Here is a 57256-nt window from a genome sequence, read left to right as displayed (position 1 = left end):
AATGACGTGTCTGCCTGTCTCCGATTTGAGATCCGGGCGGTTTCCGTTCGCGTGTAACGTAATATGCACGAACCAGCATGGCGAATTGGCGTTCGACCATTAGTGTTGTTTCTATTGCATAGCTCACATCGAACTTTGTTCGATTTGATGACATCTTGAAAATAATCCCTGTTTGCTGCGTTGCGGAATCGATTTTTCTGTATCTCGCTCTTGACGAGCCGACACGTCCGAGAGAGGCTGGTATTCCACATACCAGAATGTCGGCAGCGCCAATGGCCGGCTTTCTCTTGGATCGGATGCCGGTCAACCGGCTCCAATGCCTCGAATGATGCACAATAGAACAACGTGGAGGACGCGATGACGAGGGCGGAAACAACGACCGGGCGAGTATCCGATGGATACCGCTGGGGTCAGCTGGTGATCGGCGTGATCTGCATGGTGATGATCGCCAACCTGCAATACGGCTGGACGTTCTTCGTCCCCGACATCCAGAAGAAGTTCGGCTTCGACCGGGCGGCGATCCAGTGGGCCTTCACCCTGTTCGTGCTGTTCGAGACCTGGCTGGTCCCGATCGAGGGCTGGTTCGTGGACAAGTACGGCCCGCGCGTGGTCGTGCTGTTCGGCGGCGCGCTGTGCGGCATCGGCTGGGTCATCAACTCCTACGCCGCCTCGCTCAACATGTTCTATCTCGGCCAGGTCGTGGCCGGCATCGGCGCCGGCGCCGTCTACGGCACCTGCGTCGGCTCGGCCCTGAAGTGGTTCCCCGACAAGCGCGGGCTCGCCGCCGGCATCATCGCCGCCGGCTTCGGCGCCGGCTCCGCCCTGACCGTCGCCCCGATCCAGTGGATGATCGCCGACCACGGCTTCCAGGCCGCCTTCTTCAACTTCGGCATCGGCCAGGGCCTCGTCGTCTGCGCGCTCGCCTTCTTCTTCACCTCGCCCAAGAAAGGCCAGGTCCCGGAGGTCGTCGCCAACGCCAACATCATCCAGACCCGGCGCAACTACACCCCCGGCGAAGTCGCCCGCCAGCCGATCTTCTGGCTCATGTACTTCATGTTCGTCATCGTCGGCGCCGGCGGCCTGATGATCACCGCCAACCTCAAGCCCATCGCCGCCGATATCGGCGTCGATAAGGTGCCCGTCACCATCATGGGCATCACCATGGTGGCCATCACCTTCGCGGCCACCATCGACCGCGTCCTCAACGGCCTCACCCGCCCGTTCTTCGGATGGGTCTCCGACAAGATCGGCCGCGAGAACACCATGTTCGTCGCCTTCGCCATGGAAGGCTTCGGCATCTACATGCTCTACCTCTGGGGCCACGATCCCCTGTGGTTCGTCCTGCTCTCAGGGTTCGTGTTCTTCGCCTGGGGCGAAATCTACTCCCTCTTCCCCTCCACCTGCACCGACACCTTCGGCACCAAGTTCGCCGCCACCAATGCCGGCCTGCTCTACACCGCCAAGGGCACCGCCGCGCTTCTCGTGCCCGTGGCCAACTACCTCCAGCAGGCCACAAACAGCTGGGACGGCGTCTTCCTCGTCGCCGCAGGCGCCAACATCCTGGCCTCGCTGCTGGCCATCGGTGTGCTCAAGCCCTGGCGCAAGCGCGTGGTGGCCCAGGCGCTGGCCGTCTCCGACGAGGCGAAGCCCGCCCCCCGCGTGGTCGCCGCCTGATCCCAGGCTGAGCCACCGACCATGACAGAGTGCGGGGGCCGGACGCCAAGTCCTGGCCCCCGCACCCGTTTCAGCCCCCCGTGATCGCCTCCGCAGGAGATGTCCGATGCCGCCGACCTGGCACCCGATGCACACGGCTCCGCAGATCGTCGAGCGGATCTGGCTCAACCATCTGACACTCGGCCCGATCCTGGCCGAGGGCCGCCCCGGCCGCTGGTACGCCCCGAGCGCGGCCCGGCAAGTCTGGCGTTGGTACCGTCCGGTCGGACCGGACACTCTTGAACCCTTCGCCGGCTGGCTCCCCTACGAGGCCCTCGCGGGCTGAGGAGCAAGACGCATCGACGCCGGATACCACCCCTCACGGCCTCCCAGCTTCGCTTCCCGTTGCGGGGCAGCGGGGCCGCACCGCCTCCTTGGGCGGATAGACTGCACGGCTGCCGGACCCGGAATGACGGAGGTCGCCCTCGTTCCGCCCATCGAACGATCCGACTCCCAACGCCGGTCATGCTAAGGCTGTCCCACCGATGAGCTGGGAGAGAGAGCTTGGCTGCCGACCCGCCGGTTCGCATTCTGCGGCCACGCGATCAGCTCGATTTTTACGACACGCGATCGGTCGTCCTCTCGTCGGCGGTGACACCGCTCCACGCCTGGAACGTCATCTCCTCAGAACCGCGACCGCTCATGGCGTTCGCCTTTCGCGTGAGGAATGCGATCGCGGCGCGCTTCGGCGTGAAGGCCATCGGCGGCTTTTCAGGAGCACGACGGCTGCATGTCCGCGAGGGTGACACGCTGGATTTCTTCCTCGTGGAACACAGCGCGCCGGATATGCTGGTCCTCACCGAGCGGGACCGGCACCTGGACGTCATAATCTGTCTCGCGACGTCCGGTCATCGCCTCACGATCACGTCGTCGGTCGTCGTCCACAATGCCTTCGGTCGAGCCTACATGGTGCCGGTCGCGCCGATCCATCGCCTGATCCTCGCCGCCGACCTGCGGCGCTTGAGGACGTCGTCGTGGCAGGAAGCCTCGCGTTCCGGCCCGTAGATCCTTCACAGGGACGAGGCCAGTCGATCGCCGAGCGCCCTTACGGGCGGCCATGAGGATGGGCCGGCCCGGTCCCCTCCCAAACGAAAACGGCGCGCCTTGCGGTGCGCCGTTTTCCTCGATTTTGCGGCCCGTCCTGGGACGGGCCGCCGCGTATCCGCCTCAGACAGCGTTCGCCTGATGCAGCCGCTCGATCTGCTGCTGGGTGTAGCCGAGGTCGAGCAGGACCTCGTCGGTATGCTCGCCGAGAAGCGGCGAGGACTTGATCTCCACCGGCATGTCCGAGAACTTGATCGGGCTGCCGACGGTCAGGTAGGTGCCGAGCTTCGGGTGCTGGACCTCGACGATGGTGCCGCTGGCGCGGAGCGAGGGATCGACCGAGAGTTCCTTCATCGACAGCACCGGCGAGCACGGGATGTCGAACTTGCGCAGGATGTCGACGGCCTCGAACTTGGTCTTGTCGGCGAGCCATTCCTCGATCGTGCCGAAGATGTCCATGATCTTGTCCTGGCGGGCGCGCGCCGTATTGTAGGCCGGATCGTCGATCCACTCTTCCTTGCCGATCGCCTTGCAGATCGGGGCCCAGGCATGGCCCTGGATGGTGAAGTAGATGTAGGCGTTGGGGTCGGTCTCCCAGCCCTTGCACTTCAGCACCCAGCCCGGCTGGCCGCCGCCGCCCGCATTGCCGCCGCGCGGCACCACGTCGGTGAACTCACCATGTGGGTACTGGGGGTACTCTTCGAGATAGCCGAGGGCGTCGAGGCGCTGCTGGTCGCGCAGCTTCACGCGGCAGAGGTTCAGCACCGAATCCTGCATCGACACGGCGACCTTCTGGCCCTTGCCGGTCTTATTCTTCTGGTGAAGCGCAGTGAGGATGCCGATGGCGAGATGCATGCCGGTGTTGGAATCACCGAGTGCCGCGGCGCTCACGGTCGGGGGGCCGTCCCAGAAGCCGGTGGTGGACGCCGCACCGCCGGCGCACTGAGCCACGTTCTCGTAGACCTTCAGGTCCTCGTAATGGTGGCCGTCCGAGAAGCCCTTCACCGAGGCGAGGATCATGCCCGGGTTGAGTTCCTGGATGCGCGCCCAGGAGAAGCCCATCCGGTCGAGGGCGCCGGGTCCGAAGTTTTCGACCATGACGTCGGATTGCTTGATGAGGTTCTCGAGGACTTCCTTGCCCTCGGGGGTCTTGGTGTCCAGCGTCAGCGAACGCTTGTTGGAGTTGAGCATGGTGAAGTAGAGCGCGTCGGCATCTTCCACGTGGCGAAGCTGGTTGCGCGTCACGTCGCCGGAACCGGGACGCTCGACCTTGATCACGTCGGCGCCGAACCAGGCGAGGAGCTGCGTGCAGGCGGGGCCAGCCTGGACGTGCGTGAAATCGATGATCTTGGTGCCTTCAAGCGGCTTGCTCATCTGGACGTTCTCCCTTTCGATCGTCTTGCAACGATAATGGATCTGATAGTTCGACTGTCCGGTTCTGATCCGGAACTCATGTTGGCCCGTAGTCCGGCGAAATCTTGAGATCTGCGCGCCTCCACTCAAGCGGCGGTGCTTTCGAGCTCGCTCAGACGCTTGCGCATCTGGCGTTCGTCGTTCCAGCGCTGGGTCTCATCGCGGATGATGGCGAGGATACCGGTCACCGTGCCGTCGGGGCCGTGGAGAAGGCCGACGGTGAAGGCGATCGAGAGTGATCGGCCGTCTTTGTGAAGCGCCGGCACCCGCAGCACCTCGGTGCCGTAGCGGGTGATGCCGGTCCGCATCGTCTTGGCGTAACCATCCCAGTGACGCTGGCGCTGGCGTTCGGGGGTGATCAGGTCGAGGGATTGGCCGAGCGCCTCGGAGGACGAGAACCCGAAGATCCGCTCCGCCGCCGCGTTCCAGACCACGATGGCTCCCTCGGGATCGGAGACGACGATGGCATCTCCGGCGGCTTCCACCAGTTGCGAACAATCGATGCCGGCGGGATTAGCTTGGTCCGACATAGCTTGGTCCGACTTGGCTTGCTTCGCGTCTTCGATCGAAACGGTGTTCATCGACTTCGCCGGCCGGCCTGGCCGTCAGGCGCGATGGAACGTTTCGCCGCGGCGACGCGGCGCGAAGACCGAAGACGTCGCAAGACCGGATTTAGCCAAAGACATGTTGCGGGTGCGAATGCTGCAATGCATCATTGTAATCGCTTCCTCCATTTCGCGGAAAGGTCAAACCCCGTCCGAGAGATGTTCCGCGCACTTGCTTTTTCTGTGCGTCTACTGTTGGTATTTGGTATGCCAATGATCGTTGGCTGTCAACACGGATGCAGGAGCGGCGGATGACATGGAACTTGTCCTCGCTCTCGGGGCGTTGCCTTCCCGCCATGCCTCGCATGCGCTGGCCAAACGAGCCTCGAGGAGACGTCCCGGATGGGCAGTGACGGCAGCATCACCATCAGGCAGATCGAGGGGTATCGGTTCGAGATCGATTTCGGGGAGGCCTTCCCGAACCTCGCCGTCGACGAGGCTCCGCCCTATGGCAGCGGGGAGGGGCCTTTTCCCGAGCAGATCCTGGTCGCGGGCGTCACCAACTGCCTCTGCGCCAGCCTGGTCTTCGCTTTGGGCAAGTTCAAACAGGATGCCCCGGGGCTCGCCGCACGATCCAGCTTTCGGGTGGAGCGCAACGCAGAGGGCCGCCTGAGGATCAGCGGGATCGAAGTCGGAATCTCGCTTGCCGCTCCTGCAGGTTCGATGCCCCGCCTCGGTCAGGTTCTCGAACAGTTCGAGCGCTTCTGCACCGTGTCCGAGAGCGTCAAAGCGGGGATTCCCGTCACCGTTGCGGTGCGCGACTCGGACGGAACGCTGTTGAAATAACCGCTCACGAGGAAGGAAAAGCCATGGCACACGCGCGCGCGCAATCACCCGAAGACCTTGCCCGTCTCTTCAACGAGCGGGCCAATGCCGGCGACGTGGAGGGATTGGTCGCCCTCTACGAACAGGATGCCGTGCTCGCCGCCGGCAAGGTCGTGGCGACGGGGCAGCGGGAAATCCGCGCTTTCTATACAGACCTTCTCGCCCGTCGCTCCGAATTCCCGGCCGCGGCAGCGCTGCCCAGCATCCGCAACGGAGCGATCGCGATGACCTTCGCGCGCCTGCCGAACGGCACGATCTCGGTCGAGACGGCGCGGCTGCAGGACGATGGTGGCTGGCTGTGGATCATCGACCAGTTGAAGATCAAGCCGGTGGCCGCGGCCGAGGCGGAATAGCGCTCTTGAAACCGGCCGCCGGGAGATTCACCCCATGATCGATCCGCAACTCGCCGGGCGGCTCACCTTCGCGCATCGCTTTCCGACCGTGGAACCGCTTCCCCCCGGTCGGCATCGGCTCGGCCTTTTCGACGAGCGCGATGCCATGCTGATCGTGCCGACGGGGATCGATCCGCGCCGTCCGACGCCGCTGGTCGTGCTCTTCCATGGCGGAGGCGGGAGCGCCGAGAAAATCCTGCCCATGCTGGAAGAGCACGCGGCGGTGCGCGGCTTCCTGCTTCTCGTCCCGCAATCCCTGTTCCCGACCTGGGATCTCGTCATCGGCGGTCATGGGCCGGACCGCGAACGGCTCGACCTCGCTTTGACCGATGTGGCGTCCCGCTTCATGCTCGATCCGTTGCACATCGTCTTCGCCGGCCATTCGGACGGGGGCAGTTACGCCCTCTCCGCCGGCCTCGCCAATGGCCATGTGGTGACCCATCTCGTCGTGTCGTCGGCGGGGTTCCTGTCGGTGCACCTGCAATCCGGGTCGCCGCGCATCTTCCTCTCACACGGAACTCGAGACGAGCAGATCCCCATCGATCGCAGTGCGAGGGTGCATACCGCCCGCCTGAGGGAGGCCGGCTACGACGTGACGTCGGTGGAATATGACGGCCCGCATGCCTACCAGCCGGCCATCGTGGCACAGGCGATGGATTTTGTGTTCCGGCCCGAGGGTGACGGTCCGTAGCAGGCGGTTCCCGGCAGGCGTAGATCAGAGCAGCGTCCGGTCCAGCCGGATGATCCGGCACGGGTCGCCGCGCTTTGCCGCCGGAGCGCCGGGCGGGCGCACGAGGAGCGCCTCGGACTGGCCGAGCACCGAGAGCATCGAGGAATCCTGGCGCGTTTCGGCATGGACCGTCGGAAAGCCGCCGGCATTGGCCTCCACCCTCGCGCGCATGTAATCCTGACGGATATCGTTGGCCGGCATGTCGGCGCCGAGGATCGCCGGCTCGCTGCGGTCGGCCCCGGCCTTGGGGTCTCCGAGAAGGGCGCGGATCGCCGGCACGACGAAGAGTAGGCCGCAGACCACGGCGGAGACCGGATTGCCCGGCAATCCGATGACCATCATCGGCCCGAGGCGCCCATGCATCAGCGGCTTGCCGGGGCGCAGGGCGACGCGCCAGAACCCGAGTTCGAGGCCCTCGCGATGCAGGGCCGCCTGGACGAGGTCGTGATCGCCCACGGAGGCGCCGCCGAGAGTCACGAGGAGATCGGCTTTCGCGTCCCGCGCCCGTCCGAGGGCCGCTTCGAGGGATGCGAGGCTGTCGCCGGCAATGCCGAGATCGATCGGTTCGGCACCCGCCTCGCGGGCAAGGCTCGCCACCGCCAACCCATTCGAGGCCACGATCTGGTCCCAGCGGGCCGGTTCGCCCGGTGCCACGAGTTCGTCGCCGGTGGCGAGGATCGCCACCCGCGGCCTGCGGCGAACCGACAGGGTCGCGTGGCCGCCGGCCGCCGCGAGGGCGAGGCGGCGGGCATCCAGGCTCTCACCCGCGCGCAGGAGGGGATCGCCGGCCCGGAAATCGAGGCCCGGAACGCGGATGTGGCGCTTGGCGGCCACCGTCTCCGTGGCCGTGACCACGTCGTCGGAAACGTCGGCGTTCTCCTGGATCAGGATCGTGTCGGCCCCCGCCGGAACCGGAGCTCCCGTGAGGATCCGCACCGTTTCGCCGGGGCCGATCGTTCCGGCAAAGCCATGGCCCGCCGCGCTCATGCCGATGAGCCTCAGCGTCGCCGGAACGGTGGCGACATCCTCGGCGCGCACGGCGTAGCCATCCATCGCGGAAGCCGGGAAGGGCGGCTGCGTGCGCAGGGCGGCCACATTCTCGGCCAGCGTCCGGCCAAAAGACTCGGCCACCGTGACCGTCTCGGCCGCCACCGGCTCGGCGGCACTCGCGAGGATGCGCGCGAGCGCCTCCTCCACCGGAATGAGCGTGCTCACGAGGCGTCCTCGGCCCGGTACGAGCCGGACTTTCCGCCATCCTTGGCGAGCAGATGAATGCCTTCGATCCGCATGCCGCGATCGGCGGCCTTCACCATGTCGTAGATCGTCAGGCAGGCGACCGAGACGGCCGTGAGAGCCTCCATCTCGACCCCTGTCGGGCCGATCACCTTGACCTCAGCGGTGACGCGCAGGCCGGGCAGGGAATCGTCGGGCTCACATTCCACCCGGACCTTGGAGATCAGCAGAGGGTGGCAGAGCGGGATGAGCTCATGCGTGCGCTTCGACGCCATGATGCCGGCGAGCCGCGCCGTGCCGATCACGTCGCCCTTCTTGGCATCGCCTTCGCGGATCAGGCGCAGGGTCTCGGGTAGCATCACCACGACGCCCTGGGCGCGGGCCGTGCGGGTGGTGGCGGCCTTGTCGGAGACATCGACCATATTGGCGGCGCCCGCCGCATCGAGATGCGTGAGGGTGCTCATTTGCCGGCCTTACCGAACAGAAGGCGCTTCGTCGCCTTGGTCACGTCCGCCTCCCGCATCAGGCTCTCGCCGACGAGGATGGTGCGGAGGCCGCCCTTCTCCAGGCGGATCACGTCGGCATGGCCGGTGATTCCGCTCTCGGCGACGGCGATACGGTCGGACGGCACGCCTTTGGCCACGCGGATCGCCGTATCGAACGAGACCTCAAAGGTCTTCAGGTCGCGGTTGTTGATGCCGAGAAGCCGGGTGCCCAGCGGAATGGCGCGGGCGAGTTCCTCCTCGTCATGGACCTCGACCAGCACATCCATGCCGAGATCGTGCGCGGTCTCGACGATGGCCAGCGCCTCGTCGTCGTCGAGGCACGCCATGATCGCCAGCACGCAATCGGCGCCCCAGGCGCGCGCCTCGAACACCTGGTACGGTTCGAACAGGAAGTCCTTGCGCAATACGGGCAGCGAGCAGGCGTCCCGTGCCTCGGTGAGGTATTCCGGCTTGCCCTGGAAGGAGGGCGTGTCGGTGAGCACCGACAGGCAGGTGGCGCCACCCGCCTCGTAGGCGGCGGCGAGGGTGGCGGGGTCGAAATCCTCGCGGATCAGGCCCTTGGACGGAGAGGCCTTCTTCACCTCGGCGATGAGCGCGGGACGCCCTTGCGCGATATGGGCGGCGATCGCGTCGGCGAAGGGGCGGACGGGCGCGGCCTTCTCGATGCGCTTCTCGAGCTTGGCGAGGGGTACGCGCAGCTTGGCTTCGGCGATCTCTCGGCGCTTGTAGGCTTCGATCCGCGAGAGCACGTCTCGCCGGTCGGTGGTGGCCGGTGCCCCAACCACGTCCGCCACGGGTTTCGCCTCGCTCATCGGGGCCTCTTTCATGTGTTGGAGACCGCGACGAGACGCGCGAGGGTCGCCCTGGCCGCGCCATCGTCGATGGCGGATGCCGCACGCGCCACACCTTCCGCCAGATTCTGAGCGGAACCGGCGACGACGAGGCCGGCCCCCGCATTGAGAACGGCGATGTCGCGATAGGCGTTGCGCTCGCCCGCGAGGACGGCGTTCAGCGCATGCGCGTTATGGTCGGGATCGCCCCCGCGCAGATCCTCGAGGGTCCAGAGCGGCAGGCCGACGTCGCGCGGATCGATGGTGAAACGGCCGATCCGCCCGTCCTCCAGGGTGACCACCGGCGTCGGGCCGGTGACGGTGATCTCGTCGAGCCCGTCCGACCCGTGCACCGTCCAGACCCGCGTGCTGCCCAGTTCGCCCAGCACACGCGTCAGGGGTTCGGCCCAGGCCTCGGTGGAAACGCCGAGGAGCTGGCGCTCGACACCGGCCGGATTGGAGAGCGGCCCCAATAGGTTGAAGATCGTCCGCGTCGGCAGTTCGGAGCGCACCGGCGCTACGTGGCGCATGGCGCCGTGATGGGTCTGGGCGAACATGAAGCAAAGGCCGGCCTGCGCGAGGCAGCGGGCCAGCCCGTCCGGGTCGAGGCCGATCCTGACCCCGAGGGAAACGAGGACATCGGCCGCACCCGAGCGCGAGGTGGCCGCGCGGTTGCCGTGCTTGGCCACGGGCACGCCGCAGGCCGCCGTGAGGATCGCGGCGAGAGTCGAGACGTTGTAGCTGCCCGAATGATCGCCACCGGTGCCGACGATATCGATGGCGCCGGGCACCGGAGCCACGCGCACCATCCGCGCCCGCATGGCCTCCACGGCGCCGACGATCTCGTCCTCGGCTTCGCCGCGGACCTTCAGGGCGATGAGGAAGGCGCTGGCCTGGACCGGCGTCACCTCGCCCGAGAGCAGGTCGTCGAAGGCGGCGCGCGCCTCCGCCCGGTCGAGACTCGACCCGGCCGCGACTTTCGCGAGGAGCGGCTTGAAGGTGTCCATGGCTGTTCGACGCGTAAGTCAGTACTGACTGACGCGTCAATGCACGCCGGACCCTCGCTTGTCACGCCCCGCGTTCCAAGCGGCGGCGATGTCGAGGAAGTTGCGCATAATCTGCGAGCCGTGATGTGAGAGGACGCTCTCCGGGTGGAACTGCACGCCGTGGACCGGCAGTGTGGCGTGTTCCAGCGCCATGATGAGCCCGTCCGCTTCCGCCGTGACGATGAGGTCCTGCGGGCACCCGCCTCGCTCCACTACGAGGGAATGGTAGCGCGTGGCATCGAAGGGGCCGTTCAGCCCGCGAAAGACCCCCGTCGCCCTGTGGGTGATGCTCGAGACCTTGCCGTGCATGGGCTTTGGCGCCCGCACGACGTCGCCGCCGAAGGCCTGCCCGATCGCCTGGAGGCCGAGGCAGACTCCGAAGATCGGCACCTCGCCGGAGAGGTCGCGCACCACGTCGAGGCAGATGCCGGCCTCATTGGGCGTGCACGGCCCCGGAGACAGCACCAGCGCATCGGGGGCGCGCTCGCGGATCTCGTCGATGGTGATCCGGTCGTTGCGCACGACATCGATCGATCCGCAAAGCGGCCCGATGAGATGGACGAGATTCCAAGTGAAGGAATCGTAATTGTCGATGACGAGGACGTTGGCCATGATCGCGCTTCTCTTGATCCCCCTCGTGTGACGAGGTGAGCCGAGAGGGTCAAGCGTTCTCGCGCCGCGCCCGCTCTCAGGTCCCGATCGTCGGATGCCGGACGGCGGTGCCGTCCCCCAGATGCGCGCGGATGAAGGCACCGGCGCTCGCAAGCGATCGCCGCCCCTCGGCGAGTTGCGGATAGAACATGTGCCAGGCATGGATCATGTGCGGCCAGACTTGGAGCGTCACGCCGACGTCCGCCGAGGCGGCCACCCCGGCGAGGCGAAGGGAATCGTCCAGCAGGGTCTCGGCGCTGCCGACCTGGATCAGCATCGGCGGCAGGCCGCCGAGGTCGGCGTGAAGCGGCGAGATCAGCGGGGTCGCAGCATTCTTTCCTGCGCAATAGGCCTCCGCGAGTTCCGTCAGGTATTCCCGCTGGATCAGGGGATCGACCGCCGCCTTGGTGTCCATGCTGGCACCGGTCATCTCCAGATCGACCCAGGGCGACGTGAGCCAAAGACAGCGCGGAAGCGGCAGGCCGGCATCACGCAGCGAGAGGGCCGTCGCAACGGCAAGCCCGCCGCCAGCGCTCTCCCCGGACAGGACGATGTTTCCTGGGCTGACGCCCGAATCCAAGAGGAAGCGGTAGCCCGCCAGGGCGTCATCGAGGGCCGCGGGAAACGGATGTTCCGGCGCGAGCCGGTAATCCAGGGCCAGCGTGCGCGCTCCGGCGGCGCGGCCCGTCTCGGCCATCATGTGCCGGTGACTGTTGAGCGAGCCGGACACGTATCCGCCGCCATGCAGGAACAGGACGACGCGGGCCGGGTCGGCCTCCGGGCTCACGGTCCATTCGGCCGCCACCCCGCCGGCATCGACGGGCACGACCGTCACATCGTGGGGGACAGGATAATGCGCGCCGAATCCATCGAGCCGCTCACGGCGCTCGGCGAGATTGGAAGACCGTGGACTGGCCGCGAGGAGATCCCTGACGGCGTCGATCTCAGTCCCAGCCATCACGTCCCTCCGCCATCGCAACCGGCCGATATACGACCGCTTCGATGTCTATCGGCAATCGCGGGACGAGCGGAAGGGCTGCCTTGGTACGCGGAAGGACTACTGCCCCCGCCGCGCCCGGCTCGCGAACATCACCGCATCCTCTGCGGCGCGGAAAAGGGCTTTGGCTTTGTTCACGCATTCCTGTTGCTCGGAGGCCGGATCGGAATCGTAGACGATGCCGGCGCCAGCCTGAACATGCATCCGCCCGTCCTTCACGATAGCGGTGCGCAGCACGATGCAGGTATCCATCTCACCGCGCGCGCCGAAATAGCCGATGCAGCCGCCATAGGGGCCGCGCTTCTCGCGTTCGAGCTCATCGATGATCTCCATCGCCCGGACCTTCGGCGCACCGGAGACGGTGCCCGCGGGAAACCCGGCCGAGAGGGCATCGAGTGCGTCGTGGCTCGGATCGAGATCGCCCTCGACATTCGAGACGATGTGCATGACCTGGCTGTAATATTCGAGGAAGAACGACCCCGTCACGGTCACGCTGCCGATGCGCGAGACCCGGCCGACATCGTTGCGGCCGAGATCGAGCAGCATCAGGTGCTCGGACCGTTCCTTCGGATCAGCCAGCAGTTCCTCGGCCAGGGCCTTGTCCTCAGCCGGCGTGGCGCCGCGCCGGCGGGTGCCGGCGATGGGGCGGATCGTGACTCGGCCCTCGCGCACCCGAACCAGGATCTCGGGCGAGGAGCACACGACCTGGAAATCCTCGAAGTCGAGGTAGCACAGGAAGGGAGCCGGGTTGGTCCGCCGCAGGGAACGGTAGAGGGCGAAGGCCGGAAGCGTGAACGGCGCCTCGAAGCGCTGAGACAGCACGACCTGGAAGACATCACCGGCGACGATGTACTCTTTCGCCCGTGCGACCATGTCCAGATAAGCATCGGGCGTCGTGTTCGAGACCGGCTCGGGATGGGCGATGGAGCGGGGGTCGATCCGCGATTCCATCGGAAGCGGACCTTCCAGGACATCGGCCACGCGCTCCAGACGGGCGAGGGCGACCTCATAGGCCGCGCGCGCCGAACCCCCTGCGCTCGGGCGCACCGGGCCAACCACGGTGATGATGTCGCGCACGGCATCGAACACCACCATGACGCGCGGCCGGACGAGGATCGCGTCGGGAACGCCGAGGGGATCCGGGTTCGACTCCCCGAGCCGTTCCATGGCCCGGACCATGTCGTAGCCGAGATAGCCGAAGAGTCCCGCCGCCATGGGGGGAAGCTCGGTGCCGTCATCGGCTCCGATGGCGCTCTCGGCGATGAGGGACCGGAGGCTTGCCAGCGGCGAGGCGTCGTCGGACTCGAAAACCGACAGGTCGTTGCCCCGCGCGGTCTCCGGCCGGCCGTCGCGGCAGCGCCAAGCGAGGTCGGGGTCGAGGCCGATCATCGAATAGCGGCCGCGCACCGCACCGCCTTCGACGGATTCGAGCAGGAAGGCCGGCCCGGCATGAACCGCGCGCAGCTTGAGGAAGGCCGCGACCGGAGTCTCCAGATCGGCCACCAGGGTCAGGTTGAGGAGGGTCGGCCGCCCTGCCTCGTAGGCCTCCGCGAAGGCGGCGTAATCCGGCTCCTGAAACATGGTCGGTTCAGTACTCGCCGCCGATCGCGCGCCGGAACGCCGTCTGGTTGACGGTGATCCCCACGCTCTTCTGAACGTCGGCGATGTACTCGCCGAGGATGTCGTCGATGAGGGTCGCCTGGAACCGCTTCGAGATCGCCGCGTCGGAGGGGCTGTCGGACACGAAGGCGGGCATCGTCGTCGCAGTGACCTTGGCGACCACGCGCGACTCGCCGGATTCCACCGAGACGGCCTTGTCCACCGGGACGGCGAAGAGGCGGTTGACCACGTCGGCCGAGAGGCCGTCCTTCGCCTGGCTACGGGCGATGTCCGTGGAGGTCTGCACCTGCACGCCGACTTCCGTCGCCAGCGTGTCGATGGCCTCGCCCTTGTCCAGGCGCTCGGTGAGGCTGCGGGCCTTCTCCGACAGGCGCTTGGCCACCTCGGCGGCGCGCCATTGCGCGACGGCCTGGTCGCGCACCTGGTCGAGGGGCTTGTCGTGGGCGTGGTCGATGCCGGTGACGTCGACCCAGACGTAGCCGCCCGACTTCAGGCGAAGCGCCTCGGTGTCGCTCCCGATCTCGGAGCGGAACACGATCGGCAGCGTCGTGTCGCGATCCGGGATGGAATCGACGAGCTTGCCCGACGGGTCGAGCCCCTGGGCGCTCACCGCCGGCACCGTCACGAGGGTGAGGCCCCGCTCCTTGGCGATCTCGGCCAGCGGCTTGCTGTTGGCGCGCTCGTCCTCGATCGCGTCGTGGTCCTTCTCGACGGCGGTCCTCGCGCGCTCGAGAGCGATCGTCTTGCGGATCTCCGGCGCCACGTCGGCGAGGGGCTTGCGTGTCTCGGGTTCGATGGCGGTGACGCGGAGAAGCACGGTGCCGAAGCGACCCTTGACCGGGGCGCTCACGGTGTTCTGAGCAAGCGAGAACGCGGCATCAGCGACGGCCGGGTCGAACAGGTCGGCCTTCGTGAGGTTGCCGAGGGACAGTTCCTTCGCATCGACGCCGCGCGCGACCGCGACGGCCTCGAACGGCTTCTCGCCGGATTCGATCTCCTTGCGCGCCGCCTCGGCGGAGGCCTCGTCGGGGAACACGATCTGCTGGATCGTGCGCCGCTCCGGCGTGCCGTATTGTACCTTGGCGAGATCGTAGCGCTTCTGCACGTCCTCCTCGGTGACCGCGTCGGGCTTGGCCATAGCCTGTGGATCGAGGGCGAGGAGGGTCACGGCCCGGTAGTCCGGTGCGCGGAATGCGCTCTTGTTCTCGTCGTAGAAGGTCTTCACCTCCTCGTCGGTCGGTGCGGGAATGTCACCTGCCACGGACGGGGGCAGCATCAGGAAAGACGCCGCGCGGCGCTCGGTGGTGTAGCGATGCACGGCCTCGCGCAGGGCGGCGGGGACGTGGATGTCCGCGGCCACGGCCTCGGCGATCTGGAGCCGTCCGGCGGCGGCGCGCTGGTCACGCACGAACATCGCCTCGTTGATCCCGGCGCGCTGCAGCGTCTGGAAGAAGAGGGTCTGGTCGAAGGAGCCGTTGGCCCCCTTGAAGGTCGGCTCTTCCTGAATCGCGCGCAGCACCGCCGAATCGGGGATCACGAGCCCGAGATCCTTGGCCTGCTGGTCGAGGGAGGCCTCGCTGATCAGCTGAGAGAGGACCTGCCGATCGAGACCGAGGCCTCTGGCCTGATCGGGTGTCAGGCTGCGCTGGAGCTGGCTCTGGTAGCGCTGCAGCTGCAGCTGGTAGGCCGACCGTACCGCCTCCGAGGTGATCTGCGTCTTGCCCACCGTGGCCACGGTCGTGGCGGAGTTCGAGCGGAAGAAATCTTCCACGCCGAAGATCGCGACGCCGGCGATGAGGAAGGTGAAGACCACCGTAAGAATGATCTTGCCGAGCCAATGCTGGCTCGCACTACGCATGTTCTGCAGCATCGGAAGGTTCGAAAATCCGTCGTGATGGCGCGCCGGGGCACGGCTCCAAGCCGCCCGCGATAGACCATCCGCTCGCCTCCGCAAAGGCCGGGGCGATCCGCGAGCGCATGTTTGCGCCGGCAAGTCGGCTCTGTTACGGCCCCGCTCACGATCCGGTGAAGCCGGACCAGGATGATCTGAACGCGAGGGATACGATGTCGAAGTCGGGACGGCGGCCGCTGATCGCCGGCAACTGGAAGATGAACGGCCTGCGCAGTTCGGTTCCGGTGGTCGAGGCCATCCGCGACGGGCTCTCGCCCGAACTCACATCCCGGATCGACGTCCTTGTCTGCCCCCCCTCGACGCTGATTTCCTCCTGTGTGGCAGCTGTCTACGGATCTGCCATCGCTATCGGTGGCCAGAACCTGCATGCCAAGGCCAGCGGCGCCTTCACCGGCAGCATTTCCGCCGAGATGCTGGCCGATCTCGGGGCGACCTACGTCATCGTCGGGCATTCGGAGCGCCGCGCCTATCACCACGAGACCGATGACGGCGTTCATGCCAAGGCTCTGGGCGCCCGTCGGGCCGGCCTCTGCGGCATCATCTGCGTCGGCGAGACGCAGGAAGAGCGCGAAGAGGGCCGCACCCTCGATATCGTCCGGGCGCAGCTCGCCATCGGTGTGCCGAAAGGTGCCAAGGCCTCCGATACGGTCATCGCCTACGAGCCGGTCTGGGCGATCGGCACCGGCCTGACCCCGACACCCGCCGACATCGCCGAGGTCCATGCCTCGCTTCGCGAAATGCTCGGCCAGCTCATCGGGGCGGAAGCGACAAAGGTGCGCATCCTCTACGGAGGCTCGGTGAAGCCCGGCAACGCCCGCGAGTTGATGGCGGTGGAGAATGTGGACGGCGCGTTGGTGGGCGGTGCGAGTCTCGTCGCCTCCGACTTCCTGGGGATAGCCGCCGCTTATGCCTGAGGCGATTCTCCTCTTCTAAACTCCATGCAGGATTTGGCGCGGGACACCATCTCGTGTAGGAGCCTGCCCTTCGCAGACGTTCCTCGACGGGCCTCATCGGGCGCCGTATGCGGCCTTACGTGGTTCACGGACCAGGAACATCGGACTGAAACGACATGAATGCCGTCCTGATCTCCATTCACCTCATCGTGGTTCTCGCCCTCATCGCCGTGGTCCTGCTGCAGCGCTCTGAAGGTGGACTCGGGCTCGGCAGTGGCAGCAGCGGCGGCGGCGTGTCGGGCTTCATGACCGGACGCGGACAGGCCAACGCGCTAACGCGGGCCACGGCGATCCTGGCGGCCCTGTTCTTCACCACCAGCATGACGCTGGCGGTCATTTCCCATCGCAGCGCCGCGCCGAAGTCCATCCTCGACGGAGCCGCAACGACGCAGCCGGTGGCGCCCAACGGCAACCTGCTCGAGACCCTTCGTCCGGGGCAGGGCGCAGCCCAACCCGCCACGCCCGAGGCGCCCCAGTCGCGCTGATCACAGACCGGCGAGGCGGGGCGGACCGCTCCTACCTCGCTTCGAACCGTCGCCGGACGGGCTTTTCCACAGTTCGCGTCGATTTCGCCCTGCCGCCATTGGCGGCGGGGTCGTTTGAAGTTTGGCGAATCACCCACCCTTGTTTATGAGCCGAAGCCCATGACGCGGTACGTATTCATCACCGGCGGCGTGGTCTCCTCGCTCGGCAAGGGCCTCGCTTCCGCGGCCCTAGCGGCTCTCCTGCAGGCGCGCGGCCATACGGTCCGTCTGCGCAAGCTCGACCCCTACCTGAACGTCGATCCGGGCACGATGAGCCCGACCCAGCACGGCGAAGTGTTCGTCACCGACGACGGTGCAGAGACGGACCTCGACCTCGGCCATTACGAGCGCTTCACGGGCCTCGCCGCCACCAAGGCCGACAACATCACCACCGGCCGGATCTATCTCGACATCATCACCAAGGAGCGGCGCGGCGACTATCTCGGCGCGACGATCCAGGTGATCCCTCACGTCACGAACGCCATCAAGGCGTTCGTGCTTGAGGGCAACGAGGCGTTCGATTTCGTCCTCGTGGAGATCGGCGGCACGGTGGGCGACATCGAGGGCCTGCCGTTCTTCGAGGCGATCCGCCAGCTCGGTCAGGAACTGCCGCGCGGCACCGTCGCCTTCGTCCACCTGACGCTATTGCCCTACATCCCCTCGGCCGGCGAGTTGAAGACCAAGCCGACGCAGCATTCCGTCAAGGAACTGCGCTCCATCGGCATCCAGCCCGACATCCTACTCTGCCGCTGCGACCGACCGATTCCGGTGGAGGAGCGCCGCAAGCTCGGCCTGTTCTGCAACGTGCGCGAGACCGCCGTCATCGAAGCGCGCGACGTCGCCTCGATCTACGACGTGCCGCTCTCCTACCGCGAAGCCGGGCTGGACCGGGAAGTCCTGGCGCATTTCGGCATCGAGCCCAAGGGCGAGCCCGATCTCGTGCGCTGGACGACGATTTCCGAGCGTGTGCGCAATCCGGAAGGCGAGGTCTCCATCGCCATCGTGGGCAAGTATACGGGCCTCAAGGACGCCTACAAATCCCTGTCCGAGGCCCTCACCCATGGCGGGATCGCCAACCGGGTGAAGGTGAACCTCGAGTGGATCGAGGCCGAAGTATTCGAGGGCGAGGATCCGGCGCCGTTCCTCGAGGGAATCAACGGCATCCTCGTGCCGGGCGGATTCGGCCAGCGCGGTGCCGAGGGCAAGATCCGCGCGGCCCGCTTCGCCCGCGAGCGCAAGATCCCGTATTTCGGTATCTGCTTCGGCATGCAGATGGCCGTGATCGAGGCGGCCCGCTCGCTGGCCGGAGTGGAGGATGCCAATTCCACTGAGTTCGGGGAAACCGAAGAACCGGTGGTCGGCCTGTTGACCGAATGGCTCAAGGGCAACGAACTGGAGCGGCGCGCCGCCCAGGGCGATCTCGGCGGCACCATGCGGCTCGGCGCCTACAAGGCGACCCTCGGCGCGGATACGAAGATCGCCGAGATCTACGGCGGCACCGAGATTTCCGAGCGTCACCGGCACCGCTACGAGGTCAACATGGCCTATCGCGAGCGGCTGGAAGCCAAGGGCCTGCGGTTCTCGGGGCTGTCACCGGACGGTCTGCTTCCCGAGACGGTGGAACATGCAGGCCACCCCTGGTTCATCGGCGTCCAGTTCCACCCGGAGCTGAAGTCGCGTCCGTTCGAGCCACATCCGCTGTTCAAGAGCTTCATCTCGGCCGCCATCGTGCAGAGCCGGCTGGTCTGAGGGAGGGGCGGGCGCCATGGTCTCGATCTCGGGTCTGCCCGCCTTCATCGCCTATGTGGCGGCGGCCTTCGGCCTCGTGGCGGTCTATCTCGCGGTCTACCTGTCGGCGACGTCCCATCGCGAGATCGCGCTGATCCGCGCCAACAACGCCTCGGCCGCCATCGCGCTGGGCGGAAGCCTCATCGGCTATACGCTGCCGCTCTCGGTGGCGATCTACAACGCGCAATCGATCCTCGACTGCATCGTCTGGGGCCTCGTCGCCCTCATCGTGCAGATCCTTGTCTACTTTGTCGTGCGGCTGATTTTACCGGACCTGTCACGTCGCATCGAAGCTGGTGAGATCGCCGCGTCCATCCTGCTCGCCGCGTCGTCCCTCGCAGGCGGCATCGTCAATGCGGCGTCCATGACCTACTGAGCGGGCGATCGGCGAATTTTTCCATTCCCGGTTTCAAACGGTCAAGCTCGATCCTACATTCGGGTCAGTGCGGCATCGTGCCGTGAGGGAGCAGGTCGTCGGAAGGCGGCCCACATTGGGATGCCATCCGAAACCAGATCACCGACACCCGTAAAGCCACCGCGCCTCATGCGCTCGCAGACGGTCACCCTCGTCATGCTGGCGGGAGCGGGCGCAGCCGCCTTCGGGCTCGCCCATATCGATCCGTCGCAGGACGAAGAATCCGTGCTCGTCTACGCCGATGCGGACGCCTGTATCGCCGGTGACATACGAACGGAAGCGGATTGCCGGAGCGAGTACCTCACAGCGCGTGCCGCCTATCCCGAGGTCGCACCGCGTTACGCGACGATGATCGATTGCGAGTCTCACCACGGCCCATCGCATTGCCTGCCCGGAGACGGCGTCGCCATGAGTGCTGCCGGGCGCTTCGTCCCGATGATGGCCGGCTACGTCATCGGCAGGCGGGTCGATCAGAACCTGACGCCCCAGCCGATCTTCGACCATGCTCCGAAGTCGGAGGCGTCCCATAGCGGAAGCGCCGGCCACTCGGGGGGCACTGGCTATTGCACGGGTTGGGGCGGACGGATCACCACGTCATCGGGCGGTGCGTCCTCCAGCGCACGGGTCGCCTCCTCGGCGGTGCGCCGGGTCGCGTACGGTGGCTTTGGAAGCACGGGCCGTTCGTTCTCGTCGCACGGCTGGTCTAGCCATGGAAGCGGCGGCTGATGCGGCGCGTGCCCATCGGCGAGCGACCGGATTGGCGGGAGACCGCGCGCCGGCATGGTTTCACCTTCCACACCCTTGATGGCGCAGCGTATTGGTCCGAGAGCCACGCCTACGCTTTCACACTGGCCGAGATCGAAGACGATCTCGAAGCGCCGAGCACCGAGATCCACGCCCTGTGCCTCGCCTTCGTCGCCGATGCGGTGGAGGACGAGCGGATCCTGACCTCGCTCGACATTCCTCGCCACGCCTGGGACGCGATCCGCACGAGCTGGAAGCGGGGAGCCCCCTCCCTCTACGGCCGCCTGGATTTCTCCTATGGCGGGGCATCCGCCGGGCCGGCAAAGCTCCTCGAATACAATGCCGATACGCCCACCGCCCTCTACGAGTCCGGCGTGTTTCAATGGCTCTGGCTGGAGGAAGGGCTGCGAACCGGCTCGCTGCCCGAGACGGCCGACCAGTTCAATTCCCTCCACGAGAAGCTGGTCGCCCGGTTCCGCGCGCTTCGCGGTGACGGCTCAATGGCCTTCACCGCCTATGCCGATGCGCCCGAGGACAGGGGCACGGTGGCCTATCTCGAAGATTGCGCGCGCCAAGCGGGGCTCGCGACACGCTTCCTCGACATTTCCGACATCGGACGGGACGAGGGCGGACGCTTCGTCGACCGGGTCCATGCGCCGATCCCGAGGTTGTTCAAGCTCTACCCCTGGGAATGGGCGTTCACGGACGTTTTCGGTGAGGGGCTCGATGCCACGACGACCCTCTTTCTCGAACCACCCTGGAAGGCCGTCCTGTCGAACAAGGGCTTGCTGGCGCATCTCCATGCCCGCGAACCCGGTCACCCGAACCTGCTGCCGGCTTTCTTCGAGGACGACCCGCGAAAGGCTTCGCTCGGAACGGCCTTCGTCAAGAAACCGCTGGTCTCGCGGGAAGGTGCCAACATCCTCATGGTACGCGACGGTGCCGTCCTGGCGCAGGATCACGGCCCGTATGGCGGCGGCCGGCATATCCGACAGGCGCTGGCCGAGCTGCCGGATTTCGATGGCCGCCGCCCCGTGATCGGCTCGTGGATGGTGGGGGACGAAGCCGCGGGCCTCTGCATCCGAGAGAGCGCAGGGCCGATCACCGGCAATGCCGCCCTGTTCGTCCCCCATTTCATCGGGCCGGCCTGAAGAGCGGCATCCCGCCGCTTTCAAAACGGCGGCATTGGCCTATCCTGACCGGTGTGACCGAAATCCTGTTCTATCATCTCCAGCAGCAACCCCTCGAGAAGGTTCTGCCGACCCTCGTCGAGCGATCGTTGGCGCGCCAATGGCGCGCGGCGATCCAGGTGTCGGGGGAAGAGCGGCTCCAGGCGCTGGACGATCACCTCTGGACCTATAGCGACGACAGCTTCCTGCCGCACGGGACGGACCGTGACCCGCAGGCGGCGAGCCAGCCCGTCGTGCTGACCCTGCAGGACGGCAATCCCAACTCCGCCGCCATCCGCTTTCTCGTGGACGGTGCGCCGCTGCCGCCGGATGCCTCGGAGTACCAGCGCATCTGTATCCTGTTCGACGGCAACGATCAGGACGCCCTGCTCGGTGCGCGGGCGCAGTGGAAGCAGGCCAAGGAGGCGGGCCATACCATCGCCTACTGGCAGCAGGACGAATCCGGGCGCTGGCAGAAGAAGGCGTGACCGCTCTGGCCCATGACCTCAAAGGAAGCCGCATGATACGAGGTTCGATCGTCTCGACCCTGAGCCGTGGCGAGGGCGGCGCCAGGCTGCTCGCCCTCGCTCTGTCCGCAATCCTCCTCGTCACCACCCAGCCCGGCATGGCGCAATCGCCTCAGGGGGGCGACAGGCCGCAGGAAAGGCGTGCCGCCGAGCAGAAGGGCCCGGAAGGGCGCAAACTTCCATCCGACGTCACCACCGAACACAGCGTCACCCTGCCGGGTGGCCGTATCCTGCGCTTCACCGCCACGGCCGGCAGCCTGCCCCTCGTGGACGAGGGCGGAAAGCTCCAGGCGGAGATCGCCTTCATCGCCTATCGTCTCGCCGACAGGAGCGAGGCGGCCCGGCCCGTGACCTTCGCGATCAACGGCGGCCCCGGCGCGGCCTCGGCCTATCTCAATATCGGCGCGATCGGACCCTGGCGCCTGCCCCTCGACGGCACGAGTATAAGCCCGTCCACGCCCGTGAGCCTCGTCCCCAATGACGGCACATGGCTGGATTTCACCGACCTCGTCTTCCTCGATCCCGTGGGCACGGGATACAGCCGCGCGACGGATGGCGATGCCAAACGCTATTGGAGCGTCGATGCGGATGCGTCGGTCCTGTCCTCGGCCATTGCCCGCTGGCTGCGCACGAACGACCGGATCGCGGCGCCCAAATTCTTCGTCGGTGAGAGCTATGGCGGCTTTCGCGGGCCGCTCATCGCGGCAAAGCTGCAGGAGGAGATCGGTATCGGCCTCTCCGGCATGGTCCTCCTGTCGCCTGTGCTCGATTTCGCCTGGCTGCAATCGCCGCGCTCGACCCCCTGGGGCCACGTGACGAAGCTGCCCTCCTATGCCGCCGCCGCCATTGAGCGCGCGGGCGGCACGCCGAGCCGGAAGGCTCTGGCAGAGACTGAATCCTATGCCACCGGCGACTATCTCGCCGACCTGCTCAAGGGGCCGTCCGACCAGGCCGCCATCGCCCGGCTCGGCGACAGGGTGGGGGCCATCACGGGTCTCGATCCGGCCTTCGTCCGCCGTCAGGCCGGTCGCCTGAGCTCCAACAGCGTCCAGCGCGAGATCGGCGCGGATGAGGGCCGTGTCGCCAGCGCCTACGATACCGGCATCACCGGATGGGACCCCGACCCGGCCGCGACCTTCTCAGGCTTCGAGGACCCGCTGCTCACGGCCATGCAGGCGCCGCTGACCAGCGCCATGATCGAACTCTACGGCGCGAAGCTGAACTACCGCGTGCCCGACCTGCGCTACGAACTCCTCAATGGCGCTGTGAGCCGGAGCTGGGGCTGGGGCTCTGGACGCATGGCGCCGGAATCCCTCGGTGCGCTGCGCGGCGTCATGGCCCTCGACGGCAACCTGCGCGTCCTCGTGGCCCACGGTTTCACCGATCTCGTGACCCCGTACTTCACCTCGAAGCTCCTGATCGACCAGCTACCGGCCTTCGGCGGCGAGAGGCGGATCGACCTCGCGGTCTATCCGGGCGGCCATATGTTCTATTCGCGGCCCGATTCTCGCGCGGCCTTCCACAAGGATGCCTCCGATCTCTACGCGGCTGCGCTGAAGGCGCGGTCCGGCACTTCGAAGGACGTGAAGTGACGAACGCCTCTCCACGATGGGGCACGGCCGCCGCATATCTCGCGAGCCTCGTCCTCCTCGGCGCCTGCACCACCGGCGAGCGCGAAGCGCCGGTTAGCGTGCCGGTCCCCGTCGCCGTGACGCCGGCCCCGTCGCCCGGCGTCACGGGGCCGGTGCTCAATGCCGATGGCACCTGCAGCCAGGCCGCGCCGGGTACCGCGACCGTGATCGAGCCCGGGATCGGCGAGTGCGATCTCGTCCGGCTGAAGGCGAAGCCCGCAACGGACGTGCTGGTCGGGGAGGGGCGTTCCGGCCGCGAGGTCCAGGTGCTCTACAGCGAGCCGGGAGCCAAGGAGCTGTACTTCTTCGTCAATGGCCGCCTCGACCGGATCGTGAAATCCTGATCCCAAAGAGTCAGTATGCGGGCACCAGCCGATCCTCGGGCAGGGGGGCGACCATGTGGAACCGCAGCCCCTCGGCCTCGTAGGCGATGACGACTTCGGCATTGCATTGCTGCGCGAGCACGCGCTGCAGCAGCGTCGAGCCGAATCCCTTGCGCTCCGGCGGCTTCACGGGGGGACCACCCGTTTCCGTCCAGCTCAGGTCGAGCACACGCCCGGCCTCTCGCCGATCGACGCTCCAACGCACCACGATCCGCCCGGATGGCAGCGACAGCGCACCGTGCTTGGTGGCATTCGTGGTCAACTCGTGGATCGCCATGCCGGTGGGGACGGCGAGGTCCGCGGCCAGTTCGATCGCCGGTCCGTCGAGGATGATCCGGCTGGTCGTCGCATCGTTGTAATGACCGAGTTCGTTCTGCAGCAGCTCGCGCAGCGGGGCCGTCTGCCAGTAATCCTCGGTGAGCAGGTTGTGCGTCTTGCCCAGCGAGACGATCCGGTCCGAGAACGAATGATAGAACGTGTTCACATCCTTGGTGGAGCGCGCCGTCGCTCCGAGCAGTCCCTGGACGGTGGCGAGCGTGTTCTTGACGCGGTGGTGAAGCTCGCGGATCAGCAGGGCCTGCCGCTCGTGCGTCCGTTGGCGTTCCTCAAGATAGGCTTGCACTTCGCGCTGCCGCCGCCGGGCGCGGAGGGCGGAGCGCACCGCATTGGCCAACACCGCCGGGTGGAAGGGACGTTCCAGCACCGTCACGTTGCCCAGGAGATCGGTGAGCCGCACATCCGGCGAGCCGCCGCGAGAGCTGAGCAGCACGAAGGGAAAATCCGACCAGGGCGGCTGCCGTTCGACCCAGTGGGCGATGGCGTTGCGGTCCCAGCGCAGTAGCGCTTCCTCGGTCATCACCGCGCAGGCGGCGCCATCGAGGCCGGCCACCAGGGCGTCGAGGGTCGAGATCGACTCAGAGGCGATACCGACTTCCGCCAGGATCGCCGAGGCCACTGACGCATCACGTCCCAGGGGCGCGAGGATCAGGACGACCGGTTCAGGATGCGGCATCGCGTCCGGGCTCGTCCAGGGACTCTCCATCGGCCCCGACCCGTTCGACGAGGAGATTATCGCCGTTCCCGTCATAGGTGGGCACGCCCGTCAGGACGCCGCGAAATTTCCGCAGGGGTTCGCCGACGCGCAATCCGCTGGCGTCGATCTTGAACTCGCGGATCGTGTCCTCGTGCGGACCGGTCCGCTTCTTGAGAACGGACAAGGCCCGGCGAACCCGGCCAGCGGCCTCGAAGAACCGCAGCATCACGACGGTGTCGCTGACATAGGTCAGGTCCACCGGCGATTCCATCTTCCCCACCATGCCGTGCTGGGCGAGGATCAGGATCGTCACCACGCCCTGCTGGTTCAGGTAGGTGACGAGCTCGTGCATCTGCATGACGAGGAAGGGCTGGCCCGCCATGGCGGTCATGTAGCCGGTCAGGCTGTCGATGATGACGATCCTGGCCGCATCGTGCTCCACGGCATCGCGGATACGTCCCGCGAAATCGCCGGGCGAGACGTCGGCGGGGTCGATCTGCTCGATCTGCAGCGATCCGGCCTCGATGAAATCCGCCAGGGGCATGCCCACGCTCCGGGCACGTCGCAACAGGATGCCGCGCGTCTCGTCGAAGCTGATGATCAGGCCGCGTTCGCCGCGCCGGAGGGCGGCCACCAGGTAGCTCATGGCGAGCGTGGATTTGCCGGCACCCGACGGACCGACGATGAGGCTCGTCGTTCCCCGGTCGAGGCCGCCGCCCAGAACCCGATCGAGCTCGGCGACGCCGCTTTCCACCGAGCCCGCCTCGAAGCTGCTGGGATGGTCGCTCGCGATCAGGCGCGGATGCACCAGGATGCCGCCCTTGCGGATAGCGAAGTCGTGGTAGCCGCCCTGGTACTCCGTGCCCCGCATCTTGATGACGTGGACGCGCCGCCGCGGGGCACCATAGGCCGGCGTCAGCTGTTCGAGCCGGATCACCGCGTGGCTGATGGAATGCAGGTTGAGGTCGTCATGCTCGGCGCTGAGATCGTCGAGCATCAGCGCGGTGATGTCGTTGAGGAGGAAGTAGCTCTTCAGTGCGAGCACCTGGCGCCGGTAGCGCAGCGACCCCTGCGACAGCAACCTGATCTCCGACAGGCTGTCGAACACGACACGGCTCGGCTTCACCCGCTCCATCTCGCTCAGGGCCATGCGCACGGTTTCACCGAGCTCGAGGTCGGACGAATGGACGAGGCTCTGCTGCAGCTTCGAATCCAGGCTGAGTTCCGGCGGAACGAGTTCGTAGATCTCGATCCCCTCCAGCGACCAGCCATGCCGCTCGGAGACGGACATCAGCTCGCGGCGGCTCTCCGACAGGGTGATGTAGAGGCATGTCTCGCCCCGCGCGGCGCCGTCGAGAAGAAACTGGAGGCCGAGTGTCGTCTTGCCGCCACCGGGCCGTCCCTCGATGAGATGGGCACGCTGGGCCGCGTATCCTCCCGCCAGAATCACATCGAGCCCCGGAACTCCCGTGGGAATCGGTTGGGCATCGGGGGCGGGACTGGCTGACATCGTCGTGTCCGGTGGGTACGGCATGATCGCAGCATAAGTTTCCGCGCCGGCCCTGTCCCCGATAAATCGGCCACAGTGCGGATCCATCCCGTACGGGACGGATCGGATACCGCCTTTGCAGATTGCCGCGTACCGCATTATCAGACCGTGCCGTTGCGCTGCGAGGCGGCCTCCGATTCCGCTTCGCGCTCCTCCAACCCGCCCGACATTCCGGAGTTCGGATCCCTAATGCGCGAACCGAACGCGATCGATTTCTGGCGCGGCCTCGCCCTCGTGACGATCTACGTCAACCACATCCCGGGCAACACGTTCGAGCGCTACACCTACTCGCAATACGGCATTTCGGATGCGGCGGAGCTGTTCGTCTTCCTCGCCGGATGGTCGATCGGGATCGCCACGCGCGGGCGCGACGGACGACCCGAACCGCGCCTGAAAAGCGTCCTGAGACTGCTGTCACGCACGATCGAAGTCTATCGTGCCCAGATCACGACGATGGCCATCGCATTGGCCATGATTGCCGGGACGGCGTTGCTTCTCGACAATCCGCTTCTGCTTGAGTGGCACAACGCCGGCGGCTTCTTCGCCGATCCTATACAGACCACCGTCGGTTTCGTGCTGCTCACACATCAACTCGGCTTCTTCAACATCCTGCCCCTCTATGTGGTGCTTCTCGGCATCGCCCCCGTCTTCGTCCTGGTGGCCCGGGTGAGCCGCGTCGCGGCGCTGGGGCTGTCCTTCTCGCTCTATGCCGCAAGCCTCGTCTTCGAATGGAACCTGCCATCCTGGCCGGGGGAGGGGGATTGGTTCTTCGATCCTCTGTGCTGGCAGCTCCTGCTCGTACTCGGATTCGTCGGCCAGGATCTGAACCGCGAATCCGACACGCTCCGGCGCTGGTCAAAGCGACTGATGCCCGTGGGCGTCGTCATCGTCGTGCTCGGCATCGTGCTATCGGTGTTCGATCTCAGGCCCGACCCGTTGCTCGTTCCCGATCCACGCCTCGTCTTCTCCTTCGACAAGACCTACCTGTCGCCCGCCCGGCTGATCCACTTCATCGGAGTGCTGCTGGCCTTCCAAGGGGTCTACGCGCTCATCGTCCCGCATGTCGGCGCGGTCGGTCGATATTTGACGGGACTCGGTCGTAATTCACTGGCAGTCTTCTCCATCGGCTCGCTCCTGAGCCTCGCCGCACAACTCGTGCGGTTCTGGACGGGGGGCGGCATCCTGGTTGATGTCGGCGTCATGGGATTCGGCTTGTTCGCTCTGGGCTTCACTGCATGGTTCGTCGAATGGCGCTCGCGCAAACCTCGGCACTCCTGATCTCCCTCGGCCTCGCCTTACTGGGAATGATCGTCGGATCATCGCAGGCCGGGGCGGAGGGCGGTGCGACGATCGTCTCACCACCGACCGCAGCGGCGCCCGCTCCGGGCGGCGAGGCGTCGGAGGCCGTCGATGTGAGCCTGTCGCCCGAATGCCGGGTTCCCGGCTCCAAGCTCTACACCCTCGCCCGGTTGAACTCGGTCAAAGCGGCGCTCAAGGAGAAGCGTCCGGTCCGCGTTCTGGCCATCGGTTCGTCCTCGGCCGGTGCCGGGGCCTCGGCGACCTATCCGGTCAAGCTGGAGACGGCACTGGAACGCTCGCTTCCCAATGTGGATGTGGAAGTCGAGAGCCGGGGCATGCAGGGTGAGATAGCCTCCGGCGCGGCGGAGCGCCTGCGCAGTATGGTGGCAGAGGTGGAGCCCGATCTCGTGGTCTGGCAAGTCGGCACCCACGATGCACTCGCCCGCGTCGATCTCGATGCCTTCGCGAGCGCCCTCGACGAAACGGTTCAGTGGATCAAGTCGCACGATATCGACGTGGTGCTGGTCAATCCCGTCTACACGGCATCGCTGGCCCAGGACGAGTATTACAGCAGCATCGTCCGCAAGGTGCAGGAAGTGGCCCTGCGCGAAGGCGTTCCGCTGGTGCAGCGCTACGAGGCGATGCGCTACCTGTCCGGCAGTAGCGACAAGGGCGAAGCGCACATGCTGGGGCGCCAGTTCCGCCTCAACGACCTCGGCCTGCGCTGCATGGCCGAACACGTGACGCGGGCCATCACTCTCTCCCTGCTACAGCCCGACCCTGCGGCGACGGGGACGGCCGGCGCGCCGGCCCTGATCGTCGCGCCGCCGAAGGATGCGTCGGTCAAGCCGTCGCCCCCACGGAGCGGCGGTGCATCGGTGGAGGACAAGCCCTGATGCGCACGGTGGCATGCGCACTCGGTTTCTTTTAGCCCGGCCGCAACGGGTGTCGCTCTGAGCACCGACGCCGGAACGATGCGAAAAAAAGCCCCGGTATTGCGTGACCTCGTCCGAAGACAGGCGCCCTGTTTCCGGAACGAGGCCAGGGCCTGACTTGAAATCTCGAAGGGGCGACGTGAGCTTAGCAACTGATGGGACGGAGGGTCGCACCTTCGGAGCGGTGATCGTCCGCTTCAAGACGTTCCGCGCAGGTGCCGCGGGAGCGGCACTCGACGTCTTCACCATCCGTATCGCTGCCGCCTTCTTCGCCTACGGGGCGCAAGTGCTGATGGCGCGCCTAATGGGGCGGACGGAATATGGGATATTCGCCTCGATCTGGGTCTGGATCGCCATCCTCGGGCATTCCTCGACACTGGGTTTCGCCCAGGGCGCCTGCCGTTTCCTGCCCGCCGACCAAGCACGGGCCGACCTTGCCCATGTCCGGGGGTTCCTCATCGGGGGCGCATGGGTGAGTGCCGCGTGCGCCTGCACCGTCGCATGCATCGGCCTCGCGCTAGTCTGGATGCAGGGTACCCTCCTCGGAGGACCGTATGCCGGACCACTGCTCGTCGCCGCGCTTGTCCTGCCACTCTTCACCCTGCAAGACTATCTCGAGGGCGTCGCCCGCAGCCAGAACTGGGCGGTGCTCGCCATCGCGCCACCCTATCTCCTCCGCCAGTGCCTGATCATGGCCGCCATGGCGGGAGCCGTCGCCGCGGGAGCGCCGGCGCAGGCTTGGGTTGCCGTCGCCTGCACCTTGGTCGCCACCGGGATCGCCCTGGCGATCCAAGCGTGGCTCCTGATCCTGCGCCTTCGCGCCGTTCTGCCCTCGGAGACACCGCGATACCGTTGGCGGATCTGGCTCCGGGCATGCCTGCCAATCGCGGCGGGTGATCTTGCCCATTCCGCCTTCACCATGATCGACGTGGTCATCCTGAGTATGATGATGCCGCCGACGGCTGTGGCCCTCTATTTCGTCGCGACCCGGATCCAGCAATTCGTCCCCTTCGTGCATTATGCCGCATCCGCGGCCACCGCTCAGCGTTTCGCCGCCATCCATGCGTCCCGGGATGCTCCGGGCCTGAAACGCTTCGTCCGCATCCAGGCCCGGCTCACCTTCGCCGCCACCGTGACGGTCGGTCTCGTCATCGTGGCGACGGGACAGTTCCTGCTCGCGATGTTCGGACCGGAATTCGGCGCGAGCTTCCCGCTCCTCGCCGTGCTTGTTGTGGGCAATGTCGGCGCAAGCCTGTTCGGGCCGGGGGAGGACCTGCTGACCATGATCGACGGCGAACGTCTGTGCGCCGCCATCACACTGGCAACGCTGGCCGTGGCAGCCCTTCTGTGTGTGGTCCTCGTCCCGTCGATGGGCGTGATGGGGGCCGCCATCGCAATGGCGCTGGCCAGCATCCTTCGCGGAGCCGGCATGGCGCTGGCGGCTTTTCTCGTACACGGCATCGTGACACCGGTTCTGTGGTTCCCAGGCCGCGTGGCTTCATGAAGACCGAGCATGGAGGGACGAACGGCCGACGCTCCGTCTCGATCGTCACCTATTCGGAATTGGCCGCCGATCCCGGTGCCTGGGACGCGCTGATGGGCCGGGCCCTCACGACGCATCCGCATTACGGCCGCCACGTCATCGCCGCCCACCACGCCGCGGGACTCGCCGATGCGGACCTCGCTTTCGTTGCCGTGCGGGGTCCGAGCGGCCTCGATGCGCTACTGCCGTTCGCATTCAAGCGCGATGTCTGCGGGCTCGGAGCGAAGGTGGCACGCCCCTTCCTCTCACCCTTCATCACGCAGACGAGCCCGCTCGTCGCCGACGATCCGGACCTGCCGGAAATTCTCGACCTGCTGGTGGCGGGTCTGCGATCCGCCTCCGGCGGCCGCCTCTGGCGCTGGCCGCTGCTTCCCACCTCGACGAGGCTCGGTGCCGAACTGCTCGCGGCGATGGATCGGGCGGGCTGGCAGCACGGCACCGTACACAGTTTCGAACGACCGATCGTAGAGCGCCGCACCTCATATGACGCCTTCCTCGCAGGTCATCCGAACCTGTCGCGCCTGAAGGATCTGAACCGTCGCGATCGGCGTCTATCGAAGCGTGGTACGCTCATCCTCGATGTCGCCACCAATGGCGCACACCTGCGCGATGCCGTCACCAGCTTCCTCAGTCTCGAACGGGCCGGATGGAAGGGCAGAGCCGGAACGGCGCTTACTTGTCAGCCCCAGCACGAGGCTTTCGCGCGAGCCCTCTTCGCCGACGGGAGCGGCCCGATCGGCCTACGCGCCGATATCCTTCGGCTCGACGGTCGCCCCCTCTCGATCAGCCTCGCCCTCCTGACAGGTGGCACGGTCACGCTTCTGAAGACGACCTATGACGAGACCGAGCGCTCCAGCGCTCCGGGGCTCCTGCTCGAGGCACGGATCATCGAAACGCTGCACGAGACGGGGTTCGCCCAGCGGCTCGATTCGGCGACATTGGCCGGTTCCGTCCTGGAGGATCTCTTTCCGGACCGGGAGACGATCTGCGAGGTCGTCGCCGCCCCGCGCCGGGCGTCCCACTTGCTTCCCGTAGATCGACGGATTCGCCTTGTCATGCTCGAACGCGATTGCAAGGCGCTGATCAAGCGGGTCTTGAGCAGGCGCTGACGCGCGGGCGCAGCCGTGCTACTCGGCCCGTTCGGCACGCCAGACAGGAACCATCCGCATGCGTCGTCCGCTTCTTGCCCTCACCGGAGCCTTGTTGATCGCCATGACCGCTTCCGCATCCGCCGAGACCGTGACCACGCCTTCGGGCCTTCAATATCGCGACGAAGTCGTCGGCACCGGCCCCGCGCCACAGACCGGTAAGAAGGTCAGCGTCCATTACACCGGCTGGCTCGACGATGGTGGCAAGCCCGGAAAGAAGTTCGACTCCTCCCGCGACCGGGGCCAGCCCTTCAGCTTCACCCTCGGTATCGGACAGGTCATCGGCGGCTGGGACCAGGGGGTCGCCACGATGAAGGTCGGCGGCAAGCGCACGCTCATCATCCCATCCGACCTCGGCTATGGCGCACGCGGCGCCGGTGGCCTGATCCCCCCGAACGCCACGCTCATCTTCGACGTCGAACTGCTAGGCGTGAACTGAAGGCCGGCTGGAGAACGGCGCGGCCCCGGTCCTAACCTTGAGGTACCGGGAGCCCTGAAAGACGCGTCCGGTGCGGCTGCAGGCGGTGAAGAGCTTCGCCTGCAGCCCTCTTGGAACACAAGGCACAGGTCGCGAGACCGAGAAGCTCCCGAGCCGCGTAGGGTTCGGCGACGTCCCGGCCGCGGCGAAACCCCGTTCGATGGCTAGCCCGACGAGTTAAGCGCTGCTGGCTGCCAATTGGTGCTCCGGGACGCGGATCTTTTTTTTCCAGTCCGCACCGCATCGTCCTCGCGCGCATGCGCCCGATCCAATACCTCGGCCGGATGCCGGCCGGTGCCGGCGGCGGTCCAGGTCGCCCGGGGGCAGGATCCGTTTCAGCTCCCCGAGGAGCAGGTCGAGGAGGCGCTCATTGGCAGGAAGAGCGTTCTTCAGGCGGGTGACGAAGGGACGCGGGGACGGGCATTCTTCAACCCCTCATCGAGAAGACGCCGGGCGCCGTACAGATGCGAGAGGTCGAAGATCTCGATTTCGGCGCACCGCGGATCAGGCGATCAAGAGATGCCGAGGGCGCGGATGAGAAGAAGGCTGATGGCGAGGAGGACGGCCAGAGAGCCGGTGACGGCAAGCGTCACCCGCCCGCCCATGCGGGCCAGGACCCGGACATCTACGCCCAGGCCCAGGGCGGCCATGGACATGATCGTCAAGAATCCAGCCAGTTGCCTCACCGGCCCGGAGGCCGCCTCAGGGATCAGGCCGAGGGAACGCAGGCTGGCCAGCCCGAGAAAACCCAGGATGAACCAGGGAACGAGCTTCGTGAAGCCGAGCCGCCCCGTCGATGCTTTCCGAACTCCGTCTTCCAAGGCAAGCCGATGGGCGATGAGCGAGAATGCGATGACGACGGGGCCGAGCATCAATACACGCACCAGCTTGACCAGCGTGCCGACCTGGGTGCTGAGCAGCCCCACCGGCACCGTGGCGGCGAGCACCTGCGGCACGGCATAGACGGTTAGGCCCGCCAGCACCCCGTACTGGTGATCCGATAGGCCAACGAGGGGGATGAAGAGGGGCAGGCCGAGCACCATCAACACGCCGAGCACGGCGGTGAAGGCGATGGAGCCGGCGACGTCCTTGCTATCGGCTCCGATCACCGGCGCCACGGCGGCGATGGCCGAATTTCCGCAGATGGCGTTGCCGCAGGCAACCAGGATCGCCATCCGGGCCGGCAGGCCGAGACCACGGCAGATCGCGTAACTCGAGACGATCGCCAGCAACACCGTGCCGACGATGCCGGTGAGAAGCGCGGGTCCTGAGGCGACGATGGCGCCGAGGGTGACCGACGCTCCCATCAACGTCACGGCCAGTTCGAGCAGTTGCTTTGCGCTGAAGGCAATCCCTGCCCGGAAGCGCTCTCCCGGCATCCAGACGGTGCGGATCGCAATGCCGAACAGGATCGCGATCACGAGCGCTTCGATATAGGGGTGCCCGGTGGCGCGCTCCTCCCAGGCTTGGATGGCTATGGCGATCCCGGTGACACCGAGGCAGAGGACGATGCCCGGCAGAAGCGACGATCGCCGATGCGATGTGGCCGCTCCCGTCGGGATTGTCAGATTCGAGGATGCCTTCACGCCCATTCCACCCGCTCGGAGTTGCCTCCAGGCTCCCCGAAAAAACTTCCACATGGCTCGACAAAAAGAGAAAGTCACACTCCATACCGTGGGAATTTCAAAAGTCTTATCCATTGATCGCTGGCACACAAAGCCCGATCTTACCGATCATGACTACGTGCTCCGACGTCACCGCCACCAGCTTCGATCCGTATGGCGAGCCGGTGGGAGAAGACCGCACCACGCACATGGTGCAGGGCGATCGTCGGGCGCGCAATGCCGCTATCGCGATCTTCTGGACACTCGCCCTGACTTTGACTGCGGGGCGGGTTTATTTGAACGATCAGCCACTTGGCCATGCCTTGATACTTGCCAAAACGCAGATCGGGGCGTTCGTCACGGCCATACGTTGACGTGATGTCGATGGCTGTCGACCAATACGTGTCGGCGAGATAACGCGGCGATCGCTTTCTTGATCGGGGCATAAGATACAGCCACCGTTTTCATCATTTGGCCGGTATGGACGCAGGGCAACCGGGCAGAGCACAGCGCAAATTTACCGACCCGGACAGCCGGATCCTGCCAGGCGCGAGGGCCTCGTGCAGGGCGACAACGGGCAGGTTGCCGTCGATGACGCGAATGAGATCATCGTAGCGCATCGCCCTATTACGACCTCCGCCGCCTCCCGCGCCCTGGTGCCGATCATCGACGACGTCCGCAGTCATTTCGGGCGTCAGTCATTCGAGGCCTCCGGCGATGCAGGCTTTACCAACCGAGGTAAACTTGGCTGCTCTGAGGGAGCGGCCGATTACCGCCTAGCTGGCTCCGGGTCGGGCGCGTCATAGAAAGGCGGATGCGGCCGGCCTTCTCACGCTGACGAAAGACACCCCCGATGCGAGCGATGGCCGCGTGGATGAAACGGGCTGGCCGCCGGAGCCGCTACCGCCTGAGGAAGCATATCGTCGAGCCGGTGTTTGTGCAGATCAAGCAGGCCAGAGGCTTCCCGAAGCTCTTGCTCCTGGGCCTCAATCAGGTTCGGAACTTATAATACATTGTAAATAGAGGACGGCACGCGGATTTCTCCGCGCGCCGTCCTTTCAAACGCAGCTTCATATCATTCGAATAGACAGAAACACTACTAAAACCGCAATGTTCTATTGCCCGTCGTAATAGCGGTTTTTCTCTAACACCATCACGAGCAGCCTGTCGTTCCGCCACACGTGTCGCATTTCAAGCAAGTTCCGTTACGCACGAGCGTGAAGTTCGCGCATTCGGGGCAGGATTCTCCGACATAGCCCTTCATCTTGGCCTCCGCCCGCCGATCCGAGACAGTCCGCTCGGCCTTGGCGAAGGGGAGGGCGGTTACGAGGCTTTCGGCTTGGCCCGCCAGCTCCGGTTCGGCCTTCAATGCCGTCGCTCCCCGCAGGGCATGAACGACGCCGCCGGCTGGGGAACTCGTTCCGGCGTTACCGGAGCCGATGCCCATCGTGCCGCCGCCGGGGCCGCCCTGGATGAGGGTAAGCCGGTCGGCCGATCCGCGCAGCAGGCCGCGCGAGACGACGCTGGACGCCACGGGATCCGGCTTGTCGCCGCCGCTGCGGCTCCCTTCGCCCTCACCCTTGCCCATCACCGTGTTGCCGATTTCCGAGGGGTCGACATGGGCGAGATCCATCCTGCCGAGATACGAGATCGCCAACTCGCGGAACACGTAGTCGAGGATCGAGGTAGCGTTCTTGATCGCGTCGTTGCCTTGGACAAATCCGGCCGGCTCGAAGCGGGTGAAGGTGAAGGCGTCGACATACTCTTCCATCGGCACGCCGTATTGAAGGCCGATCGAAATCGCGATGGCGAAGTTGTTCATCAGCGAACGGAAGGCGGCGCCTTCCTTGTGCATGTCGATGAAGATCTCGCCGATGCGGCCATCCTCATATTCGCCGGTCCGCAGATAGACCTTGTGGCCGCCGACAACAGCCTTCTGAGTATACCCCTTGCGCCGATCGGGTAGCTTCTCGCGCGAGCGGATACGCTCGACGCGCTCAATCACCCGTTCGACGATTTTTTCCGCGAGCTGCGCTGCCTTGGCGGTGGCCGGTTGCGCCACCAGAGCTTCGATGGCCTCCTCGGTATCCTCCTCCTCGTCGGCGATGAGCGCCGAGTTCAGGGGCTGAGAGAGCTTCGAGCCGTCGCGGTAGAGGGCGTTAGCCTTGAGGGCTAGCGTCCAAGACAGCTTGTAGGCGTTCTTGCAATCCTCGACCGTGGCGTCGTTGGGCATGTTGATGGTCTTAGAGATCGCCCCAGAGATGAAGGGCTGCGCCGCCGCCATCATGCGGATGTGGCTCTCCACCGAGAGGTAGCGCTTGCCGATGCGCCCGCACGGGTTGGCGCAATCGAAAACCGCGTAATGCTCCTGCTTGAGGAAGGGGGCTCCCTCGAGGGTCATCGCGCCGCAGATATGCGTGTTGGCTGCCTCGATGTCCTTCTTCGAATAGCCGAGGAAGGGCAGGATCTCGAAAGTCGGGTCGGCGAGCTTATCGGCCGGAACCTGAAGCACGTCCTTGAGGAAGTCGTCGCCGAGGGTCCAGCGGTTGAACACGAACTTGATGTCGAAGGCCGACTTCAGTCCCGCCTCGATGGCGGCAATCTTGTCGTCGGTGAAGCCTCTGGCGCGCAGGGAACCCGGGTTGATGGCGGGAGCCTGCCCCATCGAACCGTGGCCGACGGCATAGGCCTCGATCTCGGCAATCTCCGATTCGCGGTAGCCGAGGGAACGCAAGGCGTTCGGTACGGCACGGTTGATGATCTTGAAGTAACCGCCACCCGCGAGCTTCTTGAACTTCACCAGGGCGAAGTCCGGTTCGATACCGGTGGTGTCACAATCCATCACGAGGCCGATGGTGCCGGTGGGCGCGATGACTGTGGCCTGGGCGTTGCGGTAACCGTGCTCCTCGCCCAGCGAGAGGGCGCGGTCCCACGCCACCTTGGCGCGTTCCGCCAGGTTCGTTTGAGGAATGTTGGCGATGTCGAGGGGGACGGGGGCGATCGAGAGGAACTCGTAGCCCGCAGCCTCGCCATGCGCCGCGCGGCGATGGTTACGGATGACCTTGAGCATGGCATCCGCGTTCTCGTCGTAGCCCGGGAACGGCCCAAGTTCGGCAGCCATTTCCGCCGAGGTTGCGTAGGCGACACCAGTCATGATGGCGGTCAGGGCACCGGCCAGAGCCCGACCCTTATGCGAATCGTAAGGCAGGCCCATGCTCATCAACAGGCCGCCGATATTGGCGTAGCCGAGACCGAGGGTGCGGTAGCGGTAGGAAAGCTCCGCGATCTCCTTCGACGGGAACTGCGCCATCATCACCGAAATCTCGAGGACCACGGTCCAGAGCCGGTTGAGGTGCTCGAAGGCGGCTACGTCGAACTCGCCGCTGGCCTGATCGTACATCGTCAGCAGGTTGGCGGAGGCGAGATTGCAGGCCGTGTCGTCGAGGAACATGTACTCGGAGCACGGGTTCGACGCGCGGATCCGGCCAGCGGACGGGCAGGTGTGCCAATCGTTCATGGTCGTATTGAAATGCAGGCCCGGATCGGCAGATGCCCAAGCGGCTTCGCCGATCTTATCCCAGAGCTCGCGGGCCTGGACCGTCTTCACGGACTTGCCGGTGGTCCGAGCCGTCAGATGCCATTCCTCGTCACGCTCCACCGCGCGCAAAAAGTCATCGGTAAGCGAGACGGAGTTGTTCGAGTTCTGGCCGGCAACCGTCAGATAGGCCTCGGAATCCCAATCGGTGTCGTATACCGGGAAATCGATCTTGGTGAAACCCTGGCGGGCGAACTGGATGACGCGCTTGGTGTAGCCGTCCGGCACCATCTCCTTGCGGGCGGCCTTCACGGCCTTCTTGAGGACGGGATTGCGCTCGATGTCGAAACAGGCATCACCCTCGGCTTCGCACTGGGTGCAGGCCTTCATCACTGCCTGGAGGTGCTTGGAAACGATCTTGGAGCCTGTGACGAGGGCGGCGACCTTCTGCTCCTCCTTCACCTTCCAATCGATGTACTGCTCGATATCCGGGTGGTCGATGTCGACGATGACCATCTTGGCTGCGCGCCGGGTGGTGCCACCGGACTTGATCGCGCCGGCCGCCCGGTCGCCGATCTTCAGGAACGACATCAGGCCCGACGACTTGCCGCCCCCGCCGAGCTTTTCGTTCTCGCCGCGCAGCATGGAGAAGTTGGAGCCGGTGCCCGAGCCATACTTGAACAGGCGCGCCTCACGGACCCACAGGTCCATGATGCCGCCCTCGTTCACGAGGTCGTCCTGCACACCCTGGATGAAGCAGGCATGCGGCTGCGGGTGCTCGTAGGACGAGGCCGACTTCACCAGTTCGCCGGTGCGGTAATCGACATAGTGATGGCCCTGCGCCGGACCGTCGATGCCGTAGGCCCAGTGGAGACCCGTATTGAACCATTGCGGCGAGTTCGGCGCGACCATCTGCTTGGCCAGCATGAAGCGAAGCTCGTCGAGGAACGCGGATGCGTCCTCCTCCGAGGTGAAGTAGCCGCCCTTCCAGCCCCAATAGGTCCAGCAGCCGGCGAGCCGGTCGAACACTTGGGTGGATGAGATCTCGGAGCCGGAGCGCTCCGCCTCCGGCAGTTCCGCCAGGGCGGCCTCGTCGGCCACAGAACGCCACAGGAAGGAGGGAACGTCGTTCTCCTCAACCTTCTTCAGGCGCGCCGGCACGCCGGCCTTACGGAAGTACTTCTGCGCCAGCACGTCGCTGGCGACCTGGCTCCAACTGTCAGGCACCGAGATGCCGTCGAGGCGGAAGACAATGGATCCGTCCGGGTTGCGGATCTCGCTCAACGCCTTGCGGAAGGCGATGGTCGCGTAGGGGGATTGCCCGGCCGTGGTGTAACGCCGCTCGAACCGCATGAACCCTGTATCCCTTGTCGAAGAGTCGACGATGCCGCCGCGCCCTGCGCAGCCGCCGATTCACTGAAGTCTGACGAAGGCAAGCGCTCGCGAACGCTCGCGATGCGCTGTCAGATGGCCGAAAATGCTTAGGGCTACCGGACCGAACCCGTCGTCCCGGCGACCCTCGAAAGCTATCTCGGACACGCCGTCCACGTCAACAACTTGTGTGTGCCGGCTACGTTCCGCGCTATATGTTGTGGTGCTTCGGTAAAACCTGTGGATATCGCGGCGGCGGCGATAAGTGCTGTTTTCCATTGCGGGAATCCGGCTGGAAAATTTCTGCGTTCACAGGGCGGACGCCGCCTCGGCCATGTAAGCTTTTGGTTAAGGCGCATTGGCTGTGTGATTCCCGCCGCACCGCCCCAGGAGCCTCATCGCTGATCGCGCGCCGATGGCTGTCCCCGGTCCGACTCGCGCTGGACTTCGTGCCGGCCCCTGACCATAGTCCGGCCATCGAAGGACGGGCGGTCGCGCCGGTCCGGTTCAGGCAAGTGCGATGGCTCTCAAGGACACGCTTCTGCGGATCTTCACATGGTGGAACGGGCAGACCATGTCGCTCGCCGTCATGACGGCCCGTCACGGCCAGCTGGTCGGCAAAGACGATTTCGGGAACACCTATTACAAGGCCATCGGACCGCTGATCGACCGCTCGGTCGGGCCGGAGCGCCGGTGGGTCGTCTATAACGGCTATGCCGATGCATCGAAGGTCCCGCCCGGCTGGCGCGGCTGGCTCTGCCATAACGGTGACGTTCCCCCGAGTGAGGAGAGCTACACCCCGCGCGAGTGGCAGAAGCCGCATGTGGAGAATCTCACAGGAACCAGCGCGGCGTACCGTCCGAAGGGATCCCAACTCAATCCGGGCAACAAGGTCGTGACGGGTGGTGACTACGCGGCGTGGAGCCCGGAATAGCGCTTCGCCGAATGAGAGCGGCCGCCGACGCCGGATCCAGCACCCATGATCGGGCCGCCCTTTTTACACCATGCTTGGCCTGTCTATCGGTGCATGACATCGCGACCGCCCTGGCTTAGGGCAGACGCCTCTTCGTCCCGCGCCGGGTAAGCCGCATGCTCGTTCACCGCAATCTGCATCTCGCCATCAGAGCCGGCCTTCTGTTCGCGGGCACCGCGGCGCTCGGCCTGCCGATGACGGGCCATGCCCTCGCCGACAAGATCAAGAACCCGACCGCGGTGTTCTCCGGCCTCGACAAGATCACGGGGCGGATCGTGTCGTTCGAAGTCGCGGTGGACGAGACCGTTCAGTTCGGCGCCCTGCAGATGACCCCGCGCGTCTGCTACAGCCGGCCTCCCACCGAGAGCCCAAAGACCACGGCCTTCCTCGAAGTCGACGAGGTAACCCTCGACAACAAGTACCGCCGCATCTTCACCGGCTGGATGTTCGCGGCAAGCCCCGGGCTGCATGCGATCGAGCATCCGATCTACGATGTGTGGCTCGTGGATTGCAAAGGTGGCAACGACATCATCGCCGAGGCCCGCGAGCAGGAAGACGTGCCCGCCATGGCGTCGAAGCCGGAGAAGACCAAGCGCCAGCGGAACTCGGACCCGACGCGTACGGCCCAACAGGTCAACCCAAACGGGCAGGTCGATGTGGAGGCGCCGCGCGGAGTTCCGGTGCAGCCGAAGCAGAAGCCATCGCGGAAATTCTTCCCGACCAACGAAGGCCCGGCGCCCGCGCCGCCGCCTCAGCAGACGCAATCGATCTTCGACGCCATCTTCCGGTAGGATCGGCCGGGCAACCGAGTTTTGCTTCATGCCCGATGCCGTCACCCTTCTGGCTTTCGCGGGCGTTTCCCTCGGGATGGTGCTGACGCCAGGGCCGAACATGGCCTATTTGGTCTCCCGCGCGATCTGCCAGGGTCGCGGGGCGGCGCTGGTCTCCCTCGGCGGGGTCGCGCTGGGCTTCGTCGTCTACATGCTCTGTGCCGCCTTCGGCATCACCGCTCTGATCCTGGCGATCCCCTACGCATACGATGCGCTAAGACTGACTGGCGCCCTCTATCTCGGTTACCTTGCCTGGCAGGCGCTGAAGCCTGGTGGCCGCTCACCGTTCGAGGTGAGCCGGCTCGCCCCCGATAGCCGGAAGCGGCTCTTCGCCATGGGCTTCCTCACCAACCTCCTCAATCCGAAGATCGCGATGCTCTATCTCGCGCTCATGCCGCAATTCGTGACACCCACGGGCGGCTCGGTGCTGGGACAGACACTGATGCTGGGCTCCGTCCAGATCGCGATCAGCGTCGCGGTGAATGCGCTGATCGCGTTGGCGGCAGGATCGATCGCCGTCTTTCTGTCGCGCAATCCCGGATGGCTGAAAGCCCAGCGCTGGATCATGGGCGGCGTTCTCGGAAGTCTCGCCCTGCGCATGGCGCTCGACAGAACCCGCTGACGCGCACCGAGATTCATGTCTGCCGAGCGATCGAGGTGAGCACCTCCTCGCCACTCACGGCCCGCTCCTTCGGCCAGACATCCCAAACCGCTTCCTCAGCGATCGCCTCCGCGAGCCGTCGTTTGTAGACATGGCGCGGCACTTCCTCCGCTCCGAACTGGATCAGATGGTCCGTGACGAACTGCGTATCGGCGAGGCGATATCCACCCATCCGCAACCTCGCCATCAGATGGACAAGGGCAACCTTCGATGCATCGCGGGAGACGTGGAACATGCTCTCGCCGAAGAATGCCGCTCCGAGCGATACGCCGTAGAGTCCGCCGACGATCCGTCCCTCCGCATAGACTTCGATCGTATGGGCATGGCCGGCATCATAGAGGGCACGGTAGAGTTCTCGGATACGTGCGTTGATCCAGGTCTTCTCCCCGTCGCCTCGAGGAGCAGCGCAGCCGGCGATCACGCCATCGAAATCGAAATCTGTCCGAACCTCAAAACGGTTGGACCTTATTGTACGGGCGAGCCGACGGGAGACGTGGAAACGGTCGATCGGCAGAACTCCGCGTGCTTTCGGCTCGACCCAATAGATGGTCGGGTCATCGGCATCTTCCGCCATGGGAAAGATTCCGGCGGCATAGGCCTTCAGCAAGATCTGCGGAGTGATGTCCACGCGGTCGCCGTCGTGGTCGTGCTGCATGATGACCAATGTGACGCTTCGGACGTGCGAAAGCCAGAGGGCGGACGCATCACCCAGCGTCGCGCCCAACGAAAAACGGCGGAGCTTTCGCTCCGCCGTCTCGTCTTGTGAAAAGGATCGATTTCAGAATTCGGGACCGCCCGAAGTCGTACCGAGATTGGGGTTGGAACGCTGGTTCTGCTCGGCATTGCCGCCCTTCGCGGAATCCTCGAACACCGCCTCGCGGTTCGAAATGAAGGGGCGGCTACGAACGCTGCCGGTATCCTCGACATCGACGCGACCTTCGGCATCACGATAAGTGCCATCGGCTTGCGTGCCGGTCATCGGGACGATGCGGTCGGGCGCACCGATATATGCGGATGGTGACTGGGCGAAGGCGGCGGTGGCGCTCAGGGAGGCGGCCAACACGGCGATGGTCAGGGTGCGCATGAATATCTCGATTGTCATAAGGGTGATCGGCATCTCGGTAGCTGCCTGCTGATGTCAGAAAAGGCGCTTGCCGGGCCGGGCTGGTCGGATAAGCTCTGTCGTCGCCAGGCGTTCCCCTTGTAGTGAGCCGGCAATGTGTCGCATCTCAATGGGGGTAAAAACAAATATCAAAATCTCCTTGCTTCTAAATGGGCATTAAAAACAGCAGATTCTTCTCTCATAGGGCACTTCGAATTATTCTTTTGGATGAGAATACCAATAAGTTTCGAGTACGGAGAGAAACGAAACATCCGCTCGTTGTAACAATTCGCACGGTTAAAAAGCTGTCTTTTCTGCTGGTCAAAACAAAGCAGCCTGCCTCTCGGGGCAGGCTGCTCTAAATCAAGCAACGGGAAAGCGCTGCGATTAGCGCGCCGGACCGCCGGAAGTGGAACCGGTATTGGCTCCCATGCCCTTGTTGGTCTGATCGGCATTGCCGCCTTTTGCCGAATCGACTGCGCCGGCTCCTGGGGACATCCCATTCTCGCCAACTAGACGGCTCGTGCTGCCGGTGGCCGGCGGCATATCCCGGGTGGACGGATTGTCGAGCGGACCACCCGTCGTCGTGCCGGCCTGTGGCACAGTCCGCTCCGGCTGTGAGACGTTGCCTGAGGGTGACTGCGCCAAGGCTGGGGAGGCTGCGAGGAGCAGGGCAGCGACAGTAAGCTTTGCAATGCGCATGACGTTCGTCCTTCTGGGTTCGTGCTCCCACTGCGCCGGGCGGTCACCCTCGATTGCGCGCAATGAGAAACTTCTTATCCAGAGAACGAGCTTTAAGCGGAGCAGTTCCTCTCAGCCGTTTGTCGGCGTCATTCAGGTCGTCGTCTCCGAGAGGCCACCGCCTTCGAGGAAGCTCTCCAGCCAATGGATGTCGTAGGCCCCCGCGAGGACCTCCGGATTTCGCACCAGCGTTCGGAACAGCGGAAGCGTCGTGTCGACGCCGGCGACCACGAATTCGTCGAGGGCGCGACGCAGGCGCATGAGGCATTCATGTCGGGTACGCCCGTGAACGATAAGTTTCCCGATCAGCGAATCGTAGTTCGGCGGGATGCGATACCCCTGATAGGCGGCAGAATCGACGCGTACACCGAGCCCGCCGGGCGGATGGAAGTAGGTAATGAGGCCAGGCGACGGACGGAAGGTAGCCGGATGCTCGGCATTGATCCGGCACTCGATGGCATGACCCGTGACCTTGATGTCCTCCTGCGTTACCGAGAGGGGCAGGCCAGCGGCCACACGGATTTGCTCGGACACGAGATCGACCCCGGTGATCATCTCCGTGACCGGATGCTCCACCTGGATCCGGGTATTCATCTCGATGAAGTAGAACCGCCCGTCCTCGTAGAGAAACTCGACCGTTCCGGCGCCGATATATTGCAGCTCCTGCATCGCCCGAGCGCAGATACCGCCGATTTCAGCACGGGTCGCCTCGTCGATCACCGGCGATCCGCCTTCCTCCCAGACTTTCTGGTGACGTCGCTGGAGCGAGCAATCGCGCTCGGCTAGGTGGACTGCCTTGCCGCGACCATCGCCCAGAACCTGAACTTCGATGTGGCGCGGCTTCTCGAGATATTTTTCGAGATAGACGGCATCGTCACCGAACGCCGCTTTCGCTTCGGTGCGCGCCATGTCGAGGGCCTGTTCGAGATCGGCCTCCGTACGCGCCACCTTCATGCCGCGGCCACCGCCACCGGAGGCGGCCTTCACCAGAACAGGATATCCGATCTCCGCCGCGATTCGCTTGGCATCGACCGGATCGTCGACACCGCCCTCAGAGCCGGGCACACAAGGAATACCGAGCCGCTTGGCTGTCCGCTTGGCCTCGATCTTGTCGCCCATGATGCGGATATGCTCGGCCTTGGGACCGATGAAGCCGATATTGTGATGGGCCAGCACTTCGGCGAAGCGCGCATTCTCCGACAGAAATCCGTAGCCCGGATGCACCGCATCCGCGCCGGTGATCTCACAGGCGGCGATGATCGAGGGAATGTTGAGGTAGCTGTCCCTGGCCGAGGGCGGACCGATACAGACACTCTCGTCGGCGAGCCGCACATGCATGGCATCGGCATCCGCAGTCGAATGCACCGCTACGGTGGCGATCCCGAGTTCCTTGGCCGCTCGCAGGACGCGCAGGGCGATCTCGCCACGATTGGCGATCAGGATCTTTTCGAACATGGGGGGCGCTATCACTCGATGACGAGGAGAGGTTCGCCGAACTCGACCGGCTGACCATCCTCGAAGAAGATCGCGGTCACCGTTCCGGCGCGGGGCGCGACGATCTCGTTGAAGGTCTTCATCGCCTCGATCAGAAGCAGTTTCTCGCCTGCCGCCACCTGGGAACCGATATCGACGAAGGCCTTTGCATCCGGCGAGGGCCGGCGATAGGCGGTGCCGACCATGGGGGAGGGCACGGCACCCGGATGACCGGCCCCGGCCTTGGCGCGCTCGCCAGCGGCGCCGGAGCCCGGCACGGGCAGTGCCGCCGCAGCGGGGGCGGCCGCCGCCACGGCAGGTGCAGGTGCCGCAACTTGGACATGCACGGGCTCAATCCGGCGGACCACGCGGATACGCAGGTCACCCTTCTCCACTTCGATTTCTGTCAGATCCGTCTCGGTCACGAGTTTGGCGAGTTCGCGAACGAGCTCGGGATCGAAAGGTTCGTTCTTAGGCATCGGCACCTTGGCCATTCCGGTCAGTCTTGAGAGTTGGCGTCCGACGAAGCGTCGGACAAGAGCGAGGGGAGAGAGGGCAGACGGGACTGGAGCAGCCGCACCAGGGCTTCCAGGCCCAGACCGTAACTGTGCGGACCGAAACCGCAGATAACTCCGGCACAGACCGGGGCAATGAGCGAGACATGCCGGAAGGCTTCCCGCGCATGCACGTTCGAGAGATGCACTTCGACCGCAATCGCGCCGCTACCGGCAATAGCATCGCGCAAGGCGACGGATGTATGGGTATAGGCAGCGGCGTTGATGAGCACGCCGGCGCCGGCAAGGCCCGCATCCTGCACGAAACCGACCAGTTCGCCCTCGTGATTGGTCTGACGCACGGTCAGCGCTACGCCGAGAGTGTCCGCGCGCGCACGAAGGTCACGCTCAATGTCATCGAGCGTCGCGGTCCCGTAGATGCCGGGCTCACGGCGACCGAGAAGGTTCAGGTTTGGTCCATGAAGGACGTGGATCGGGATCATGATATCGCGTTCGAAGCGCCGGCTGAGCCAAGCGGTCGGGGCAGTGGTCGTAGACGATCGTTCCGGATAACGACAGGCGCAGGCCGGAACAATCGCCGAGGAGCATAAGCCTTCAGCAACTCGCGTGGCCGCACTGGCGGATGTCACCGATGGTCTTGCGGATCGGGTCGACACCGACAGCGCCGGGGATGATCTCATCGCCGATGATAAAAGCGGGCGTACCGGAAAGGCCGAGCTTGTCACCGAGGCCGACATTCTCCGCCAGCGCTGCCTTCACCTCCGCTCCCTGTGCATCCTTCTGCAGCTTGGCGATATCGAGACCCATATCCTTGGCCAAGGCGATCGCACGCTCGCCGTTGACCCGGCCCTTGCTCTCCAGCAGCTTGACGTGGAACTCGAACAGTTTGTCACCCTTGAGCTGCTGCTTCGCCGCCAGCGAAATCTTGCTGGCTTCGAGAGATTCCGCGCCGAGGACGGGGAAATCCTTCAGAACCACGCGCAGCTTGGGATCGCCTTTCACCAGCGTCTGGATGTCGGCGAGTGCCTTGCGGCAATAACCACAATTGTAGTCGAAGAACTCCACAAGAGTGACGTCGCCGGTCGGGTTGCCGACCACGACGCCGTGAGGTGAGTCGACCAGAGCCTCACGGGATTCCTTCAGCGCGGCGGATTGTGCCAGCTTCTGTGTTTCCTGCTGGCGCCGCTCACCCTCGGCGATGGCCTCCTGCAGGACATCGGGATTCTTGACGAGGTAATCCTTGATGATCGCCTCAATCGCCTGGCGCTGCACATCAGTGAAGGCCGCAGCCGCGGTCGGGGCCGTTTGCGCGGGAGCCGCGGCCTGCGCGACAGCGCTCGAAACGCCGGAGGCGAGCGCGCCGACGAGGGCAACGGACGAAAGAAGGTGGCGAAGCAGGCGCATTGATCCTCGCGGGGTCGCGTCCCGTCGGCCGTGGTCAGGCGCGGGACAACCGGTCGTTAGCCACCGGGTTAGGCGTTTTCGCGGCGGCGGGTCAATTGTTCGCCCGCCCCGCCAGATCCCGCACGGTAGGCGCGGAAGGGATCGGTGGCCTGGAAGGGGAGGGCGCATAAGAGTAAATCAGCGCCATGACACCAGCCGACGATCGCCCTGACATCAGCATTTCCGCCAAGACCTCTCTCCGCGCGAGTCGCGTGGCGCCCTTCCTTGCCATGGACATCATGGCGGCCGCCGCGATCCGCGACAGGCAGGGCGACGGCGTGATCCATATGGAAATTGGGCAACCCTCTGCTCCTGCGCCGCGCCGCGTGATCGAGGCCGCGCAACGCGCTCTGGAAAGCGGCAGGCTGCCATATACCGATGCCTGCGGAATCCCGGCCCTCCGCGAGCGCATCGCCCGGTCTTATCGCGACACCTACGGCGTCGCTGTGGCCCCCGACCGGATCGTCGTCACCACCGGCTCCTCGGCCGGCTTCGTGCTGGCTTTTCTCAGCCTGTTCGATGCCGGAGCGCGCATAGCGGTGCCACAGCCAGGCTATCCCGCCTATCGCAGCATACTCCACGCATTGGACCTCGTTCCCGCACCCATGATCCTGCGGGAGGAGGACCGCTTCGCTCCGACCAGCGAGGCTTTGCGCGCCCTCCATCGCCGCGAGGCCCTCTCCGGGATACTGGTGATGAGCCCGGCCAATCCGTCAGGCACGGTCATCGAGCCTGCCCGTCTCGCGGAGCTCTGTGCCACGGCTCGAGATCTTGGGCTGCCCTTCATCTCCGACGAAATCTATCACGGACTCAGCTACGGAATTCCCGCCGAGACCGCGCTGAAATTCGATCCCAACGCCATCGTCATCAATTCGTTCTCGAAGACCTTTTGCATGACCGGCTGGCGCATCGGCTGGATGGTTGTCCCGCCCTGGCTGGTCAGGCCCGTCGAGCGTTTGGCGCAGAACCTCTACATCTCGGCCCCCTACCTCTCGCAGGTCGCCGCACTGGCGGCTTTCGACGCGACGGAGGAGGCAGAGACGATCCGTCTCGGCTACGCCGCGAACCGGGCGTTGCTACTCGACGCGTTTCCCTCCCTCGGCCTGGGGCGGACACATCCGGCCGATGGTGCCTTCTATCTCTACGCTGATGTCGCAGGCCTCACCGACGACGCATCATCCTTCTGCCGCCGGATGCTTGAGCAGGCGGGGGTAGCCGCGACCCCTGGGCTCGATTTCGACGCTGCCGAGGGAGGCCACCATGTGCGGTTCTCCTTCGCGGGATCCAAAGGGGATTGCGTGGAAGCCGTGCGGCGCCTGAAGTCGTGGCTTGGGTGATGTCTCGCCCATCGACAGAAAAATGGCCCCGGATCGCTCCGGGGTCCTCCGTTCTAGTCGCTCGGCTCCGCGCTCAGCGGAACAGGTTCAGGAACCCGCCCGGCTCGGCATAGATGCCCTGCGCCGCCGTGGATGTCTGGAAGGTGATCGAACCGATCACCGCATCGCCGCACCATTTCGAAATTTCGCCATTGGTCACCTGGCGGAAGTCACCACTGAAGGCGGCGCACTCGGCCTTGGTCAGGTCGGTATCATGGTAGCGTACGTCGAGAACGATGTTCTTGTAGGTGTAGGACAGGCCGACGTTCCCATAGAAGTAGCTCGGCAATTTGAATGAAGTGAACCGCCCGATATCCGCGTTGAATCCGGTAGCCGAGTTCTTTGCGGCGCCAAGAAAGAAGTAGCCGAGCTCGGACGACAGCGAGAACCCGCCCGCATAAGACTCCGGCAGGAACGGGAACAGCGATGCCGGCAATGTGTAAGCGGCCGTTCCGGACGCATAGGTACTGATCGCGTGCGTACCGAAGAAATTCGGTGAAAAGAACACGTTCGTGCCCAGCGTCAGCGAATCTGTCGCGGTGTAGAGCATCTTACCGGCGGCTTCGTAGAAGTCCGAGTTCTTCGTCGAAAACGCCGTGCCGCCCGGCAGGATGACCTGCTGCTCGTTGGGATAAAAATAGTACAGGACGCCGAGATCGAAGGCGAACTTTCCGAAGGTCGGGCGAATACCGGCGATCAGATCGAACTCCATGTCCGGCCGGGTCGGAAGGCGGGTCTGATAGGTGGCGAACCCCGCATAGGCGAAGTTGTCCAGGAACTGGGCTTCAAAAAACGTCTGATAGCTACCCTGCAGGTTCGATTGCGACACGCCGCGGAAGTTCTAGTCTGTCTGATAGCGCGCGCCGAAAGAGAAGCCGATGAGTGGGTCGGCGGCCTTCGCCTCGACCGGTATGGCTTTGGGAACGGACAGATCGGCAGCAATCGCCGGTGAAAGAGTAGCGCCCGCAAGCGTACCGAACGCGAGCAATGATGTGTATAAACGGCGTATGGCCCGATCCTTTTATTGATCGCCGAAAAGGTTGTGACAACACAAACCCTCTTGCAAAGAGATTCCCCAATCTTACAGGCCGACTTGAAAACACTCCGGCCGTCTCGCGACGTTGTATACTTTGTATTCAAATCCTGCTCGACCGTAAGCGATCACGGTTTCAGAAAAAATGGCTTTGCTGCAACAGCCCAATCAATCACATATTATTATTTTATAAATTTGTTTTTGTACTAAATAAAGTAAGTCTGCACAATATTTATACTGATAACGCACAACAGTTATCATTCGACCATGGAAATCTGCCCGCGGATGCGGTCTCTCGATCCGTCAAAGGTCGTTGCCTCGCCCACTGACCTCGAAGCGACAAACGAAACGGGCCGCATCCTGTCTGGATGCGGCCCGCTCGAACGTTGGGATAGGCGTTATCGGGAGTTGGACTAATCGCCCGTGAGCGCGGCCTTGGTCCGCGACCACCATCCGGCGCGCTTCGGACGATCCGGATCGATTGGCGTTAGCACGACCGCTACCGGCTCGGGGGCTGGAGTTGCAGCGGGAACCGGCTCCGTCATGGCAATGTCCGAGTCCACCGCGTTGCTGGCCACCGTCTCCGGGGCAGCCGCCTCGGCGGCCGGGATTGAGGGCTCTTCAGCGATCGGGAGATCTACCGAAACCGGTGCGGGTGCCGCTTCTGATGCCTCCTGAGGCAGGCCGGTCGAACCCTCAGCAACCTCTTCGAAGGAGGCCGACACGGTCTGCTGCTCTTCGCCATTCTCGCGCGGTCGACCTTCTGTGCGGTCACGACCGCGTCCGCCTCGGCGTCCACGACGACGACGACGACCGGCCCCCTCGTCGTCGGACGAGTCGGACCGAGGTGTTGCCTCGCCGTCCCGGACATCCGCTACGACGAGCTCATCGCCGTCATTCTCTCCAACCCGTCCATCCGAATCTTCGCCAGTTTGATCGTCGTTGTCCCGGCTCTCGCTGTCGGTCTCGTCGTCGCCGGACTGCTCGTCTTCGCCGGTCGCGTGATCCCCCGACGATTCGCCGGTCTCGTGGCGACCACCACGCCGCCGCCGCCGCCGACGGCGACCGCCCGATCGGCCTTCACCATTGCCTTCGCTCGACTTCTCGCGCGGTGCTTCCGGCTCGACCGGTTCGGCCTCAGCCTCGAGGATGGCCTCTTCCTCATCGTCGCCGTCGATATCGTCGTCGGCATCGAGCTGAGGCGAGATCGCCACGGCGCGGACCCCGGTCACGGGACCCTCGCTCCGGATCGCCAATTCACCCCGATCGAGCTGGAACGCCGATGTCGCGGCCAGCCGCTCGTCCGCGGCAATGGTCACGGTGACGCCAAAGCGGATTTCCAGTTCGCGCAGATGCGCACGCTTCTGGTTCAGGATGTAGAGCGCCGCCTCCGTGCGGGTGCGAAGGATGAGATTGTGGGTCGTGCTCTTGAGAAGCGACTCCTCGATGGCGCGCAGGATCTGGAGGGCCACCGATGCAGTTGCGCGGACATATCCCGAGCCACCGCAATGGACGCAGGGGAGCGACGAGCTCTCCAGCATGCCGGTGCGGATGCGCTGGCGGCTCATTTCGAGCAGACCGAAGGGCGAGATGCGGCCGACCTGAATGCGTGCGCGATCGTTTTTCAGGCAATCGTTGAGCTTCTTCTCGACCGCGCGGTTGTTGCGCTTCTCTTCCATGTCGATGAAGTCGATCACGACGAGACCGGCGAGATCGCGCAGGCGAAGCTGGCGGGCGACCTCTTCGGCAGCCTCCAGATTGGTGCGGAGTGCCGTGTCCTCAATGTCGTGCTCGCGGGTCGAGCGGCCCGAATTGACGTCGATGGAAACCAGGGCTTCGGTCGGGTTGATGACGAGGTAGCCGCCTGACTTCAGCGTCACATGCGTCGAGAACATCGCATCGAGCTGTTGCTCGACTCCGTGGCGCGCGAAAATCGGCGTCGGGTCGCGATAGGGCTGCACCACTTTGGACTGGCCCGGCATCAGCATGCGCATGAAGTCGCGGGCCTCGCGGTACGCCTCGTCGCCCGCCACGAGGATGTCGTCGATATCCTTGTTGTAGAGGTCGCGGATGGCGCGCTTGATGAGCGAACCTTCCTCGTAGACCAGGGCCGGCGCAGAGGAGGACAGCGTCAACTCACGCACGCTCTCCCAGAGGCGCATGAGGTATTCGAAGTCGCGCTTGATTTCCGGCTTGGTCCGGGACGCACCGGCAGTGCGCAAGATCACGCCCATGCCTTCCGGAACCTCAAGATCCTGGGCGACTTCCTTGAGGCGCTTGCGGTCGGCCGCCGAGGTGATCTTACGCGAGATGCCGCCGCCACGGCCGGTGTTGGGCATCAGCACCGAGTAGCGGCCGGCCAGCGACAGATACGTGGTCAGTGCCGCGCCCTTAGTACCACGCTCTTCCTTGACGACTTGTACCAGGATGATCTGGCGGCGCTTGATCACCTCCTGGATCTTGTAGTGGCGGCGATAGGTGCGGGGGCGCTCGGGGATCTCGGCCAAAGCGTCGCCGTTACCGCCGATCTGGGCGATTTTGTGCTCGCCATCCTCGCCATCATGCTCGTCGTCCGAATCCTCGTCGTCGGATTCGTCCTCCTCATCGTCCGAATCGTCGTCCTCGTCCGATTCATCTTCGTCGGTCTCTTCGTCCTCGTCGGTTTCGTCTTCGAGGACGGGAGCATCGGGATGCCCCTCGGCGACTGGTTCCGCCACGTCGACTTGGGCGGGCGCCGCTTCTTTGAGCACAGATGAGGTCGCCTCTACCGGTGCGGAGACTTCGCCTTCGAGGGAAGCGGGCGGCAGATCGGACGATTCATCCGAACCGGGCTCGATGACGACGGCCTCGGACGTGACGACATCCGCAGGGGCGGCCTCGTCATTCACGCTCACGTCGCCGCCGAGCTCGCCGGCGCTGTCTGATACGACGGGATGCTCGCCGGATTCATTGTTCGGCGGTGCCGAGGCCTGAGGCAACTGCTCCTCGGCAAGACCTACCTCGGCGCTCTCCGAAACGTCTTCGGCACTCACTGTCTCGCTGGTCTTGGCGGACGCAGCCTCTGCACGGCGCCCACGCGAACGGCGGCGCGGCTTGCGCTCCTCGCGTTCGCGGTGCTCCTCGGCGTCCCGCGCCTCGTCTTCCAGCAACGCCTGACGATCGGCGAGGGGGATCTGATAATAGTCGGGATGGATCTCGCTGAAGGCGAGGAAACCGTGGCGGTTGCCGCCATACTCGATGAAGGCCGCTTGGAGCGAAGGCTCCACGCGCGTCACTTTGGCAAGGTAGATGTTGCCACGAAGCTGACGCCGATTGGCCGCCTCGAAGTCGAACTCCTCGACCCTAGACCCGTGGACCGTGACGACCCGGGTTTCCTCCGGGTGCATCGCATCGATGAGCATCTTGTTGTTGTTGGCCATGACGGACTTTCATGGCGGTCGACGTCGTCCTTCTGCAGCCGAACTGTCCCGGCGAAGCGCTGCCCGATTCCGGCCCATCGGGCGTCGGGGGGAGCGCACGCCCAGGCCCGACGATGCGGGCCAGGGGGGCTTTGGGGAAGGGATTGCCGTCAACCGCCGCTAGGCGCCGGTGATCGGCGCGCGTGGGGTTGAACATGGCCAGGGCCGACGGCGAACCGGCGCCACGCGAAACGCGTACGCTTTGAACACGAGCAACGGCAACCGATGCTGTGCGTCCGTCCATCCGCTCCCTGACCTCACGAAGACTTTGAGACCGTGCAAATGCCGGCCGCTGATTTCCAGAACGGCGACTTGGCGAAACGATCGCCGCATGCACCGGTACCCACCCGAATTCAAAAACGCCGACGGACTTGACGCGGAGAGCCGACTGCGAGGCGACACGGCGACTGGCCAGGACGCTCTCGCGGGCCGCGAATGAGACCGCACGACACCCGAGGAGGGACAGTACCATTACAGATCGTCGCGGGCGCTTGGCAAGCAGCAAGAGCATAGCCGTCACAACTTTGACGCCTTGGCGCCCAGGCGGGCATCCGCTTCGGTCCTGTCGCCCCACAGCAACATCCAGGCTGCTTCGCCATCCGGCCGGAGAGGAACGGTTAACCATCCCGGCCGTATCCCTTATCGAACACTCGCGCTTCCCAAGGCCCCTTGGTTCCGGAAGTCTGTTGGTTCCAACGGCCCCCTGGTTTCAGGACAACGACTGCCGGATCGATGCCGCCTCTCGCTCGCCTGCTGCGCCACGTAATTGTCTTATCCGCCCTCGTGATGGCCGTTCCGGTCGTGGCCCAGGACGACATCCGGACGAATCCGACAGTATCCGGGCAACAATCGGCCGTCGCCATCGCGGCGGACCTCTCCACCGGTGCGGGCGGATCGACCAAGCTGACCCTCACATTGTCGAAATCCATCGAGGCGCGCACCTTTGTCATGGAGCGGCCCGACCGGGTCGTTATCGATCTTACGGAAGTGAACTTTCAACTCGCACCTGACACCGGACGACGCCGCGAAGGGTTGGTCTCTTCCTTCCGATACGGCCTGTTCGCTCCGGGTCGCTCGCGCATCGTCGTCGACCTTGCTCAGCCGGCCACCGTCGGGCGCATCGAAACGACGACGCGCATGCGAGACGGCGCCATCCTCCTCTCGATAGAGTTCCAGCGGGCCGACCGCGACACCTTCCGTCGCGCCGCTGTGGCGAACGACCCGTCGCCTCCGGCCCGCAAGGAAGCCATGGCAGAACCGAGTGATTCCCGGCCGTTGATCATGATCGATGCCGGGCATGGCGGCATCGATCCAGGCGCCATCGCTGCCTCGGGCATCTTCGAAAAGGACATCGTGTTTGGGTTCGCCCAGGCCCTCGTCGGCAAGCTCGAAGCGTCCGGCCGCTACAGGGTGCGGATGACCCGTGATCGCGACGTGTTCGTTCCTCTGGCCGAGCGCGTGCGAATCGCCCGCGAGGCCAGCGCCGATCTCTTCGTCTCGATCCATGCTGATTCCATCTCGTCGGCCCCGCAAGTGCGCGGCGCGACGATCTATACCGGCTCCGAAAAGGCCACGGACGCCGAATCGGCCAAGCTCGCAGAGCGCGAGAACAAGGCGGATTCGACCGCCGGCACAGATTCCGGCCAAGGTCCCGGCCACATCGCCGACATCCTCCAGGAACTCACTCTGCGCGAGACGCGCACCTTCTCGTCGGGCTTCGCCAAGGGTCTTATGTCCTATCTCAGCCCCGTCATGGAGCTGAGCAACAAACCGCATCGTGAGGCGGGTTTCGTGGTCCTGCGTTCGCCGGACGTGCCGTCAGTGCTGGTGGAGCTCGGCTACCTGTCGAGCAAGCGCGACCTCGACCTGCTGCAATCCGAAGCCTGGCGCGCCGATGTCACAGGCGGGATGGCGAAGGCCATCGACGCATTTTTTGCCAACCGTACTTCCCTGACACGGCCGGTGCCGCCGCGCCGCTCTGCGGCAATCGCCCCAGTTTCACCATAGATACGGTGTGAAACCGGGGCTCACGGCGCCCCGGCTCGGAATAGGCCTCTCACGCCTTCCGAACGATCGCGGGTCGTCGCGTCATTCTTGCCTTTCCGGGACGATCGAGGTCTCGGTCATCCTCGCCTCTCGGCCGGACCGGCAGCGGCAGATCATCGACGGACGGGACCCGGATGCGCTTCATCCTTCGTTTCTTCGGCTTCCTGTTCAGCATCGGGGCGATGTTGTTCGTGCTGCTGTCGGCAGCCGGCGCGTATTTCTATTACACCTACAGTCAGGATCTGCCCGATCACGCCGCCCTCGCCAATTATGAGCCGCCGGTGATGAGCCGCGTCCACGCAGCGGATGGCAGCCTGCTCGCAGAATATGCCAACGAGCGCCGGCTCTACCTGCCGATCCAGGCGATGCCGAAGATCGTCGTGGCCGCCTTCCTCTCGGCCGAGGACAAGAACTTCTACAAGCATGGCGGCATCGACCCCGAGGGGGTCGTGCGGGCGATCTTGACCAACGCCAAGAGTGGCAAGAAGCAGGGCGCCTCGACCATCACCCAGCAGGTGGCGAAAAACTTCTTGCTCACCAACGAGCAGACCTTCGACCGCAAGATCAAGGAGGCGTTGATCGCCCTGCGGATCGAGTCGGCCTACTCCAAGGACAAGATCCTCGAGCTCTACCTCAACGAGATCTTCCTCGGCACCATCGTGCCTGGCCGCAACCTGCACGGGGTCGCCGCCGCCGCACTCGATTATTTCGGCAAGTCCGTCCACGAGTTGACGATCAACGAGGCTGCCTATCTGGCCGCGCTGCCGAAGGGCCCCAATAACTATCACCCCTATCGTCAGACCCAGAAGGCCCTCGACCGACGCAACGAGATCATCGGCCTTATGGCCGTGAACGGCTACATCACGAAGGAAGAAGGAGAAGCCGCGCGTAAGATGCCGCTCGGCGTCAACCCGCGCGTCGCCTTCGCCAACGCCGCCAATGCCAACTACTTCACGGAAGAGGTTCGCCGCGAGATCACGGAACGCTACGGCGAAAAGAAGCTCTACGAGGGCGGCCTCTCCGTGCGCGCCACCCTCGATCCGAAGATGCAGGCCTGGGCGCGCAAGGCTCTCGTGGATGGCCTGATCCGTTACGATCAATCTCACGGATGGCGGGGAGCTCAGGCGAAGGTCGATCTCGTCGGCCGCGATTGGGGTCTCGCCGTTGCCGAAGTGCCGGGCCTCGGTGACGTCCAGCCTTGGCGCCTCGCCGTCGTCCTGAGCACGACGGGAGGCGTGGCTCAGATCGGCTTGCAGCCCCGCCGCGAGGCATCCGGCCAAGTCTCGAAGGAGCGTGAGACCGGCGCTATCGCCGCCGACGGCACCCGCTGGACCGGACGCTCGCCATCGGCAGCGCTCAATGCCGGCGATGTCATCTATGTCGAGGCCATCGACGGGGGGCGCGGACAGTACCGGCTGCGCCAGCGTCCGGAGGTCTCCGGCGCCATCGTCGCCATGGATCCCTATACCGGACGCGTCCACGCCATGGTCGGGGGATTCTCCTATGACGAGAGCCAGTTCAATCGTGCGACGCAGGCCCAGCGTCAGCCGGGCTCGTCGTTCAAGCCGATCGTCTACTCGGCCGCCCTCGACAACGGTTACACGCCGTCTTCGATCGTACAGGACTCGCCGATCACCATTGAGGCCGGTCCCGGCCAGGAAGCGTGGTCTCCGTCGAACTACGACGGCAAGGCGGGCGGCCCGCATACGCTCCGCTACGGGATCGAGCATTCGAAGAACCTGATGACCGTGCGGCTGGCCAAGGATGTCGGCATGCCGCTCATCGCCGAATACGCCCGCCGCTTCGGTGTCTACGACGATATGCTCCCCGTCCTGCCGATGTCGCTCGGGGCGGGCGAAACGACCGTCATGCGCATGGTCACCGCCTATTCCATGCTGGCCAATGGCGGCCGCCGTATTCGCCCGACCCTCATCGACCGAATCCAGGATCGTGTCGGCGAAACCATCTACAAGCACGACAACCGAAAGTGTCTCGGCTGCGACGCTGAAAAGTGGTCCGGCCAGGACGAGCCGAAGCTGGTGGATGATTCGGAGCAGGTCCTCGATCCACTCACTGCCTACCAGATGGTCTCGATCATGGAGGGCGTCGTCCAGCGCGGCACCGCGACCTTGCTGAAGCAGATCGGCAAGCCGCTCGCCGGCAAGACCGGCACGACGAACGATGCCAAGGACGCGTGGTTCGTCGGCTTCTCGCCGGACCTCGCGGTCGGGGTCTATATCGGCTTCGACAAGCCGCGCTCGCTCGGCGACCGCGCCACCGGTGGCGGTCTCGCGGCGCCTGTGGCCCTCGACTTCCTGAAACAGGCCCTCAAGGACAAGCCGCCGACACCGTTCCGTGTGCCGCCCGGCATCAAGCTGATCCGCGTCAACGTTGCCTCCGGCATGCGCGCCGGCTCCGGCGAAGGCTCCGGTACGATTCTCGAGGCGTTCAAGCCGGGCACCGCCCCGCCCGACGCCTATGTCGCGGCGCCGGCCGCTCCCGCCGCCGTTCCGGCGGACGCCGACCGTGCGGCACAGGCTGGTGGATTGTACTGAGAGCGAGCTCCGCGGGGATCCCATCCCGGGTCATCGGGCGCTGCCTGCGCGCGATGACTCAAAAGCCGCAGGAAGCCGAAGCGATCATGGAGCCGGCAACGAGGAATTGAGAACCCGTCTCGGTCCGGCCTTGCGCCCCATCCGATCCGGCGGTTTTGCCGGGTGATGGGAACGCCTTACTCAAAAGGAAGCCCGCACGCCCCCGAAGAAGCTGCGACCGACGCCGGGGTAGAAGGCGGTCGGATTGCCGCCCATCGTCACTGCGTTGTTCACCACCGCCACGTCAGAGACGTAACGTGTATCGGCGAGATTGCGGGCGTCGAGGAACAGCGACACCCCATTCGAGAAGTCGATGCCGGTTTGGACGTTGATCAGCGTGTAGCCGGGCACCTGCAGGGTGTTGGCATGATCCGAGAAGGCGCCTTGCGGCACCCAATCCACCGAAGGGCTGAGGTGGAAGCCGCTCGGGTGGGTATAGGTGACGACGCTGCGCAGCACGTCCCGAGGGATGCCGGCGATTTGATTGTCGCCAAAGACCGGATCGCCGACGAACCGTAAATCGTTATGCGTCCAGATCTGCGACGCCGAGATTCGGTCGCCGACCCCGGTGAGGTCACGGATGATGTCGAGGGAAACGGCCGCCTCGACGCCCTGGTGGATCGTGCGCGGCGAATTGAAAGTCGCCGCAGAAATGTTGCGACCCGGATCGACAGAAAAGTTGATGAGCTCGTCCCGGACTTCCGAGCGATAGAGCGTCACGTCCCATGCGAGGCGGTCAAGGCGGCCACGTGTGCCAGCCTCGTAGGTCCAGGCCCGCTGGGCCTGAAGCGGCACGAATTGCGTCGTCGTCCCAATCGTCTGGGTCAGATCGGTGAAGTCCGGCACGTCGCGGGAGCGGGTGATG

50 protein-coding genes and 2 pseudogenes (1 of these 52 cut by a window edge) are annotated in these 57256 nt (G+C 65.1%); 28 read left to right on the top strand and 24 right to left on the bottom strand.

Going from position 1 to position 57256, the window contains the following annotated elements:
* Nucleotides 1-357 precede the first annotated feature (357 nt).
* The 3 genes from oxlT to A3OM_RS0115895 all read left to right on the top strand — a co-directional run bounded on the left by oxlT (nt 358) and on the right by A3OM_RS0115895 (nt 2718).
* Complete coding sequence (gene oxlT / locus A3OM_RS0115905) at nt 358-1674, top strand: oxalate/formate MFS antiporter (RefSeq protein WP_051074420.1); 1317 nt, start codon at nt 358-360, stop codon at nt 1672-1674.
* 106 nt (nt 1675-1780) lie between these two features.
* Nucleotides 1781-1999, top strand: a complete 219-nt coding sequence (locus A3OM_RS0115900) for a hypothetical protein (RefSeq protein ID WP_018044756.1) — start codon at nt 1781-1783, stop codon at nt 1997-1999.
* Nucleotides 2000-2217: 218 nt separating this feature from the next.
* Nucleotides 2218-2718 carry a DUF2867 domain-containing protein gene (locus tag A3OM_RS0115895; RefSeq protein ID WP_018044755.1) on the top strand — a complete coding sequence of 167 codons (501 nt, stop codon included), beginning with the start codon at nt 2218-2220 and terminating at the stop codon, nt 2716-2718.
* A 162-nt stretch (nt 2719-2880) separates the two neighbouring features.
* On the opposite strand, the gene frc is transcribed toward A3OM_RS0115895, so the two are convergent.
* Nucleotides 2881-4131, bottom strand: coding sequence for a formyl-CoA transferase (gene frc, locus A3OM_RS0115890; RefSeq protein ID WP_018044754.1), 1251 nt, complete (start codon nt 4129-4131; stop codon nt 2881-2883).
* Nucleotides 4132-4256: 125 nt separating this feature from the next.
* Nucleotides 4257-4700: a PAS domain S-box protein gene (locus tag A3OM_RS0115885; protein WP_026176097.1), complete on the bottom strand. Its 444-nt coding sequence runs from the start codon at nt 4698-4700 to the stop codon at nt 4257-4259.
* Between the two features lie 417 nt (nt 4701-5117).
* Between A3OM_RS0115885 and A3OM_RS0115880 the strand changes: the two genes are divergently transcribed.
* Genes A3OM_RS0115880 through A3OM_RS0115870 form a run of 3 tightly spaced genes read left to right on the top strand, consistent with a single transcriptional unit; the run spans nt 5118 to nt 6683 of the window.
* A complete protein-coding gene (locus tag A3OM_RS0115880) occupies nt 5118-5561 on the top strand; it encodes an OsmC family protein (RefSeq protein ID WP_018044752.1) in 444 nt (147 codons plus the stop codon).
* Nucleotides 5562-5584: 23 nt separating this feature from the next.
* Nucleotides 5585-5953 (top strand): hypothetical protein, encoded by a 369-nt coding sequence (locus A3OM_RS0115875; protein WP_018044751.1) that lies wholly within the window; start codon nt 5585-5587, stop codon nt 5951-5953.
* 34 nt (nt 5954-5987) lie between these two features.
* Nucleotides 5988-6683 (top strand): esterase, encoded by a 696-nt coding sequence (locus A3OM_RS0115870; protein ID WP_018044750.1) that lies wholly within the window; start codon nt 5988-5990, stop codon nt 6681-6683.
* A gap of 24 nt (nt 6684-6707) precedes the next feature.
* Here A3OM_RS0115870 and glp read toward each other — a convergent pair whose 3' ends face one another.
* The 8 genes from glp to A3OM_RS0115830 form a co-directional block, all read right to left on the bottom strand.
* Nucleotides 6708-7937 carry a gephyrin-like molybdotransferase Glp gene (glp, locus tag A3OM_RS0115865; RefSeq protein ID WP_018044749.1) on the bottom strand — a complete coding sequence of 410 codons (1230 nt, stop codon included), beginning with the start codon at nt 7935-7937 and terminating at the stop codon, nt 6708-6710.
* Nucleotides 7934-8419, bottom strand: coding sequence for a cyclic pyranopterin monophosphate synthase MoaC (gene moaC / locus A3OM_RS0115860; protein WP_018044748.1), 486 nt, complete (start codon nt 8417-8419; stop codon nt 7934-7936). The genes glp and moaC overlap by 4 nt, the downstream gene beginning before the upstream one ends.
* Nucleotides 8416-9273 carry an indole-3-glycerol phosphate synthase TrpC gene (gene trpC, locus A3OM_RS0115855; RefSeq protein ID WP_018044747.1) on the bottom strand — a complete coding sequence of 286 codons (858 nt, stop codon included), beginning with the start codon at nt 9271-9273 and terminating at the stop codon, nt 8416-8418. The genes moaC and trpC overlap by 4 nt, the downstream gene beginning before the upstream one ends.
* An 11-nt stretch (nt 9274-9284) precedes the next feature.
* Nucleotides 9285-10298 (bottom strand): anthranilate phosphoribosyltransferase, encoded by a 1014-nt coding sequence (trpD, locus tag A3OM_RS0115850; protein ID WP_018044746.1) that lies wholly within the window; start codon nt 10296-10298, stop codon nt 9285-9287.
* Between the two features lie 36 nt (nt 10299-10334).
* Entirely contained in the window at nt 10335-10949 is a 615-nt protein-coding gene (locus A3OM_RS0115845; protein WP_018044745.1) for an aminodeoxychorismate/anthranilate synthase component II, read from the bottom strand.
* Nucleotides 10950-11025: 76 nt separating this feature from the next.
* On the bottom strand, nt 11026-11946 hold the full coding sequence (locus tag A3OM_RS0115840) for an alpha/beta hydrolase (protein WP_018044744.1): 921 nt from the start codon (nt 11944-11946) through the stop codon (nt 11026-11028).
* 99 nt (nt 11947-12045) lie between these two features.
* The gene (gene trpE / locus A3OM_RS0115835) at nt 12046-13566 is read right to left on the bottom strand and encodes an anthranilate synthase component I (protein ID WP_018044743.1); all 1521 of its coding nucleotides are present in this window, start codon (nt 13564-13566) and stop codon (nt 12046-12048) included.
* A 7-nt stretch (nt 13567-13573) separates the two neighbouring features.
* On the bottom strand, nt 13574-15475 hold the full coding sequence (locus A3OM_RS0115830) for a SurA N-terminal domain-containing protein (RefSeq protein ID WP_018044742.1): 1902 nt from the start codon (nt 15473-15475) through the stop codon (nt 13574-13576).
* A gap of 194 nt (nt 15476-15669) precedes the next feature.
* On the opposite strand from A3OM_RS0115830, the gene tpiA reads away from it, so the two are divergent.
* The 9 genes from tpiA (at nt 15670) to A3OM_RS0115785 (ending at nt 23612) form a co-directional block, all read left to right on the top strand.
* A complete protein-coding gene (gene tpiA / locus A3OM_RS0115825) occupies nt 15670-16431 on the top strand; it encodes a triose-phosphate isomerase (RefSeq protein WP_026176096.1) in 762 nt (253 codons plus the stop codon).
* Nucleotides 16432-16586: 155 nt separating this feature from the next.
* Nucleotides 16587-16955 carry a preprotein translocase subunit SecG gene (gene secG / locus A3OM_RS0115820; protein ID WP_018044740.1) on the top strand — a complete coding sequence of 123 codons (369 nt, stop codon included), beginning with the start codon at nt 16587-16589 and terminating at the stop codon, nt 16953-16955.
* A gap of 159 nt (nt 16956-17114) precedes the next feature.
* The gene (locus tag A3OM_RS0115815; RefSeq protein ID WP_018044739.1) at nt 17115-18743 is read left to right on the top strand and encodes a CTP synthase; all 1629 of its coding nucleotides are present in this window, start codon (nt 17115-17117) and stop codon (nt 18741-18743) included.
* A 16-nt stretch (nt 18744-18759) separates the two neighbouring features.
* A complete protein-coding gene (locus A3OM_RS0115810; RefSeq protein ID WP_018044738.1) occupies nt 18760-19158 on the top strand; it encodes a DUF350 domain-containing protein in 399 nt (132 codons plus the stop codon).
* A 168-nt stretch (nt 19159-19326) separates the two neighbouring features.
* A complete protein-coding gene (locus tag A3OM_RS0115805) occupies nt 19327-19923 on the top strand; it encodes a DUF1190 domain-containing protein (RefSeq protein WP_018044737.1) in 597 nt (198 codons plus the stop codon).
* Nucleotides 19923-21092, top strand: coding sequence for a glutathionylspermidine synthase family protein (locus tag A3OM_RS0115800; RefSeq protein ID WP_018044736.1), 1170 nt, complete (start codon nt 19923-19925; stop codon nt 21090-21092). The genes A3OM_RS0115805 and A3OM_RS0115800 overlap by 1 nt, the downstream gene beginning before the upstream one ends.
* A 53-nt stretch (nt 21093-21145) precedes the next feature.
* Entirely contained in the window at nt 21146-21598 is a 453-nt protein-coding gene (locus tag A3OM_RS0115795) for a DNA polymerase III subunit chi (protein WP_018044735.1), read from the top strand.
* 32 nt (nt 21599-21630) lie between these two features.
* On the top strand, nt 21631-23229 hold the full coding sequence (locus tag A3OM_RS0115790) for a hypothetical protein (RefSeq protein WP_018044734.1): 1599 nt from the start codon (nt 21631-21633) through the stop codon (nt 23227-23229).
* On the top strand, nt 23226-23612 hold the full coding sequence (locus tag A3OM_RS0115785) for a hypothetical protein (RefSeq protein WP_018044733.1): 387 nt from the start codon (nt 23226-23228) through the stop codon (nt 23610-23612). The genes A3OM_RS0115790 and A3OM_RS0115785 overlap by 4 nt, the downstream gene beginning before the upstream one ends.
* A gap of 10 nt (nt 23613-23622) precedes the next feature.
* On the opposite strand, the gene A3OM_RS0115780 is transcribed toward A3OM_RS0115785, so the two are convergent.
* Both A3OM_RS0115780 and A3OM_RS0115775 read right to left on the bottom strand, forming a co-directional pair.
* Nucleotides 23623-24663: a sensor histidine kinase gene (locus A3OM_RS0115780; protein WP_026176095.1), complete on the bottom strand. Its 1041-nt coding sequence runs from the start codon at nt 24661-24663 to the stop codon at nt 23623-23625.
* The gene (locus A3OM_RS0115775) at nt 24650-26194 is read right to left on the bottom strand and encodes an ATPase domain-containing protein (RefSeq protein WP_026176094.1); all 1545 of its coding nucleotides are present in this window, start codon (nt 26192-26194) and stop codon (nt 24650-24652) included. The genes A3OM_RS0115780 and A3OM_RS0115775 overlap by 14 nt, the downstream gene beginning before the upstream one ends.
* 228 nt (nt 26195-26422) lie before the next feature.
* On the opposite strand from A3OM_RS0115775, the gene A3OM_RS0115770 reads away from it, so the two are divergent.
* From A3OM_RS0115770 to A3OM_RS0115750, 5 genes are all read left to right on the top strand, one after another.
* Nucleotides 26423-27511 carry an OpgC domain-containing protein gene (locus A3OM_RS0115770; protein ID WP_026176093.1) on the top strand — a complete coding sequence of 363 codons (1089 nt, stop codon included), beginning with the start codon at nt 26423-26425 and terminating at the stop codon, nt 27509-27511.
* The gene (locus tag A3OM_RS0115765) at nt 27481-28428 is read left to right on the top strand and encodes a GDSL-type esterase/lipase family protein (protein WP_018044729.1); all 948 of its coding nucleotides are present in this window, start codon (nt 27481-27483) and stop codon (nt 28426-28428) included. The genes A3OM_RS0115770 and A3OM_RS0115765 overlap by 31 nt, the downstream gene beginning before the upstream one ends.
* 178 nt (nt 28429-28606) lie before the next feature.
* The gene (locus A3OM_RS24210) at nt 28607-29971 is read left to right on the top strand and encodes a lipopolysaccharide biosynthesis protein (RefSeq protein ID WP_051074333.1); all 1365 of its coding nucleotides are present in this window, start codon (nt 28607-28609) and stop codon (nt 29969-29971) included.
* On the top strand, nt 29968-31119 hold the full coding sequence (locus A3OM_RS0115755; protein ID WP_018044727.1) for a GNAT family N-acetyltransferase: 1152 nt from the start codon (nt 29968-29970) through the stop codon (nt 31117-31119). The genes A3OM_RS24210 and A3OM_RS0115755 overlap by 4 nt, the downstream gene beginning before the upstream one ends.
* Before the next feature lie 58 nt (nt 31120-31177).
* A complete protein-coding gene (locus A3OM_RS0115750; RefSeq protein WP_018044726.1) occupies nt 31178-31597 on the top strand; it encodes an FKBP-type peptidyl-prolyl cis-trans isomerase in 420 nt (139 codons plus the stop codon).
* 130 nt (nt 31598-31727) lie between these two features.
* Here A3OM_RS0115750 and A3OM_RS26405 read toward each other — a convergent pair.
* Nucleotides 31728-32127 (bottom strand): annotated as a pseudogene (locus A3OM_RS26405) (3-keto-5-aminohexanoate cleavage protein); the annotation flags it as partial.
* 21 nt (nt 32128-32148) lie between these two features.
* Nucleotides 32149-33228, bottom strand: a complete 1080-nt coding sequence (locus A3OM_RS0115745) for a YeiH family protein (protein WP_018044725.1) — start codon at nt 33226-33228, stop codon at nt 32149-32151.
* A gap of 143 nt (nt 33229-33371) precedes the next feature.
* Between A3OM_RS0115745 and A3OM_RS0115740 the strand changes: the two genes are divergently transcribed.
* Both A3OM_RS0115740 and A3OM_RS26400 read left to right on the top strand, forming a co-directional pair.
* Nucleotides 33372-33614 carry a hypothetical protein gene (locus A3OM_RS0115740; RefSeq protein ID WP_018044724.1) on the top strand — a complete coding sequence of 81 codons (243 nt, stop codon included), beginning with the start codon at nt 33372-33374 and terminating at the stop codon, nt 33612-33614.
* Nucleotides 33615-33681: 67 nt separating this feature from the next.
* Nucleotides 33682-34249: pseudogene (locus A3OM_RS26400) on the top strand (IS5/IS1182 family transposase); the annotation flags it as partial.
* 144 nt (nt 34250-34393) lie between these two features.
* Here A3OM_RS26400 and A3OM_RS0115730 read toward each other — a convergent pair.
* On the bottom strand, nt 34394-38128 hold the full coding sequence (locus tag A3OM_RS0115730; RefSeq protein ID WP_018044722.1) for a vitamin B12-dependent ribonucleotide reductase: 3735 nt from the start codon (nt 38126-38128) through the stop codon (nt 34394-34396).
* A 538-nt stretch (nt 38129-38666) separates the two neighbouring features.
* Here A3OM_RS0115730 and A3OM_RS0115725 point away from each other — a divergent pair.
* The 3 genes from A3OM_RS0115725 (at nt 38667) to A3OM_RS0115715 (ending at nt 40571) form a co-directional block, all read left to right on the top strand.
* Nucleotides 38667-39080, top strand: coding sequence for an NADH:ubiquinone oxidoreductase subunit NDUFA12 (locus A3OM_RS0115725; protein ID WP_018044721.1), 414 nt, complete (start codon nt 38667-38669; stop codon nt 39078-39080).
* A gap of 233 nt (nt 39081-39313) precedes the next feature.
* Nucleotides 39314-39910, top strand: coding sequence for a DUF2155 domain-containing protein (locus A3OM_RS0115720; protein ID WP_245257845.1), 597 nt, complete (start codon nt 39314-39316; stop codon nt 39908-39910).
* Between the two features lie 28 nt (nt 39911-39938).
* Nucleotides 39939-40571 carry a LysE family translocator gene (locus A3OM_RS0115715; RefSeq protein WP_018044719.1) on the top strand — a complete coding sequence of 211 codons (633 nt, stop codon included), beginning with the start codon at nt 39939-39941 and terminating at the stop codon, nt 40569-40571.
* 13 nt (nt 40572-40584) lie between these two features.
* Here A3OM_RS0115715 and aat read toward each other — a convergent pair whose 3' ends face one another.
* The 6 genes from aat to A3OM_RS0115685 form a co-directional block, all read right to left on the bottom strand.
* On the bottom strand, nt 40585-41265 hold the full coding sequence (aat, locus tag A3OM_RS0115710) for a leucyl/phenylalanyl-tRNA--protein transferase (protein ID WP_043764803.1): 681 nt from the start codon (nt 41263-41265) through the stop codon (nt 40585-40587).
* Between the two features lie 123 nt (nt 41266-41388).
* Nucleotides 41389-41694, bottom strand: coding sequence for a hypothetical protein (locus A3OM_RS0115705; RefSeq protein WP_198290830.1), 306 nt, complete (start codon nt 41692-41694; stop codon nt 41389-41391).
* 852 nt (nt 41695-42546) lie between these two features.
* Nucleotides 42547-43908: an acetyl-CoA carboxylase biotin carboxylase subunit gene (gene accC, locus A3OM_RS0115700; protein WP_018044716.1), complete on the bottom strand. Its 1362-nt coding sequence runs from the start codon at nt 43906-43908 to the stop codon at nt 42547-42549.
* Between the two features lie 11 nt (nt 43909-43919).
* Entirely contained in the window at nt 43920-44405 is a 486-nt protein-coding gene (gene accB, locus A3OM_RS0115695; RefSeq protein WP_026176091.1) for an acetyl-CoA carboxylase biotin carboxyl carrier protein, read from the bottom strand.
* A gap of 20 nt (nt 44406-44425) precedes the next feature.
* Complete coding sequence (gene aroQ, locus A3OM_RS0115690) at nt 44426-44923, bottom strand: type II 3-dehydroquinate dehydratase (RefSeq protein WP_018044714.1); 498 nt, start codon at nt 44921-44923, stop codon at nt 44426-44428.
* A gap of 112 nt (nt 44924-45035) precedes the next feature.
* On the bottom strand, nt 45036-45845 hold the full coding sequence (locus A3OM_RS0115685; RefSeq protein WP_018044713.1) for a DsbA family protein: 810 nt from the start codon (nt 45843-45845) through the stop codon (nt 45036-45038).
* A gap of 185 nt (nt 45846-46030) precedes the next feature.
* On the opposite strand from A3OM_RS0115685, the gene A3OM_RS0115680 reads away from it, so the two are divergent.
* Nucleotides 46031-47221 (top strand): aminotransferase class I/II-fold pyridoxal phosphate-dependent enzyme, encoded by a 1191-nt coding sequence (locus A3OM_RS0115680; protein ID WP_018044712.1) that lies wholly within the window; start codon nt 46031-46033, stop codon nt 47219-47221.
* 73 nt (nt 47222-47294) lie between these two features.
* Here A3OM_RS0115680 and A3OM_RS24200 read toward each other — a convergent pair whose 3' ends face one another.
* Both A3OM_RS24200 and A3OM_RS0115670 read right to left on the bottom strand, forming a co-directional pair.
* A complete protein-coding gene (locus A3OM_RS24200) occupies nt 47295-48089 on the bottom strand; it encodes a hypothetical protein (protein ID WP_018044711.1) in 795 nt (264 codons plus the stop codon).
* Between the two features lie 617 nt (nt 48090-48706).
* Nucleotides 48707-51712 (bottom strand): ribonuclease E/G, encoded by a 3006-nt coding sequence (locus A3OM_RS0115670; RefSeq protein ID WP_018044710.1) that lies wholly within the window; start codon nt 51710-51712, stop codon nt 48707-48709.
* Nucleotides 51713-52483: 771 nt separating this feature from the next.
* On the opposite strand from A3OM_RS0115670, the gene A3OM_RS0115665 reads away from it, so the two are divergent.
* The gene (locus A3OM_RS0115665; RefSeq protein WP_018044709.1) at nt 52484-53758 is read left to right on the top strand and encodes an N-acetylmuramoyl-L-alanine amidase; all 1275 of its coding nucleotides are present in this window, start codon (nt 52484-52486) and stop codon (nt 53756-53758) included.
* 173 nt (nt 53759-53931) lie between these two features.
* The gene (locus tag A3OM_RS0115660; protein ID WP_018044708.1) at nt 53932-56352 is read left to right on the top strand and encodes a penicillin-binding protein 1A; all 2421 of its coding nucleotides are present in this window, start codon (nt 53932-53934) and stop codon (nt 56350-56352) included.
* A 180-nt stretch (nt 56353-56532) separates the two neighbouring features.
* Here the strand turns inward: A3OM_RS0115660 and A3OM_RS0115655 are convergent, their stop codons facing one another.
* Nucleotides 56533-57256, bottom strand: partial view of a TonB-dependent receptor gene (locus A3OM_RS0115655; protein ID WP_026176089.1) — the 3' end only. 1364 nt of this gene lie beyond the right edge of the window; 724 of the gene's 2088 nt are visible here — the last part of the coding sequence; the start codon falls outside the window, past its right edge — the gene reads right to left on this strand; the stop codon is at nt 56533-56535.

It is taken from the genome of Methylobacterium sp. 88A (assembly GCF_000376345.1).
Classification (GTDB): domain Bacteria; phylum Pseudomonadota; class Alphaproteobacteria; order Rhizobiales; family Beijerinckiaceae; genus Methylobacterium; species Methylobacterium bullatum.
The sequence above is the reverse complement of the archived record's forward strand: the minus strand, read 5'-3'. Positions and strand labels throughout refer to the sequence as shown.

Coding starts and splice junctions, on each gene's coding strand:
- oxlT (WP_051074420.1), top strand. CDS start 358: ATGACGAGGGCGGAAACAACGACCGGGCGAGTATCCGATGGATACCGC.
- A3OM_RS0115900 (WP_018044756.1), top strand. CDS start 1,781: ATGCCGCCGACCTGGCACCCGATGCACACGGCTCCGCAGATCGTCGAG.
- frc (WP_018044754.1), bottom strand. CDS start 4,131: ATGAGCAAGCCGCTTGAAGGCACCAAGATCATCGATTTCACGCACGTC.
- A3OM_RS0115885 (WP_026176097.1), bottom strand. CDS start 4,700: ATGTCGGACCAAGCTAATCCCGCCGGCATCGATTGTTCGCAACTGGTG.
- A3OM_RS0115880 (WP_018044752.1), top strand. CDS start 5,118: ATGGGCAGTGACGGCAGCATCACCATCAGGCAGATCGAGGGGTATCGG.
- A3OM_RS0115875 (WP_018044751.1), top strand. CDS start 5,585: ATGGCACACGCGCGCGCGCAATCACCCGAAGACCTTGCCCGTCTCTTC.
- A3OM_RS0115870 (WP_018044750.1), top strand. CDS start 5,988: ATGATCGATCCGCAACTCGCCGGGCGGCTCACCTTCGCGCATCGCTTT.
- moaC (WP_018044748.1), bottom strand. CDS start 8,419: ATGAGCACCCTCACGCATCTCGATGCGGCGGGCGCCGCCAATATGGTC.
- trpC (WP_018044747.1), bottom strand. CDS start 9,273: ATGAGCGAGGCGAAACCCGTGGCGGACGTGGTTGGGGCACCGGCCACC.
- trpD (WP_018044746.1), bottom strand. CDS start 10,298: ATGGACACCTTCAAGCCGCTCCTCGCGAAAGTCGCGGCCGGGTCGAGT.
- A3OM_RS0115845 (WP_018044745.1), bottom strand. CDS start 10,949: ATGGCCAACGTCCTCGTCATCGACAATTACGATTCCTTCACTTGGAAT.
- A3OM_RS0115840 (WP_018044744.1), bottom strand. CDS start 11,946: ATGGCTGGGACTGAGATCGACGCCGTCAGGGATCTCCTCGCGGCCAGT.
- trpE (WP_018044743.1), bottom strand. CDS start 13,566: ATGTTTCAGGAGCCGGATTACGCCGCCTTCGCGGAGGCCTACGAGGCA.
- A3OM_RS0115830 (WP_018044742.1), bottom strand. CDS start 15,475: ATGCTGCAGAACATGCGTAGTGCGAGCCAGCATTGGCTCGGCAAGATC.
- tpiA (WP_026176096.1), top strand. CDS start 15,670: ATGTCGAAGTCGGGACGGCGGCCGCTGATCGCCGGCAACTGGAAGATG.
- secG (WP_018044740.1), top strand. CDS start 16,587: ATGAATGCCGTCCTGATCTCCATTCACCTCATCGTGGTTCTCGCCCTC.
- A3OM_RS0115815 (WP_018044739.1), top strand. CDS start 17,115: ATGACGCGGTACGTATTCATCACCGGCGGCGTGGTCTCCTCGCTCGGC.
- A3OM_RS0115810 (WP_018044738.1), top strand. CDS start 18,760: ATGGTCTCGATCTCGGGTCTGCCCGCCTTCATCGCCTATGTGGCGGCG.
- A3OM_RS0115805 (WP_018044737.1), top strand. CDS start 19,327: ATGCGCTCGCAGACGGTCACCCTCGTCATGCTGGCGGGAGCGGGCGCA.
- A3OM_RS0115800 (WP_018044736.1), top strand. CDS start 19,923: ATGCGGCGCGTGCCCATCGGCGAGCGACCGGATTGGCGGGAGACCGCG.
- A3OM_RS0115790 (WP_018044734.1), top strand. CDS start 21,631: ATGATACGAGGTTCGATCGTCTCGACCCTGAGCCGTGGCGAGGGCGGC.
- A3OM_RS0115780 (WP_026176095.1), bottom strand. CDS start 24,663: ATGCCGCATCCTGAACCGGTCGTCCTGATCCTCGCGCCCCTGGGACGT.
- A3OM_RS0115775 (WP_026176094.1), bottom strand. CDS start 26,194: ATGTCAGCCAGTCCCGCCCCCGATGCCCAACCGATTCCCACGGGAGTT.
- A3OM_RS0115770 (WP_026176093.1), top strand. CDS start 26,423: ATGCGCGAACCGAACGCGATCGATTTCTGGCGCGGCCTCGCCCTCGTG.
- A3OM_RS0115765 (WP_018044729.1), top strand. CDS start 27,481: ATGGCGCTCGCGCAAACCTCGGCACTCCTGATCTCCCTCGGCCTCGCC.
- A3OM_RS0115755 (WP_018044727.1), top strand. CDS start 29,968: ATGAAGACCGAGCATGGAGGGACGAACGGCCGACGCTCCGTCTCGATC.
- A3OM_RS0115750 (WP_018044726.1), top strand. CDS start 31,178: ATGCGTCGTCCGCTTCTTGCCCTCACCGGAGCCTTGTTGATCGCCATG.
- A3OM_RS0115745 (WP_018044725.1), bottom strand. CDS start 33,228: ATGGGCGTGAAGGCATCCTCGAATCTGACAATCCCGACGGGAGCGGCC.
- A3OM_RS0115740 (WP_018044724.1), top strand. CDS start 33,372: ATGACTACGTGCTCCGACGTCACCGCCACCAGCTTCGATCCGTATGGC.
- A3OM_RS0115730 (WP_018044722.1), bottom strand. CDS start 38,128: ATGCGGTTCGAGCGGCGTTACACCACGGCCGGGCAATCCCCCTACGCG.
- A3OM_RS0115725 (WP_018044721.1), top strand. CDS start 38,667: ATGGCTCTCAAGGACACGCTTCTGCGGATCTTCACATGGTGGAACGGG.
- A3OM_RS0115720 (WP_245257845.1), top strand. CDS start 39,314: ATGACGGGCCATGCCCTCGCCGACAAGATCAAGAACCCGACCGCGGTG.
- A3OM_RS0115715 (WP_018044719.1), top strand. CDS start 39,939: ATGCCCGATGCCGTCACCCTTCTGGCTTTCGCGGGCGTTTCCCTCGGG.
- aat (WP_043764803.1), bottom strand. CDS start 41,265: ATGCAGCACGACCACGACGGCGACCGCGTGGACATCACTCCGCAGATC.
- A3OM_RS0115705 (WP_198290830.1), bottom strand. CDS start 41,694: ATGCGCACCCTGACCATCGCCGTGTTGGCCGCCTCCCTGAGCGCCACC.
- accC (WP_018044716.1), bottom strand. CDS start 43,908: ATGTTCGAAAAGATCCTGATCGCCAATCGTGGCGAGATCGCCCTGCGC.
- accB (WP_026176091.1), bottom strand. CDS start 44,405: ATGCCTAAGAACGAACCTTTCGATCCCGAGCTCGTTCGCGAACTCGCC.
- aroQ (WP_018044714.1), bottom strand. CDS start 44,923: ATGATCCCGATCCACGTCCTTCATGGACCAAACCTGAACCTTCTCGGT.
- A3OM_RS0115685 (WP_018044713.1), bottom strand. CDS start 45,845: ATGCGCCTGCTTCGCCACCTTCTTTCGTCCGTTGCCCTCGTCGGCGCG.
- A3OM_RS0115680 (WP_018044712.1), top strand. CDS start 46,031: ATGACACCAGCCGACGATCGCCCTGACATCAGCATTTCCGCCAAGACC.
- A3OM_RS0115670 (WP_018044710.1), bottom strand. CDS start 51,712: ATGGCCAACAACAACAAGATGCTCATCGATGCGATGCACCCGGAGGAA.
- A3OM_RS0115665 (WP_018044709.1), top strand. CDS start 52,484: ATGCCGCCTCTCGCTCGCCTGCTGCGCCACGTAATTGTCTTATCCGCC.
- A3OM_RS0115660 (WP_018044708.1), top strand. CDS start 53,932: ATGCGCTTCATCCTTCGTTTCTTCGGCTTCCTGTTCAGCATCGGGGCG.